At 61.7% G+C, this 55,648-nt stretch carries 57 protein-coding genes and 1 pseudogene (1 of these 58 cut by a window edge); 33 read left to right on the top strand and 25 right to left on the bottom strand.

The annotated features are described in order from the left end of the window. Positions 1–74 precede the first annotated feature (74 nt). Together HX866_RS00485 and upp are read right to left on the bottom strand one after the other, a co-directional pair. Complete coding sequence (locus tag HX866_RS00485; protein ID WP_177093227.1) at positions 75–1,349, bottom strand: uracil-xanthine permease family protein; 1,275 nt, start codon at positions 1,347–1,349, stop codon at positions 75–77. Position 1,350: 1 nt separating this feature from the next. Further along, positions 1,351–1,989: a uracil phosphoribosyltransferase gene (gene upp, locus HX866_RS00490; protein ID WP_103496444.1), complete on the bottom strand. Its 639-nt coding sequence runs from the start codon at positions 1,987–1,989 to the stop codon at positions 1,351–1,353. A gap of 162 nt (positions 1,990–2,151) precedes the next feature. Here upp and HX866_RS00495 point away from each other — a divergent pair, with 162 nt between their 5' ends. The 3 genes from HX866_RS00495 to HX866_RS00505 are packed head-to-tail and all read left to right on the top strand — an operon-like array spanning position 2,152 to position 4,147. Then, entirely contained in the window at positions 2,152–2,709 is a 558-nt protein-coding gene (locus HX866_RS00495; RefSeq protein ID WP_177093226.1) for a hypoxanthine-guanine phosphoribosyltransferase, read from the top strand. 3 nt (positions 2,710–2,712) lie between these two features. Continuing rightward, entirely contained in the window at positions 2,713–3,186 is a 474-nt protein-coding gene (locus tag HX866_RS00500) for a WbuC family cupin fold metalloprotein (RefSeq protein WP_177126044.1), read from the top strand. 19 nt (positions 3,187–3,205) lie between these two features. Then, positions 3,206–4,147: an AEC family transporter gene (locus HX866_RS00505; protein ID WP_177126045.1), complete on the top strand. Its 942-nt coding sequence runs from the start codon at positions 3,206–3,208 to the stop codon at positions 4,145–4,147. Between the two features lie 181 nt (positions 4,148–4,328). Here the strand turns inward: HX866_RS00505 and HX866_RS00510 are convergent, their stop codons facing one another. From HX866_RS00510 to gatC, 6 genes are all read right to left on the bottom strand, one after another. After that, a complete protein-coding gene (locus HX866_RS00510; RefSeq protein WP_177093223.1) occupies positions 4,329–4,709 on the bottom strand; it encodes a carboxymuconolactone decarboxylase family protein in 381 nt (126 codons plus the stop codon). A gap of 11 nt (positions 4,710–4,720) precedes the next feature. Then, positions 4,721–5,770, bottom strand: coding sequence for a calcium/sodium antiporter (locus tag HX866_RS00515; RefSeq protein WP_371318808.1), 1,050 nt, complete (start codon positions 5,768–5,770; stop codon positions 4,721–4,723). 53 nt (positions 5,771–5,823) lie between these two features. Next, complete coding sequence (locus tag HX866_RS00520) at positions 5,824–6,195, bottom strand: septal ring lytic transglycosylase RlpA family protein (protein WP_177093222.1); 372 nt, start codon at positions 6,193–6,195, stop codon at positions 5,824–5,826. A 160-nt stretch (positions 6,196–6,355) separates the two neighbouring features. Beyond that, entirely contained in the window at positions 6,356–7,801 is a 1,446-nt protein-coding gene (gene gatB, locus HX866_RS00525; RefSeq protein ID WP_177137729.1) for an Asp-tRNA(Asn)/Glu-tRNA(Gln) amidotransferase subunit GatB, read from the bottom strand. Positions 7,802–7,811: 10 nt separating this feature from the next. Then, complete coding sequence (gene gatA / locus HX866_RS00530; RefSeq protein ID WP_177093220.1) at positions 7,812–9,263, bottom strand: Asp-tRNA(Asn)/Glu-tRNA(Gln) amidotransferase subunit GatA; 1,452 nt, start codon at positions 9,261–9,263, stop codon at positions 7,812–7,814. Positions 9,264–9,279: 16 nt separating this feature from the next. Continuing rightward, positions 9,280–9,567: an Asp-tRNA(Asn)/Glu-tRNA(Gln) amidotransferase subunit GatC gene (gatC, locus tag HX866_RS00535; RefSeq protein WP_100942263.1), complete on the bottom strand. Its 288-nt coding sequence runs from the start codon at positions 9,565–9,567 to the stop codon at positions 9,280–9,282. 256 nt (positions 9,568–9,823) lie between these two features. Between gatC and mreB the strand changes: the two genes are divergently transcribed. From mreB to HX866_RS00565, 6 genes are all read left to right on the top strand, one after another. Further along, positions 9,824–10,861 carry a rod shape-determining protein MreB gene (gene mreB, locus HX866_RS00540; RefSeq protein ID WP_002555108.1) on the top strand — a complete coding sequence of 346 codons (1,038 nt, stop codon included), beginning with the start codon at positions 9,824–9,826 and terminating at the stop codon, positions 10,859–10,861. A gap of 142 nt (positions 10,862–11,003) precedes the next feature. Then, positions 11,004–12,083 (top strand): rod shape-determining protein MreC, encoded by a 1,080-nt coding sequence (gene mreC, locus HX866_RS00545; protein WP_177093372.1) that lies wholly within the window; start codon positions 11,004–11,006, stop codon positions 12,081–12,083. Further along, on the top strand, positions 12,083–12,571 hold the full coding sequence (gene mreD, locus HX866_RS00550) for a rod shape-determining protein MreD (protein WP_177093219.1): 489 nt from the start codon (positions 12,083–12,085) through the stop codon (positions 12,569–12,571). Before mreC ends, mreD begins: the two co-directional genes overlap by 1 nt. Before the next feature lie 69 nt (positions 12,572–12,640). Continuing rightward, a complete protein-coding gene (locus tag HX866_RS00555; RefSeq protein WP_177093218.1) occupies positions 12,641–13,246 on the top strand; it encodes a Maf family protein in 606 nt (201 codons plus the stop codon). A 59-nt stretch (positions 13,247–13,305) separates the two neighbouring features. Next, the gene (rng, locus tag HX866_RS00560; protein WP_103496434.1) at positions 13,306–14,763 is read left to right on the top strand and encodes a ribonuclease G; all 1,458 of its coding nucleotides are present in this window, start codon (positions 13,306–13,308) and stop codon (positions 14,761–14,763) included. Positions 14,764–14,838: 75 nt separating this feature from the next. Continuing rightward, positions 14,839–18,654, top strand: a complete 3,816-nt coding sequence (locus HX866_RS00565; protein WP_177137730.1) for a YhdP family protein — start codon at positions 14,839–14,841, stop codon at positions 18,652–18,654. Between the two features lie 33 nt (positions 18,655–18,687). Here HX866_RS00565 and HX866_RS00570 read toward each other — a convergent pair whose 3' ends face one another. After that, positions 18,688–19,245: an EF-hand domain-containing protein gene (locus tag HX866_RS00570; protein ID WP_177137731.1), complete on the bottom strand. Its 558-nt coding sequence runs from the start codon at positions 19,243–19,245 to the stop codon at positions 18,688–18,690. A 165-nt stretch (positions 19,246–19,410) separates the two neighbouring features. On the opposite strand from HX866_RS00570, the gene HX866_RS00575 reads away from it, so the two are divergent. Continuing rightward, positions 19,411–20,256, top strand: a complete 846-nt coding sequence (locus HX866_RS00575) for a carbon-nitrogen hydrolase family protein (RefSeq protein ID WP_177093215.1) — start codon at positions 19,411–19,413, stop codon at positions 20,254–20,256. A 19-nt stretch (positions 20,257–20,275) separates the two neighbouring features. Then, positions 20,276–21,718 carry a metalloprotease TldD gene (gene tldD / locus HX866_RS00580; protein WP_177093214.1) on the top strand — a complete coding sequence of 481 codons (1,443 nt, stop codon included), beginning with the start codon at positions 20,276–20,278 and terminating at the stop codon, positions 21,716–21,718. A gap of 52 nt (positions 21,719–21,770) precedes the next feature. Here tldD and yjgA read toward each other — a convergent pair whose 3' ends face one another. Further along, the gene (gene yjgA, locus HX866_RS00585) at positions 21,771–22,292 is read right to left on the bottom strand and encodes a ribosome biogenesis factor YjgA (protein ID WP_103496431.1); all 522 of its coding nucleotides are present in this window, start codon (positions 22,290–22,292) and stop codon (positions 21,771–21,773) included. Between the two features lie 108 nt (positions 22,293–22,400). On the opposite strand from yjgA, the gene pmbA reads away from it, so the two are divergent. The 5 genes from pmbA to HX866_RS00610 all read left to right on the top strand — a co-directional run bounded on the left by pmbA (position 22,401) and on the right by HX866_RS00610 (position 26,741). Next, a complete protein-coding gene (pmbA, locus tag HX866_RS00590) occupies positions 22,401–23,747 on the top strand; it encodes a metalloprotease PmbA (protein ID WP_177093213.1) in 1,347 nt (448 codons plus the stop codon). 131 nt (positions 23,748–23,878) lie between these two features. After that, the gene (locus tag HX866_RS00595) at positions 23,879–24,274 is read left to right on the top strand and encodes a FagA protein (protein ID WP_177093212.1); all 396 of its coding nucleotides are present in this window, start codon (positions 23,879–23,881) and stop codon (positions 24,272–24,274) included. Next, positions 24,267–25,643, top strand: coding sequence for a class II fumarate hydratase (locus HX866_RS00600; protein ID WP_177093211.1), 1,377 nt, complete (start codon positions 24,267–24,269; stop codon positions 25,641–25,643). The genes HX866_RS00595 and HX866_RS00600 overlap by 8 nt, the downstream gene beginning before the upstream one ends. A gap of 26 nt (positions 25,644–25,669) precedes the next feature. Further along, a complete protein-coding gene (locus HX866_RS00605) occupies positions 25,670–26,128 on the top strand; it encodes a tetratricopeptide repeat protein (protein WP_177093210.1) in 459 nt (152 codons plus the stop codon). A gap of 1 nt (position 26,129) precedes the next feature. After that, positions 26,130–26,741 (top strand): superoxide dismutase, encoded by a 612-nt coding sequence (locus HX866_RS00610; protein ID WP_177093209.1) that lies wholly within the window; start codon positions 26,130–26,132, stop codon positions 26,739–26,741. A gap of 333 nt (positions 26,742–27,074) precedes the next feature. Here the strand turns inward: HX866_RS00610 and HX866_RS00615 are convergent, their stop codons facing one another. From HX866_RS00615 to HX866_RS00660, 10 genes are all read right to left on the bottom strand, one after another. Then, complete coding sequence (locus HX866_RS00615) at positions 27,075–27,347, bottom strand: HPr family phosphocarrier protein (protein WP_177093208.1); 273 nt, start codon at positions 27,345–27,347, stop codon at positions 27,075–27,077. A 16-nt stretch (positions 27,348–27,363) separates the two neighbouring features. Beyond that, complete coding sequence (rapZ, locus tag HX866_RS00620) at positions 27,364–28,221, bottom strand: RNase adapter RapZ (RefSeq protein WP_177093207.1); 858 nt, start codon at positions 28,219–28,221, stop codon at positions 27,364–27,366. Between the two features lie 2 nt (positions 28,222–28,223). Further along, a complete protein-coding gene (gene ptsN / locus HX866_RS00625; RefSeq protein WP_121136639.1) occupies positions 28,224–28,688 on the bottom strand; it encodes a PTS IIA-like nitrogen regulatory protein PtsN in 465 nt (154 codons plus the stop codon). Between the two features lie 9 nt (positions 28,689–28,697). Further along, positions 28,698–29,003, bottom strand: coding sequence for a ribosome hibernation-promoting factor, HPF/YfiA family (hpf, locus tag HX866_RS00630; protein ID WP_017126531.1), 306 nt, complete (start codon positions 29,001–29,003; stop codon positions 28,698–28,700). 218 nt (positions 29,004–29,221) lie between these two features. Next, the gene (locus HX866_RS00635) at positions 29,222–30,718 is read right to left on the bottom strand and encodes an RNA polymerase factor sigma-54 (protein WP_103498075.1); all 1,497 of its coding nucleotides are present in this window, start codon (positions 30,716–30,718) and stop codon (positions 29,222–29,224) included. A gap of 187 nt (positions 30,719–30,905) precedes the next feature. Further along, positions 30,906–31,631, bottom strand: coding sequence for an LPS export ABC transporter ATP-binding protein (gene lptB / locus HX866_RS00640; protein WP_177093206.1), 726 nt, complete (start codon positions 31,629–31,631; stop codon positions 30,906–30,908). Continuing rightward, positions 31,631–32,176 carry a lipopolysaccharide transport periplasmic protein LptA gene (lptA, locus tag HX866_RS00645; protein ID WP_177093205.1) on the bottom strand — a complete coding sequence of 182 codons (546 nt, stop codon included), beginning with the start codon at positions 32,174–32,176 and terminating at the stop codon, positions 31,631–31,633. The genes lptB and lptA overlap by 1 nt, the downstream gene beginning before the upstream one ends. After that, entirely contained in the window at positions 32,163–32,735 is a 573-nt protein-coding gene (lptC, locus tag HX866_RS00650) for an LPS export ABC transporter periplasmic protein LptC (protein WP_177093204.1), read from the bottom strand. Before lptC ends, lptA begins: the two co-directional genes overlap by 14 nt. Before the next feature lie 8 nt (positions 32,736–32,743). Next, a complete protein-coding gene (locus HX866_RS00655; RefSeq protein WP_177093203.1) occupies positions 32,744–33,268 on the bottom strand; it encodes a KdsC family phosphatase in 525 nt (174 codons plus the stop codon). Further along, positions 33,269–34,243: a KpsF/GutQ family sugar-phosphate isomerase gene (locus tag HX866_RS00660; protein WP_177093202.1), complete on the bottom strand. Its 975-nt coding sequence runs from the start codon at positions 34,241–34,243 to the stop codon at positions 33,269–33,271. It lies immediately after the preceding gene. Positions 34,244–34,534: 291 nt separating this feature from the next. On the opposite strand from HX866_RS00660, the gene HX866_RS00665 reads away from it, so the two are divergent. The 11 genes from HX866_RS00665 (at position 34,535) to HX866_RS00715 (ending at position 43,737) form a co-directional block, all read left to right on the top strand. Continuing rightward, on the top strand, positions 34,535–35,344 hold the full coding sequence (locus HX866_RS00665; protein ID WP_177093201.1) for an ATP-binding cassette domain-containing protein: 810 nt from the start codon (positions 34,535–34,537) through the stop codon (positions 35,342–35,344). 2 nt (positions 35,345–35,346) lie between these two features. Continuing rightward, positions 35,347–36,144, top strand: a complete 798-nt coding sequence (gene mlaE / locus HX866_RS00670) for a lipid asymmetry maintenance ABC transporter permease subunit MlaE (protein WP_177137732.1) — start codon at positions 35,347–35,349, stop codon at positions 36,142–36,144. Next, positions 36,144–36,611: an outer membrane lipid asymmetry maintenance protein MlaD gene (mlaD, locus tag HX866_RS00675; protein WP_177093199.1), complete on the top strand. Its 468-nt coding sequence runs from the start codon at positions 36,144–36,146 to the stop codon at positions 36,609–36,611. The genes mlaE and mlaD overlap by 1 nt, the downstream gene beginning before the upstream one ends. A gap of 11 nt (positions 36,612–36,622) precedes the next feature. After that, on the top strand, positions 36,623–37,282 hold the full coding sequence (locus tag HX866_RS00680) for an MlaC/ttg2D family ABC transporter substrate-binding protein (RefSeq protein ID WP_177126052.1): 660 nt from the start codon (positions 36,623–36,625) through the stop codon (positions 37,280–37,282). Beyond that, the gene (locus HX866_RS00685; protein ID WP_177093197.1) at positions 37,275–37,580 is read left to right on the top strand and encodes an STAS domain-containing protein; all 306 of its coding nucleotides are present in this window, start codon (positions 37,275–37,277) and stop codon (positions 37,578–37,580) included. Before HX866_RS00680 ends, HX866_RS00685 begins: the two co-directional genes overlap by 8 nt. 132 nt (positions 37,581–37,712) lie before the next feature. After that, positions 37,713–37,964 carry a BolA family protein gene (locus HX866_RS00690; protein WP_121136659.1) on the top strand — a complete coding sequence of 84 codons (252 nt, stop codon included), beginning with the start codon at positions 37,713–37,715 and terminating at the stop codon, positions 37,962–37,964. Positions 37,965–37,988: 24 nt separating this feature from the next. Next, positions 37,989–39,254 carry a UDP-N-acetylglucosamine 1-carboxyvinyltransferase gene (gene murA / locus HX866_RS00695; protein ID WP_177093196.1) on the top strand — a complete coding sequence of 422 codons (1,266 nt, stop codon included), beginning with the start codon at positions 37,989–37,991 and terminating at the stop codon, positions 39,252–39,254. A 176-nt stretch (positions 39,255–39,430) separates the two neighbouring features. Continuing rightward, positions 39,431–40,066, top strand: a complete 636-nt coding sequence (gene hisG, locus HX866_RS00700; protein WP_100942233.1) for an ATP phosphoribosyltransferase — start codon at positions 39,431–39,433, stop codon at positions 40,064–40,066. A gap of 131 nt (positions 40,067–40,197) precedes the next feature. Next, on the top strand, positions 40,198–41,532 hold the full coding sequence (gene hisD / locus HX866_RS00705; RefSeq protein ID WP_177137733.1) for a histidinol dehydrogenase: 1,335 nt from the start codon (positions 40,198–40,200) through the stop codon (positions 41,530–41,532). Next, positions 41,529–42,581: a histidinol-phosphate transaminase gene (hisC, locus tag HX866_RS00710; RefSeq protein WP_177126053.1), complete on the top strand. Its 1,053-nt coding sequence runs from the start codon at positions 41,529–41,531 to the stop codon at positions 42,579–42,581. The genes hisD and hisC overlap by 4 nt, the downstream gene beginning before the upstream one ends. 430 nt (positions 42,582–43,011) lie before the next feature. Continuing rightward, positions 43,012–43,737, top strand: a complete 726-nt coding sequence (locus HX866_RS00715) for a hypothetical protein (protein WP_218177574.1) — start codon at positions 43,012–43,014, stop codon at positions 43,735–43,737. 114 nt (positions 43,738–43,851) lie between these two features. On the opposite strand, the gene algW is transcribed toward HX866_RS00715, so the two are convergent. Then, on the bottom strand, positions 43,852–45,009 hold the full coding sequence (gene algW / locus HX866_RS00720) for a Do family serine endopeptidase AlgW (protein ID WP_177093193.1): 1,158 nt from the start codon (positions 45,007–45,009) through the stop codon (positions 43,852–43,854). A 102-nt stretch (positions 45,010–45,111) separates the two neighbouring features. Here algW and HX866_RS00725 point away from each other — a divergent pair, with 102 nt between their 5' ends. The 3 genes from HX866_RS00725 (at position 45,112) to cysN (ending at position 48,836) form a co-directional block, all read left to right on the top strand. Next, positions 45,112–45,870 (top strand): Nif3-like dinuclear metal center hexameric protein, encoded by a 759-nt coding sequence (locus tag HX866_RS00725; RefSeq protein WP_177126054.1) that lies wholly within the window; start codon positions 45,112–45,114, stop codon positions 45,868–45,870. Between the two features lie 136 nt (positions 45,871–46,006). Then, positions 46,007–46,924: a sulfate adenylyltransferase subunit CysD gene (cysD, locus tag HX866_RS00730; protein ID WP_177093191.1), complete on the top strand. Its 918-nt coding sequence runs from the start codon at positions 46,007–46,009 to the stop codon at positions 46,922–46,924. 13 nt (positions 46,925–46,937) lie between these two features. Beyond that, positions 46,938–48,836, top strand: coding sequence for a sulfate adenylyltransferase subunit CysN (cysN, locus tag HX866_RS00735; RefSeq protein WP_177137734.1), 1,899 nt, complete (start codon positions 46,938–46,940; stop codon positions 48,834–48,836). Between the two features lie 242 nt (positions 48,837–49,078). Here cysN and HX866_RS00740 read toward each other — a convergent pair whose 3' ends face one another. The 3 genes and pseudogenes from HX866_RS00740 to HX866_RS00750 form a co-directional block, all read right to left on the bottom strand. Then, positions 49,079–49,984 (bottom strand): acyltransferase, encoded by a 906-nt coding sequence (locus tag HX866_RS00740; protein ID WP_177137735.1) that lies wholly within the window; start codon positions 49,982–49,984, stop codon positions 49,079–49,081. A 3-nt stretch (positions 49,985–49,987) separates the two neighbouring features. After that, positions 49,988–52,087: a phosphate acetyltransferase gene (gene pta, locus HX866_RS00745; RefSeq protein ID WP_177137736.1), complete on the bottom strand. Its 2,100-nt coding sequence runs from the start codon at positions 52,085–52,087 to the stop codon at positions 49,988–49,990. A 57-nt stretch (positions 52,088–52,144) separates the two neighbouring features. Further along, positions 52,145–52,485: pseudogene (locus tag HX866_RS00750) on the bottom strand (DUF3565 domain-containing protein). Here HX866_RS00750 and HX866_RS00755 point away from each other — a divergent pair. The 3 genes from HX866_RS00755 to HX866_RS00765 all read left to right on the top strand — a co-directional run bounded on the left by HX866_RS00755 (position 52,454) and on the right by HX866_RS00765 (position 54,839). Further along, positions 52,454–52,939 (top strand): FKBP-type peptidyl-prolyl cis-trans isomerase, encoded by a 486-nt coding sequence (locus tag HX866_RS00755; protein WP_177093187.1) that lies wholly within the window; start codon positions 52,454–52,456, stop codon positions 52,937–52,939. The pseudogene HX866_RS00750 and the gene HX866_RS00755 overlap by 32 nt on opposite strands. Before the next feature lie 137 nt (positions 52,940–53,076). Then, positions 53,077–53,559, top strand: a complete 483-nt coding sequence (locus HX866_RS00760; RefSeq protein ID WP_177093186.1) for a glutathione peroxidase — start codon at positions 53,077–53,079, stop codon at positions 53,557–53,559. Between the two features lie 176 nt (positions 53,560–53,735). Continuing rightward, complete coding sequence (locus HX866_RS00765; protein WP_177124625.1) at positions 53,736–54,839, top strand: NADH:flavin oxidoreductase; 1,104 nt, start codon at positions 53,736–53,738, stop codon at positions 54,837–54,839. Between the two features lie 5 nt (positions 54,840–54,844). Here the strand turns inward: HX866_RS00765 and HX866_RS00770 are convergent, their stop codons facing one another. Continuing rightward, positions 54,845–55,648: the 3' portion of a glycosyltransferase family 4 protein gene (locus HX866_RS00770; protein WP_177093184.1), read on the bottom strand. Its footprint extends 420 nt past the window's final position; the window shows 804 of its 1,224 coding nt (coding positions 421–1,224); the start codon falls outside the window, past its right edge — the gene reads right to left on this strand; it ends in the stop codon at positions 54,845–54,847.

The raw sequence follows: 55,648 nt of genomic DNA on the forward strand, positions 1-55,648 counted from the left end.
GCTTGCCAGCGATGGCGATGTTGGATTCACCACCGTCATCGCCAGCAAGTCGGTTCCTACATTACCGACCAGCCTTACAACAACGGCTCGTCGGCCTTCTTGTTCTTCCAGCCGTCATTACCCGGCAACAACAGGTTCAACGCAATCGCCACAACGGCGCACAGCGCGATGCCCTTGAGCCCGAAGTCATCCGGCCCGGTACCGGTGCCCACCAGCACACCGCCGATGCCGAACACCAGGGTCACCGAGACGATCACCAGGTTGCGCGCCTCGCCCAGGTCGATCTTGTGGCGGATCAGGGTGTTCATCCCCACCGCGGCAATCGAGCCGAACAGCAGGCACAGAATCCCGCCCATCACCGGCACCGGAATGCTCTGCAACAGCGCGCCGAACTTGCCTATAAACGCCAGGCTGATGGCGAAAACCGCCGCCCAGGTCATGATTTTCGGGTTGTAGTTCTTGGTCAGCATCACCGCGCCGGTCACTTCGGCATAAGTGGTGTTGGGCGGGCCACCGAACAGGCCGGCCGCCGTGGTGGCGATACCGTCACCCAGCAAGGTGCGATGCAACCCCGGCTTCTTCAGGTAATCGCGACCGGTCACGCTACCCACCGCGATCACCCCGCCGATATGCTCGATGGCCGGCGCCAGCGCCACCGGGACAATGAACAGGATCGCCTGCCAGTTGAACTCCGGCGCGGTGAAATGCGGCAGGGCGAACCAGGGGGCGGCGGCGATCTTCGCCGTGTCGACCACGCCGAAATAGAACGACATGGCAAACCCTACGAGGACCCCGGAGATGATCGGCACCAGGCGGAAAATGCCCTTGCCGAACACGGCCACGATCAGGGTGGTCAGCAGCGCCGGCATGGAGATCAGCATGGCGGTCTGATAGTGAATCAGCTCGGAACCATCACCGGCCTTGCCCATCGCCATGTTCGCGGCAATCGGCGCCATGGCCAGGCCGATGGAGATAATCACCGGCCCGATCACCACCGGCGGCAGCAGCCGGTCGATAAAACCGGTGCCCTTGATCTTCACCGCCAGGCCCAGGAAGGTGTAGACGAAACCGGCCGCCATCACCCCGCCCATGGTCGCCGCGAGGCCGAACTGGCCCTTGGCGAGAATGATCGGGGTGATAAAGGCAAAGCTCGAGGCCAGGAACACCGGCACCTGACGCCCGGTGACCACTTGGAACAGGAGAGTCCCCAGGCCCGCGGTGAACAGCGCGACGTTCGGGTCGAGGCCGGTAATCAGCGGCATCAACACCAGGGCGCCAAAGGCCACGAAGAGCATTTGCGCGCCCGACAGCACCGTGCGCCAGAGCGGGTCGTTGAACTCATCCTGCATATCAGCCGTCCTTCTGTTTGGTGCCGAAGATCTTGTCACCGGCATCGCCCAGGCCCGGAATGATGTAGCCGTGTTCGTTGAGCTTCTCGTCGATGGACGCGGTGTAGATGGTGACGTCCGGGTGCGCTTTCTCGACGGCGGCGATACCTTCCGGTGCCGCCACCAGGACCATCGCGCGGATGTCCTTGCAGCCGGCTTTCTTCAGCAGGTCGATGGTCGCGACCATCGAACCGCCGGTGGCGAGCATCGGGTCGATGATCATCGCCAGGCGTTCGTCGATTTCCGGGACCAGTTTTTCCAGGTAGGTGTGGGCTTCGAGGGTTTCCTCGTTGCGGGCCACGCCCACGGCGCTGACCTTGGCGCCCGGGATCAGGCTGAGTACACCTTCGAGCATGCCGATGCCGGCGCGCAGGATCGGCACCACGGTAATCTTCTTGCCAGCGATCTTCTCGACCTGGACAGTGCCGCACCAGCCCTCGATATCGTAGGTTTCCAGGGGCAGGTCCTTGGTCGCCTCGTAGGTCAGCAACGCTCCGACTTCCTGAGCGAGCTCACGGAAGTTCTTCGTGCTAATGTCAGCGCGGCGCATCAGGCCGAGCTTGTGGCGGATCAGCGGGTGGCGGATCTCACGGATGGGCATGGGAATAGGCTCCGACGGCGGGCAAAAAACGGCTTAGATTAATCTATCCGCGGTTGTTGTCCTATAGACCAGCAGTACGTTAGTCCAGAAACCCTTGATCTGGTCGCGCCGGGTGCGTACCTTTGCCCGCTTTTCTTGCACAAGCCCCCATTGGAGAACGCCATGTCCGCTGATCTCGAGCATATCCGTCAAGTCATGCGCGAAGCCGACTGCCTGTACAGCAACGACGAAGTCGAAGCGGCCATCGCCCGTGTCGGCGCGCAGATCAACGCCGAACTGGCCGAGAGCAACCCGGTGGTGTTTTGCGTCATGAACGGCGGTCTGATCTTCTGCGGCAAGCTGATGACCCACCTGAACTTCCCGCTGGAAGCCTCGTACCTGCACGCGACCCGCTATCGCAACGAAACCAGCGGCGGCGAGCTGTTCTGGAAAGCCAAGCCGGAAGTGTCGTTCATCGACCGCGATGTGCTGATCATCGATGACATCCTCGACGAAGGGCATACCCTGGGCGCAATCATCGATTTCTGCAAACACGCCGGCGCACGCCGCGTGCACACCGCCGTGCTGATCGACAAGGATCACGACCGCAAGGCCCGCCCGGACCTCAAGGCGGACTACGTCGGCCTGCCGTGCATCGATCGCTACATCTTCGGCTACGGTATGGATTACAAAGGTTACTGGCGCAACGCCGCCGGTATCTACGCCGTCAAGGGGATGTAAGGAATGGGCACGCCCAGCTTTCTTGATCAGGCCTTGTTCGCCGACCTGGCCGAAAAGTCGGCGGCGAGTCCGCGTGGGCGTACCCACCACAATTTTCACCAGATGGATGAGCCTTGCCATCGCCTGGCCGTTGGCCTGCAGTTGGGTACTTATGTTCCGCCCCATCGGCATTTGAGTGCGGACAAGGCGGAAACCTTGCTGGTGCTCAAGGGCAGTCTCGGCCTGTTGGTCTTTGATGAAGCCGGGCAGGTGGTGATCAGCCGTGTCCTGCAGGCGGGTGGTGAATGCCCGGCGGTGGACCTGCCGGCCGGCGTGTTCCATGGCCTGGTGGTGCTGGAAGCCGACACCGTGATGTTCGAATGCAAGGCCGGCCCGTATCGCCCGGTGGGTGAGGGCGAGCTGGCCGACTGGGCACCGCGCGAAGGCGATGCCGAGGTGGCCGACTACCAGGCCTGGATGCGCGCGCAGTTCGCTTGATCGCCAACGGGGGCTCGACATGCTGGCCATCTTTCTCGCGACGCTGACCATTACCGCGCCGGTGTTTGCCATGCTGTTCCTCGGTGTGGTGCTCAAGCGCATCGGTTGGATCAACGACAACTTTATCCACACGGCCTCGGCATTGGTGTTCAACGTCACCATGCCGGCACTGTTGTTTCTCGGGATACTGCACGCCGACCTGCATGCCGCCTTGCAGCCCAAGGTCCTGGCGTACTTCAGCGTGGCCACGCTGGCGGGGTTTGCCGTGGCCTGGGGCTGGGCGATCTGGCGTTGTCCGCTGGAGGATCGCGGGATCTATACCCAGGGCGCCTTTCGCGGTAACAACGGGGTCATCGGCCTGGCGCTGGCCGCGAGCATGTACGGCGCCTACGGGATTTCCCTCGGGGCGATTCTCGCGGCGCTGGTCATTCTCTTCTACAACACCTTGTCGACCATTGTCCTGGCGGTCTACAGCCCGGTGATCAAGTCCGATCCCTGGAGCATCTTCAAGAGTGTGCTGAGCAACCCGCTGATTATCAGCGTGATTGCGGCGGCGCCCTTTGCGTACTGGCAGATAAGCCTGCCCGGCTGGCTGGAAACTTCCGGTAATTACCTGGCGCAGATGACCTTGCCGCTGGCGCTGATCTGCATCGGTGGCACCTTGTCCCTGGCGGCCTTGCGCAAAAGCGGCGACATGGCCTTGAGTGCCAGCCTGGTGAAAATGGTCGGCATGCCGATCATCGCCACCCTGGGCGCCTGGCTCTGCGGCTTTCGTGGGGCGGAGTTGGGGATCCTGTTCCTTTACTTCGGCAGCCCGACGGCGGCGGCCAGCTATGTCATGGCCCGTTCGGCCAATGGCAACCACGAACTGGCGGCGGCGATTATCGTGATCACCACCCTGATGGCGGCGATCACCACCAATATCGGGATCTTCGTGTTGCAGTGGGGCGGCTGGATCTGACGGATCCCGAATCCGCTGAGCCCCTGTTATCGCGAGCAAGTCCGTGTTTCGCCGCACATGATCGACGAGCCCAAAACCTGTAGGAGCCGGCTTGCTGGCGATGGCGTCCGGCAGGACGCTGCAAGGCTTGAGGGCCTCATCGCGAGCAAGCTCGCTCCTACGGTGTGGGGCGGGCGGGGCGTCAGTCGGCTTTCTGGTAGGCGTCGATGACTTCCTGCGCCGCACGGAAGGCGTCGATGGCGGCTGGCACGCCGGCATACACCGCGCAATGCAGCAGCGCCTCGCGAATCTCTTCCACCGTGCAGCCATTGTTCAAGGCGCCGCGCACGTGGCCTTTGAGTTCCTGCGGACACTTGAGCGCGGTCAGGGCGGCGAGGGTGATCAGGCTGCGGGTTTTCAACGGCAATCCTTCGCGGGTCCAGACGCTGCCCCAGGCGTGTTCGTTGACGAAGTCCTGCAACGGTTGGCTGAATTCGGTGGCATTACCCAGGGCGCGGTCGACGAACACATCGCCCATGACCTGACGACGCATCTCGACACCGGCTTTCTTCTGATCGGTCATTGCAGCAGCTCCTATGAATGTTGGCGACGCCAGGCCCTGAATGTACTGAACAGCAGGAACCCACAGAGCGCCGGCAGGATGAAAAACAGCATCAGGCGTTCCAGTTTGTCCGCCATCGGCATACCGGTGGTGAACCACACCACGTGCAGGCCGTAGGCCAGGTACAAACCCAGGAACAACAGGCCCTCGGCGCGGGTGATGCGGTAGCCGGAATAGAACACCGGCCAGCACAGCAGCGCCACCCCGAGCATCACCGGCAGGTCGAAGGCCAGGGCGTTGGGCGACACGGACAGCGGCGCCGGGGCGATCAGTGCGGTGACGCCGAGTACGCCCAGCAGGTTGAACAGGTTGCCGCCGATCACATTACCCACGGCAATATCCCGTTGGCCACGTACCGCGGCGATCAGTGAGGTGGCCAGTTGCGGCAATGAGGTGCCGACCGCGACCACGGTCAGGCCGATGATGCGTTCCGACAGGCCCAGCTCGGTGGCCACGTCCACGGCGGCGTCCAGCAGCAGGTGCCCGGCGATCACCAGCAGGCCCAGGCCGAGGACCATCCAGGCCAGGCTGCTCAGCCAGGGGGCGGGTTTGCGCAGGGCAACGGGGGTGTGTGGCGAGGCATGGCCATGGTGCCGGGACTGGCGCAGCAGCAGGCCGAGGTACAACGCAAAGGCGATCAGCATCACCAGGCCGTCGAGGCGCCCCAGTTCTTCTTTGAACGCCAGGCCGAACACCAGCAGGCTGGCGAGGATCATCAGTGGGATGTCCAGGCGGATCAGCTGGCGCGAGACCCGCAACGGGATGATCAGCGCCGAGAAACCCAGGGTGACCAGGGTATTGAAGATATTGCCGCCGATCACGCTGCCTACCGCGATATCGGCGTTCTCGGCCGCAGCCGCCTGCACGCTGACCGCCAACTGTGGCGCGCTGCTGCCGAAGGCGACGACGGTGAGGCCGATCAGCAGCGGCCGCACGCCGAGGCTCGCGGCCAGGCGCACGGCGGCGCGCACCAGCAGTTCGGCGCCGAGGATCAACAGCAAGAGGCCGCCGCTCAGTTGCATCAGGCTTAGCCAGGGAAGGGTGGTCAATCCGAAAATGGCGGGGGCTCCAGCGGTCAGTCGTCGAGGCTTTGGATGCGTACGCGGGCGGTGCCGTTTTGCAGCATGCCCAGTTGGGCGGCCGCTTCGCGTGAAAGATCGATCAGCCGCCCACGGGTGTGCGGGCCGCGATCATTGATGCGTACTATGACCGATTTGTCGTTGGCCAGGTTGGTGACTTTCACCCGGGTGCCGAAGGGCAGTTGGCGATGGGCCGCAGTCATTGCGTGCGGGTCGAAGGGTTCGCCGCTGGCGGTGCGTTTGCCCTGGTGTTGAGCGCCGTAATACGAAGCCATGCCGGTTTCGTCGTAGCCGCGCGGGTCGATGTCGTGGGTGGCGCAGCCAGCCAGGAGGCTGAGGAGGGCAAGGGCGGCGAGCAGACGCTTCATCTTGAGTCCCCACTGTAAAAGGTAGCGGCCAAACCCCTGTAGGAGCCGGCTTGCTGGCGATTCGCAGGAACAACGCGGTGTTTCGGGTGCACCGCGTTATCGTTCATCGCCAGCAAGCCGGCTCCCACTGGGAGGGGCGTGACCGCCTTGGCAGTTGCGATCAGCCTTCGAGCTTGCTTTTCAGCAGTTCGTTGACTTGCTGCGGGTTGGCCTTGCCCTTCGAGGCCTTCATTGCCTGGCCGACAAAGAAGCCGAACATCTTGCCGCGCTTGGCTTCATCCGACGCCCGATACTGTTCGACCTGCTCGGCGTTGGCCGCCAGCACTTCGTCCAGGACCTTCTCGATGGCGCCGCTGTCCGTGACCTGCTTCAAGCCACGGGTCTCGATCACTTCGTCCGCGCTGCCTTCGCCGTTGGCCATGGCTTCGAAAACCATCTTGGCGATCTTGCCGGAGATGGTGTTGTCCTTGATTCGCAGCAACATACCGCCCAGTTGCTCGGCGCTGACCGGAGCCTGGTCGATGTCCACGCCCAGCTTGTTCAGCAGGCTGCCCAGCTCAACCATGACCCAGTTGGCCGCCAGCTTGGCGTCGCCACCGATGCTCACGACTTTTTCGAAGTAGTCCGCCTGCTCACGGCTCGAGGCCAGTACGCTGGCATCATAGACCGAAAGCCCGAACTGCTCCTGGAAGCGCTCGCGTTTCTGCGGTGGCAGTTCCGGCAACTGTGCACGGACTTCATCGAGGAAGGCATCCTCGATCACCACCGGCAGTAGGTCGGGATCGGGGAAGTAACGGTAGTCGTTGGCTTCCTCCTTGCTGCGCATGGCGCGGGTTTCGTCCTTGTTCGGATCGTACAGGCGGGTCTGCTGGATGACCTTGCCGCCGTCTTCGATCAGCTCGATCTGGCGCTGGATCTCGGTGTTGATCGCCTTCTCGATAAAGCGGAACGAGTTGACGTTCTTGATCTCGCAGCGGGTGCCGAACTCGACCTGGCCCTTGGGCCGCACCGAGACGTTGCAGTCGCAACGCAGCGAGCCTTCGGCCATGTTGCCGTCGCAGATGCCCAGGTAACGCACCAGCGCGTGGATCGCCTTGACGTAGGCCACGGCTTCCTTGGCGCTGCGCATGTCCGGTTCGGAAACGATTTCCAGCAGCGGGGTGCCGGCACGGTTCAGGTCGACGCCGGTGAAACCGTTGAACTCTTCATGCAGGCTCTTGCCGGCGTCTTCTTCCAGGTGCGCACGGGTAATCCCGACGCGCTTGACCGTACCGTCTTCGAGGGTGATGTCCAGGTGGCCCTTACCGACGATCGGCAGTTCCATCTGGCTGATCTGGTAGCCCTTGGGCAGGTCCGGGTAGAAGTAGTTCTTGCGGGCGAACACGTTGTGTTGGCCGATCTCGGCGTCGATGGCGAGGCCGAACTTCACCGCCATGCGTACCGCTTCCTGGTTCAGCACCGGCAGGACACCGGGCATGCCCAGGTCAACCAGGCTCGCCTGGGTGTTCGGTTCGGAACCGAAGGTGGTGGCACTACCGGAGAAAATCTTCGATTGGGTGGCGAGCTGGGTATGAATCTCCAGCCCGATCACGACTTCCCATTGCATGTGTTTCTCCTCAGAAGCCTTCAGGTGTGCGGGTGTGCCAGTCGGTGTTCAACTGATACTGGTGCGCAACGTTGAGCAGACGGCCTTCCTGGAAATACGGGGCCAGCAGTTGAACGCCTACCGGCAGGCCGTCGACGAAACCGGCCGGCATCGACAGGCCCGGCAGGCCCGCAAGGTTGGCGGTGATGGTGTAGACGTCTTCCAGGTAGGCCGCGACCGGGTCGCTGCTCTTGGCGCCGATCTTCCACGCCGGGTTTGGCGTGGTCGGGCCGAGGATGACGTCGACGTCGTTGAAGGCCGCCATGAAGTCGTTCTTGATCAGGCGACGGATCTTCTGCGCCTGCAGGTAGTAGGCGTCGTAGTAGCCGGCCGACAGCGCGTAGGCACCAACCAGGATACGGCGCTGGACTTCCGCACCGAAGCCTTCGCCACGGGAACGCTTGTACAGGTCGGTGAGGTCTACCGGGTTTTCGCAGCGATAGCCGAAACGCACGCCATCAAAACGCGACAGGTTCGACGAGGCTTCCGCCGGGGCGATCACGTAGTAAGCGGGAATCGCGTGCTGCATGTTCGGCAGGCTGATTTCCTTGATGATCGCGCCGAGTTTTTCAAGCTCCTTGATGCTGGCCTGGATCAGTTCGGCGATACGTGGGTCGAGGCCGGCACCGAAGTATTCCTTCGGCACGCCGATGCGCAGGCCCTGGATCGAGGTGCCCAGGCTGGCGGAGTAATCCGGGACCGGCTCGTCGATGCTGGTGGAGTCCTGTGGGTCGAAGCCGGCCATGCCTTGCAGCAGCAGGGCGCAGTCTTCGGCGGTGCGTGCCAGCGGGCCAGCCTGGTCGAGGCTGGAGGCGTAGGCGATCATGCCCCAGCGCGAAACACGGCCGTAGGTCGGTTTCAGTCCGGTGAGGTTGGTCAGCGCCGCCGGCTGGCGGATCGAACCGCCGGTGTCGGTGCCGGTGGCCGCCGGCAGCAGGCGTGCGGCAACTGCCGCCGCCGAACCGCCGGACGAGCCGCCCGGGACGTGTTCCAGGTTCCACGGGTTTTTCGCTGGGCCGTAATAGCTCGATTCGTTACCCGAGCCCATGGCGAATTCGTCCATGTTGGTCTTGCCCAGGGTCACGGTGCCGGCGGCCGCGAGCTTGGCGACCACGGTGGCGTCGTAGGGGGCCTTGAAGTTGTCGAGCATCTTCGAGCCGCAACTGGTGCGCACACCCTGGGTGCAGAACAGGTCCTTGTGGGCGATCGGCGCGCCCAGCAGGGCGCCGTTCTCGCCGGCGGCACGCCGCACGTCGGCAGCTTTGGCCTGGCTCAGGGCCAGGTCCTCGGTAAGGCTGATAAAACTGTTGAGCTGCGGGTCGAGCTGGGCGACACGCGCCAGCAGGGTCCGGGTCAGCTCTTCGGAGGAGAATTTCTTGTCGGCGAGGCCACGGGCGATCTCGGCCAGGGTCATCTGATGCATTGCAGGCTCTTTCCCTTTAGTCGATGACTTTCGGAACCAGGTACAGGCCGTTTTCGACCGCTGGCGCGATGGACTGATAAGCCTCGCGGTGATTTCGCTCGGTCACGGCGTCGGCGCGCAGGCGCTGATTCGCTTCCAGAGGGTGGGCGAGGGGTTCGATACCGCGGGTATCGACAGCCTGCATCAGGTCGACCAGGCCCAGAATGCTGTTCAGGGCCTCGGTGGTGCGTGGAAGATCGGCTTCGACCAGGCCCAGGCGGGCCAGGTGAGCGATTTTTTCCACGTCGGAGCGTTCAAGCGCCATGGGGATCTCCAGTGGAAAACCGGACGGAAGGAGCCCGTTCGGTTAGGCAAGACACAATAAAGAGTGTCAATAAGTGCGGGCGCGACTTACGATTGTCGGAACACTACCGCATTTTTACGGTCACATGGCCGCGATTGTATGGGATGGTGCTCGGAAAAACGCCTAATTTAACATATTGGCGCCTTGCCCAAAATCCCCGTCGTTGTTAGAGTCTGCCGCACTTTTTTACCCACGCGTTGCCCAGGGTCCCTTTCCAATGTTCAAGAAACTGCGTGGCATGTTTTCCAGCGATCTCTCCATCGACCTGGGCACAGCCAACACCCTTATCTACGTGCGCGAGCGCGGTATCGTCCTGAATGAGCCATCGGTTGTTGCGATTCGCACCCATGGCAACCAGAAGAGCGTCGTCGCCGTCGGCACCGAGGCCAAGCGCATGCTCGGCCGTACGCCAGGCAACATTGCTGCCATTCGTCCGATGAAAGACGGCGTGATCGCCGACTTCAGCGTCTGCGAAAAGATGCTGCAGTACTTCATCAACAAGGTGCATGAAAACAGCTTCCTGCAGCCCAGCCCTCGGGTGCTGATCTGCGTACCGTGCAAATCGACCCAGGTCGAGCGTCGTGCCATCCGTGAATCGGCCCTTGGTGCCGGTGCCCGTGAAGTGTTCCTGATCGAAGAGCCGATGGCCGCCGCTATCGGTGCCGGCCTGCCGGTGGAAGAAGCCCGCGGTTCGATGGTGGTCGATATCGGTGGTGGTACCACTGAAATCGCCCTGATCTCCCTGAACGGCGTGGTCTATGCCGAATCCGTCCGTGTCGGCGGCGACCGCTTCGACGAAGCGATCATCACCTACGTGCGTCGCAACTACGGCAGCCTGATCGGTGAATCCACCGCCGAGCGCATCAAGCAGGAAATCGGTACCGCCTACCCGGGCGGCGAAGTCCGTGAAGTCGACGTCCGCGGCCGTAACCTGGCCGAGGGCGTGCCACGTGCCTTCACCCTGAATTCCAACGAAGTGCTGGAAGCTCTGCAGGAGTCCCTGGCGACTATCGTCCAGGCGGTGAAAAGCGCCCTGGAGCAATCGCCTCCGGAGCTGGCTTCGGACATCGCCGAGCGCGGCCTGGTGCTGACCGGTGGTGGCGCATTGCTGCGTGACCTCGACAAGCTGCTGGCCCAGGAAACCGGCCTGCCGGTGATCGTTGCCGAAGATCCGCTGACCTGTGTCGCCCGTGGCGGCGGTCGTGCCCTGGAAATGATGGATAAGCACACCATGGATCTGCTTTCCAGCGAGTAAGTTCGCTGAGAAGCTCTATGCTGTTCCGCGCGCAGGCAGCACTTTGCAGTGCTGCCTGTTGCGTTTATCTTCTGTCAATCTTCATCCAGGCCGGTGTGATGCCGTATGAATAAAATGACTCATTGCCTGGGAGGAGCGGCCTATTAAACCGCTTTTTGCCAAAGGCCCCTCATTGGGCGTGCGCTTGCTGGTGCTGGTCGTGCTATCGGTCGCGCTGATGGTGGTCGATGCCCGTTTCACGCTGCTCAAACCGGTGCGCAGCCAGATGTCGCTGGTGCTGATGGAGTCGTACTGGATCACCGACCTGCCGCAACGCTTGTGGCAAGGCGTGGCCAGTCAGTTCGGCAGTCGTACCGAACTGGTCGCCGAAAACGAAAAACTCCAGACCGAAAACCTGCTGCTGCAAGGACGCCTGCAAAAACTTGCGGCCTTGACCGAGCAGAACGTTCGCCTGCGCGAGTTGCTCAACTCCTCGGCGCTGGTCAACGAGAAGGTCGAAGTGGCCGAGCTGATCGGCATGGACCCCAATCCCTTCACCCATCGCATCATCATCAACAAGGGTGAGCGTGACGGTGTGGTCCTCGGTCAACCGGTGCTCGATGCCCGTGGCCTGATGGGCCAGGTGGTCGAGTTGATGCCTTACACCTCGCGTGTGCTGCTGCTTACCGACACCACCCACAGCATTCCGGTGCAGGTCAACCGCAACGGTCTGCGGGCGATTGCCAGCGGTACCGGCAATCCCGAGCGTCTGGAGTTGCGCCACGTCGCCGACACCGCCGACATCAAGGAAGGCGACCTGCTGGTCAGCTCCGGCCTGGGTCAGCGTTTCCCGGCGGGTTACCCGGTGGCGACGGTCAAGGAAGTGATTCACGATTCCGGCCAGCCTTTCGCCATTGTCCGCGCCGTGCCGACCGCCGCGTTGAACCGCAGCCGTTACCTGTTGCTGGTGTTCAGTGACGGTCGCACCCCGGAAGAGCGTGCCAACGAAGCCGCCCAGGCCCAGGAAGCCGATCGCCAGGGTGGTGAAGGTGCGCCGGTGGTTCCGGCCACCGTGCCCAAAGTGGCGCCCGCGACGCCTGCCAAGCCGACCGCACCTGCTGCACCGGTCGCGGCACCGGCAACCCCGGCCAAGCCGGCGGCCCATGCCGTCAAGCCCCCTGCCAAACCCGCTGCCAGCAAACCGCCGGCAGCGACACGGGCAGCCCCCCGGACGGAGGAATAATGGCTGGTACCTTTTCCCGCAATGGCTGGATCGTCTGGCTGACCTTCGCCATCGGCCTGTTGCTCAGCGTTTCACCATTGCCGCAGTTCATGGAGATCCTGCGTCCGCTGTGGCTGGCGCTGTTGCTGGCGTTCTGGGCGTTGTACCTGCCGCACAAGATCGGCATGGTTACCGCGTTCCTGCTGGGCCTGGCCGAAGATGTGCTCTACGGCACCCTGCTGGGACAGAACGCGCTGATCCTGACCCTGATCACGTTCCTCGTGCTGTCGCTGCAACAACGCCTGCGGATGTTCCCGATGTGGCAACAGAGCCTGGTGCTGCTGGTGATCTTCGGCCTGGCGCAGTTGGTGCAACTCTGGCTCAGCGCCTTGACCGGCAACCGTCAACCGACCCTGGCGCTGGTGCTGCCGGCCCTGGTCAGTGCGTTGCTCTGGCCTTGGGTCAGCTTCGGCCTGCGCGGGTTACGCCGCCGTTTCAAAATCAACTGACGGGAAGTCGCCTGCCATTTGCAGGTGGGCGACGATCCTGCTGCAGAGCCCTGACACGGAGATGTCTCGATGACCTCGCTCTACCTGGCTTCCGGCTCACCGCGTCGACGTGAACTGCTGACACAGATCGGCGTGTCGTTCAGCGTCATCAGTGCCGAGATCGACGAAACCCCGTTGCCCGATGAAAGCCCGCCGGCTTATGTCGAGCGTCTGGCGCGTGGCAAGGCCGCTGCCGGTCGTGCTCGCCTCGGCGCCGGGCAGGCCGCGGCCGGTACCTGCGTGTTGGGGGCCGACACCGCGGTAGTCCTGGACGGGCGAATTCTCGGCAAGCCAGTGGATGAAGCCGATGCCTTGGCCATGTTGCAGGCCTTGTCCGACCGCGAACACGAAGTGCTGACCGCCATTGCCGTGCTCGACGGTGAGCGCTGCGAATCCCGAGTGGTGCGCAGTTTGGTGAAATTTCGTGCAATACAATCCCAGGAAGCCCACCTCTACTGGTCCAGCGGCGAGCCACGGGACAAGGCGGGCGCCTATGCTATTCAAGGCCTGGCGGCAGTCTTCGTGGTCAGCTTGAATGGCAGCTATTCCGCCGTTGTCGGCCTGCCCGTGTGCGAAACCGCAGAACTGCTCGGGCATTTCGGCATACCCTGTTGGCAAAACCTTGTCGTGCGCTGATTGCCGCACACCCGCGATATGGCAATTTTATTGTGAAAACGCCTGAACGAGACCCAGCCATGAGTGAAGAGATCCTGATCAACATCACGCCGATGGAATCGCGCGTGGCGGTGGTAGAGAACGGCGTGTTGCAAGAGGTTCATGTCGAGCGTACGCAGAAACGCGGGATTGTCGGCAATATCTACAAGGGCAAGGTGGTGCGGGTGTTGCCGGGCATGCAGGCGGCCTTCGTCGATATCGGCCTGGACCGGGCGGCGTTTATCCACGCCTCGGAAATCTCCATGCGCGAAGGGCCGGCGGTGGAAAGCATCAGCGCCCTGGTGCACGAAGGGCAGAGCCTGGTGGTGCAAGTCACCAAGGACCCCATCGGCACCAAGGGCGCACGCCTGACCACACAACTGTCGATCCCTTCCCGCTACCTGGTGTACATGCCGCGTACCGCCCACGTTGGCATTTCCCTGAAGATCGAGGACGAAGCCGAGCGCGAGCGCCTCAAGCAGGTGGTCAGCGATTGCGTGGCCCGTGAAGGTATCACCGAGGCCGGCGGCTTTATCCTGCGCACTGCGGCCGAGGGCGCCGGTGCCGACGAGATCATGATGGACATCCGCTACCTGCGGCGTCTCTGGGACCAGATCGGCGCGCAGATCAAGACCATCGGTGCCCCCAGCGTGATCTATGAGGACCTGGGCCTGGCCCTGCGTACCCTGCGCGACCTGGTCAGCCCGAAGATCGAGAAAATTCGCATCGACTCGCGGGAAACCTTCCAGAAGACCACACAGTTCGTTGCCGAATTGATGCCGGAAATCGCCGATCGCCTGGAGCATTACCCCGGCGAGCGGCCGATCTTCGACCTCTATGGCGTCGAGGACGAGATCCAGAAGGCCCTGGAACGCAAGGTGCCACTCAAGTCCGGCGGCTACCTGGTGGTCGACCCGGCCGAGGCCATGAGCACCATCGATGTCAACACCGGGGCCTTCGTCGGTCATCGCAACCTCGAAGAAACCATCTTCAAGACCAACCTCGAAGCGGCCACCGCGATTGCCCGGCAACTGCGCCTGCGCAACCTCGGCGGGATCATCATCATCGACTTCATCGACATGGAAGACGAGGAGCACCAGCGCCAGGTCCTGCGGACCCTGGAAAAACAGCTGGAGCGCGATCACGCCAAGACCAACATCATCGGCATCACCGAATTGGGCCTGGTGCAGATGACCCGCAAGCGCACCCGCGAAAGCCTCGAACAGGTGCTGTGCGAGCCGTGCAGCAGTTGCCAGGGCCGCGGCAAGCTGAAGACCCCGGAAACGGTTTGCTACGAGATTTTTCGTGAAATCTTGCGTGAGGCCCGCGCCTACCAGGCCGAAGGTTATAGAGTGTTGGCCAACCAGAAGGTGGTCGACCGCTTGCTGGACGAAGAGTCCGGCAATGTCGCCGAGTTGGAAGGCTTTATTGGCCGCACCATTCGTTTCCAGGTCGAGACCATGTATTCCCAGGAACAATATGACGTGGTGCTGCTCTGATTTCCTGTACTGAGAACCTGCAATCGCGGTCTTGCGTCGACCTGTGTATTGAACCTTGCCTGAGGGGGCACTGACATGGAGCGTCTGACACGCTTTGTTGCCGGCCTGACCCGTTGGAGCATGGGCCTCTGTGCGTTATTGCTGGTGCTGCTGGCGTTGTATGTCAGCCTGGGTCGGCAACTGGTGCCGCTGGTGGCCGAGTATCGCGCCGATATTGAAAGCAAGGCCCAGGCCGCCGTGGGGCTGCCGCTGTCCATCGGCAGCCTCGAAGGGCGCTGGCACGGGCTGGCCCCGGTGTTGCTGGCCCATGATGTGAGGGTCGGCGAGGGCGCCTCGGCGCTGTTGCTCGACAAGGTCCAGGTGGTTCCCGACCTCTGGGCCAGCCTGCGGGCCCGCGAAGTGCGGATTGCCCATCTTGAGCTGGACGGCCTGCAACTGAGCCTGAAAGAAGACCAGGATGGCCACTGGGCCCTCCAGGGTTTGCCGGTCCAGGGTGACCAGCCGCTGGACCCCGGACAGTTGCTGACCCGCCTGCAGATGGTCAAGCAGCTTTCGGTGCTCGACAGCCAGTTGACCTTGCAGCCTTTCGGCGAGTCACCGCTGACCCTGACTTACGTCGGTCTCAACCTGCAAAGCGGGGTTTCTCGCCAGCGCCTCGACCTGCGCCTGAATTTGCCTGACGGCCAGCCCCTGGCCCTGAACCTGCAAACCCGCCTGCACGCCAGCGACTGGCGCAACGGCACGGCAAAAGCCTACCTGAGCTTGCCGCAGAGCGACTGGGCGCGCTGGTTGCCGGCCCGCCTGATCGGACAATGGAAAATCGCCACGCTCAAGGCCGGTGGTGAGTTCTGGCTGAACTGGGGCGAGGGCACCGTGCAGAGCGCCGTGGTCCGCCTCAATGCGCCACAGTTCCAGGGCGCTTATGCCCAGCGCCAGCCGGCAAGTATCGATAACCTGGCCCTCAACGCCTATATCCAGCACACCGGACAGGGTTTTGACGTACAACTCAACTCCCTGGCGATGAACCTGGGGAAGACCCGCTGGGAAAGCCACGTGCAGTTGCAGCAACTGGCCGCCACCGACAAGGACCCGGAACGCTGGCACCTGCAGGCCGACCGCCTCGACCTGACCCCGATCACCCCCTTGCTTGATGCCCTGGCGCCCTTGCCCGAGGGTCTGGCCACCGCCATCGACCACCTGAAAGTCACCGGCGTCCTGCGCAACGTGCTGCTGGATTACCGGCCCCAGGTCAGCGGTGATCAAAAACTCAGTTTTGCCGCGAACCTGGAGCGAGTCGGTTTCGACGCCTACCATGACGCCCCGGCGGCGCGTAACGTCAGCGGCAGCATCAGCGGCGACCTCGGCCAGGGCGAGTTGCGTATGGACAGCAAGGATTTCTCCCTGCACCTGTACCCGATCTTCAACAACCCCTGGCAGTACCTGCAAGCCAATGCGCGCCTGACCTGGCGCCTGGACTCGGAAGGTTTCACCCTGATCGCGCCGTACATCAAGGTGCTCGGTGAAGAAGGCAAGATCGCCGCCGACTTCCTGATCCGCCTGCACTTTGCCCCGGGCACCGAAGACTACATGGACCTGCGGGTCGGCCTGGTGGATGGTGAGGGTCGCTTCACCTCCAAATACCTGCCGGCGGTGTTGAGCCCGGCGCTGGATGAATGGCTGCGTAATTCGATCCTGCATGGCGCGGTGGACCAGGGGTTCTTCCAGTACCAGGGTTCGCTGAACCACGATGCCTCGGCCGCGGCGCGCAATATCAGCCTGTTCTTCAAGGTCCATGATGCCGAACTGGCGTTCCAGCCGGGCTGGCCCCATGTCAGCAAGGTCAAGGGCGATGTCTTTATCGAGGACAGCGGGGTGCGGATCAAGGCCAGCGAAGGCCAACTGCTCGACACCCAGGTCCACGACATCGTGGTCAATATTCCCCATGTGCCCAGTGGGCAGCACAGCCATTTGCTGCTCGACGGCAACTTTGCCGGTGGCTTGGGTGACGGCCTGAAGATTCTCCAGGAAGCACCGATCGGCACGGGCGCGACGTTTGCCGGCTGGCAGGCCACGGGTGACCTGTCGGGCAAGGTGAGTCTCGATGTACCGCTGGTCAAGGCCGAGGAGCCGAAGATCCTGGTGGATTTCAAGACCGACAAGGCCACGCTCAAACTGCCTGATCCGGCCCTGGAACTGAGCCAGCTCAAAGGCAGTTTCCGCTTCGACAGCGCCAAGGGCCTGAGCGCCGATAACATCAGTGCCCAGGCATTCGATCGGCCCATCACCGCGCAGATTTTTGCCGACGGCAAGCCGGGCAGTCTCAATACCCGGGTCGTGGCCAAGGGGCAGGTGGCGATCAAGAAACTCAGCGATTGGCTGGGTGTCAACCAGCCGCTGCCGGTGTCCGGCGACCTGCCTTACCAGTTGCAACTGAACCTGGACGGTCCCGACAGCCAGTTGATGATCAACTCCAACCTCAAGGGCGTTGCCGTCGATTTGCCGGCGCCGTTCGGCATGCCGGCCAGCGAGGGCCGTGACAGCGTGTTCCGCATGACCCTGCAAGGCGCCGAGCGGCGTTACTGGTTCGATTACGGCACCCTGGCCAACTTCACCTTTGCCGCCCCGAGCGGCAAGTTTGGCGAGGGCCGTGGCGAACTGTTCCTCGGCGAGGGTGATGCGCAACTGCCGACGACCCAGGGCCTGCGGATTCGCGGGGTCTTGTCGGAACTGGATCTGGAACCCTGGAAAGCCGTCGCCGACCGTTATGCCGGCCAGGACCCGGGCGGCAGCGCCAAGCAGCTGCTCAGCCGCGCGGATTTCAAGGTCGGCAAGCTCAGCGCTTTCGGTACCCAGTTCGATCAGGTGAGTTTGCTGATGGCCCGCAGCGCCAATGCCTGGGGCTTGCAGATCGACAGCCAGCAGGCCAAGGGCAGCGTGACCTTGCCGGATGCCAAGGGCGTGCCGATTGGGGTCAAGCTGGCCTATGTTCGCTTGCCGGCGCCGGACCCGAGTGTGGTGGCGGATGAGAATGCGCCAGACCCCTTGGCTTCGGTCGATCCTCGGCAGATTCCGGCAGTGGACGTGAGCATCGAGCAACTGTTCCAGGGCAACGACCTGGTGGGGGCCTGGTCGCTCAAGGCGCGTCCGACCCCCAAGGGGATCAAGCTTGATGACCTCAACCTTGGTCTCAAGGGCCTGCAACTGCGTGGCTCCGGCGGTTGGGAAGGGGTTCCCGGCAGCAGCGGCAGCTGGTTCAACGGGCGCCTGGAAGGCAAGAACCTGGCGGACGTGCTCAAGGCCTGGAGTTATGCCCCGACCGTGACCAGTGAGGAATTCAACCTTGACGTCGATGGCCGTTGGCCAGGGTCGCCGGCGTGGGTCGGTCCCAAGCGTTTCTCGGGCAGTCTCGATGCGACCCTGAACAAGGGCCAGTTCGTCGAGGCCGACGGCGGTGCCCAGGCCCTGCGGGTATTCGGCCTGTTGAACTTCAACTCTATCGGCCGTCGCCTGCGCCTGGACTTTTCCGACCTGCTGGGCAAAGGCCTGAGCTACGACCGGGTCAAGGGCCTGCTGGTGGCCAGTGATGGCGTCTATGTGACGCGCAAGCCGATCACCCTGACCGGCCCGTCGAGCAACCTGGAGCTCAACGGCACCCTCGACATGGTCGCCGACCGGGTCGATGCCAAGTTGCTGGTGACCTTGCCGGTGACCAACAACCTGCCGATTGCCGCCTTGATCGTCGGCGCGCCGGCCATCGGCGGCGCGCTGTTCCTGATCGACAAGCTGATCGGCGACCGTGTGGCCCGTTTCGCCAGCGTCAAATACAGCGTCACCGGCCCCTGGAAAGAACCGAAGATCACCTTCGACAAGCCGTTTGATAAATCGAAGTAAAGCTTGAAGCGGTGCGAGCCCGGTGTGACCGGCTCAATCCGCCTCAAGGGGGCCGAGCAACCAGGTGCCAGTCGAACGCGGGCGGTCATCGAAATAGTAGGCCTGGATGGCATCGAGTAGCTGCGTGCGTCCGATCAGTCCATCGCAGTTGGTGTCCAGGCGAGCAAAAGCTTCACGCGCGTCGGGCTCGGCAAGATTCATCAGGGCTCCGGTCCAGCGTACGTATTCGTCTCGGCTGATCTGACCATCCTGGTCGGTATCGATGACCTCCATGAGCGCATCGAGATAGGGCCGGTAGCTTTGCTGGAACGTTTCGGGTGATTCCAGCAGCCCGGTGGCAAAAGCGCGCCGGTACTCGGCTTCGCTGATTCGGCCATCGCCATCGCTATCGGCCAGCTCCTCCAGATGAGTCCACAGGTTCAGGCTCAGCGTGCGTAGCCGCTTGAGTGCCAGGGATTGCTGGCTGTGGTTGAAGGCCGCAGCGAGTCGGGTGATGCCGAGATCGAAGTCTTCGCGTTGGATAAAACCATCGTTATCGAGGTCGTAGGTGCGAAAGCGGCGGGCAAGCTTTCGCTCAAGGAACGTTGACATGGCAGTGCCTCCTGACAGTGGATAACGGCCGCGTCATCGCGCATTGCCGTTAACTACCGGTGTCAGTGTAGTGCATGGACGTGATCGCTCCCCATGGACCGGCGCCAATGAACAATGTCTCTGAAGATGGGGTAGCATGGCGCCATGTCTTTGAAGGAGTGCGCCATGACCTTTTCCGTCATTCAAATGGTCAGCCAGAGCGATGTCCTGGCCAACCTGGCCCAGGCGCGCGCGCTGCTGGAGCGTGCGGCCGAAGGCGGGGCGCGGCTGGCCGTGCTGCCGGAAAACTTCGCCGCCATGGGCCGTCGCGACATCGCTGAAATCGGCCGCGCCGAAGCCCTGGGTGAAGGACCTATCCTGCCATGGTTGAAACAGGCCGCCCGCGACCTCAAGTTATGGATAGTGGCGGGCACCTTGCCGTTACCCCCCGTCGACCAACCGCGTGCCAAGGCCAATGCCTGCTCGCTGCTGATCGATGAGCAGGGCGAGACAGTGGCGCGTTACGACAAGCTGCATTTGTTCGATGTGGATGTGGCGGACACTCGCGGGCGTTATCGCGAATCCGATGACTATGCTTATGGCAGCCAGGTGGTGGTGGCCGATACCCCGGTCGGGCGCCTGGGTTTGAGTGTGTGTTACGACCTGCGCTTTCCCGAGCTCTACAGTGAATTGCGCAAGGCCGGTGCCGAATTGATTACCGCGCCCTCGGCCTTTACCGCCGTGACCGGCGCCGCGCATTGGGAGGTGCTGATTCGCGCCCGGGCCATCGAGACCCAGTGTTACCTGCTGGCGGCGGCCCAGGGCGGCGTGCATCCGGGGCCGCGAGAAACCTTCGGCCATGGGGCGATTGTCGACCCGTGGGGGCGTATCGTCGCAGAACAGGATCAAGGCGAAGCGGTGTTGCTGGCCGAACGCGACAGTAATGAACAGGCGTCCATCCGGGCGCGGATGCCGGTGGCGAGCCATCGGCGCTTTTTCTCGCAGGGCGCGCAGCGGCCTGTATCGGAATGACGAATTAAGGCGCAAAACCATGAGCGAGTTGTTGTCCTCAGTCAGCGAACACCTGTTGGCGCCGGGTGGCGTGACCATTGAAAGTCTGCAAGCGGTGCTGGGCGACCTGGCCGGGCCGGGCATCGACGCCGCCGACCTGTATTTCCAGGGGCAGATCTCCGAGTCCTGGGCCCTGGAAGACGGCATCGTCAAGGAAGGCAGTTTCAACCTTGACCAGGGTGTCGGCGTACGCGCCCAGTCCGGTGAAAAAACCGGTTTTGCCTATAGCAACGCGATCACCCTCGAAGCCCTGGGCTCGGCGGCGCGTGCCGCACGCTCGATTTCCCGGGCCGGGCAGCATGGCAAGGTGCAGGTATTCAGCAGTCCGCAAGTGACGCAGTTGTATGCGCCGGACAACCCGCTGGACGTCATGAGCCGTGCCGAGAAAGTCGAGCTGCTCAAGCGCGTCGACATCGCCACCCGGGCCCTGGATCCGCGGATCCAGCAGGTCTCGGTGAGCATGGCCGGGGTCTGGGAGCGGATTCTCGTGGCCTCCACCGATGGCGGCCTGGCGGCGGATGTACGGCCGCTGGTGCGCTTCAATGTCAGCGTGATCGTCGAGCAGAACGGTCGTCGCGAACGCGGCGGCCACGGCGGCGGCGGGCGTACCGACTATCGTTATTTCCTCACTGAAGACCGGGCCATGGGTTATGCCCGTGAAGCCTTGCGCCAGGCGCTGGTCAACCTCGAAGCGATTCCCGCGCCAGCCGGCACCTTGCCGGTGGTGCTCGGCTCCGGCTGGTCCGGGGTGCTGCTGCACGAAGCAGTCGGCCACGGCCTGGAAGGCGACTTCAACCGCAAGGGTAGTTCGGCCTACAGCGGGCGGATGGGCGAGATGGTCGCGTCGAAACTCTGCACCATCGTCGATGACGGCACCCTGGCGGGCCGTCGTGGTTCCCTGAGCGTCGACGACGAAGGCACGCCGACCGAGTGCACCACGCTGATCGAAAACGGCGTGCTCAAAGGTTATATGCAGGACAAGCTCAATGCCCGGCTGATGGGCGTGGCGCGCACCGGCAACGGTCGTCGTGAATCCTACGCGCACCTGCCGATGCCGCGCATGACCAACACCTACATGCTCGGCGGCGAAAGCGATCCGGCGGAAATCATCGCCTCGGTGAAACGCGGTATCTACTGTGCCAACCTCGGTGGCGGCCAGGTTGATATCACCAGCGGCAAGTTCGTGTTCTCCACCAGCGAAGCCTACCTGATCGAAGACGGCAAGATCACCGCACCGGTCAAGGGCGCGACGCTGATCGGCAACGGTCCGGAAGCCATGAGTCGGGTGTCGATGGTCGGTAACGACCTGGCGCTGGACAGCGGCGTGGGCACCTGCGGCAAGGATGGGCAATCGGTACCGGTGGGTGTCGGTCAGCCGACCTTGAAGATCGACGCGATCACCGTGGGTGGCACGGGGTCGTAGGAAGAGGTGGAGCGTCGGATGAGCCCCCAGAGGGGCTCACCCGGGGCGAAGATCAACGCAGACCGCGTTGAGCGTCGTCCAGCTCACGGATGTACTTGAAGATTTTACGGCTGGAAGCCGGCGCCTTGTTCTGCGCAAGCTCATGTTGAGCCTGGCGGATCAGGGAACGCAGTTGTTGGCGATCAGCGTCCGGGTAGTCGGCGACGAATTTTTCCAGTACATCGTCGGCGCCTGCGATCAGGCGATCGCGCCAGCGTTCGAGATTGTGGAAACGTTCGTTGTATTGCCGGGTGGAGGCGTCGAGTTGATCGAGCAGAACCAGAATGGCGTCAGTGTCCTGATCGCGCATCAGCCTGCCGATGAACTGGATATGCCGTTTACGCGCGATATTCGCGGTGTGCTTCGGCGCTTCGGCCAGGGCACGGCGCAAGCCGTCGGTCAGTGGCAGTTTTGCCACCAAGTCGGGCTTGAGTGTTGTCAGTCGCTCGCCGAGATCAACCAGAGCATGCAGCTCGCGTTTGACCTGGGTTTTGCTTTTCTCCCCATCGAGGGAGTCGTCGTAAGAATCAACCATGGTGGCAGTCCGCAAAGAAACGCCGCCATGATAACCAGTCGGGGGCCGCTTGTCCGGCCCGGTCGCTCGAAGACCTTGACCGAAAGCAGAATTTGATTGGAGAAAGCCATGAGTTCAGCACAAAGCGTCGGCCCGCAGGCGTTGCCGGTCCTGCAGGAGCAGGTCGAGCAGATTCTCGCCGAAGCCAAACGCCAGGGCGCCAGTGCCTGTGAAGTGGCGGTATCCCTGGAGCAGGGGCTGTCGACTTCGGTACGCCAGCGGGAAGTGGAAACCGTCGAGTTCAACCGTGACCAGGGCTTCGGCATCACCTTGTATGTAGGGCAGCGCAAAGGCTCGGCCAGCACTTCGGCCAGTGGTCCCGACGCCATCCGTGAAACCGTGGCGGCGGCCCTGGCCATCGCCAAGCACACCTCGGAAGACGAGCACTCAGGCCTGGCCGACGCCGCCCTGATGGCCAAGGAGCTCAAGGATTTCGACCTGTTCCATGCCTGGGACATTACGCCTGAACAGGCCATCGAGCGTGCGCTGATCTGCGAGGCGGCGGCTTTTGATGCCGACAGCCGGATCAAGAATGCCGACGGCACCACCCTGAGCACTTCCCAGGGATGTCGGATCTACGGCAACAGCCACGGCTTTATCGGCGGTTCGGCGTCGACCCGACATAGCCTCAGTTGTGTGATGATCGCCGAAGGCGACGGTCAGATGCAGCGTGATTACTGGTATGACGTCAACCGCCAGGGCGAATTGCTCGCGGATGCCGCGAGTATTGGCCGCAAGGCCGCGCAACGGGCGGCCAGCCGTCTGGGCGCGCGTCCGGTGCCGACCTGCGAAGTGCCGGTGCTGTTCTCGGCGGAGTTGGCCGGTGGTCTGTTCGGCAGCTTCCTTTCAGCGATTTCCGGCGGCAACCTGTACCGCAAGTCGTCGTTCCTCGAAGGGGCGATGGGCGAGCGGCTGTTCCCCGAGTGGTTGACCCTCGACGAGCGTCCGCACCTGATGCAGGCCATGGGCAGTTCGGCCTTTGATGGCGATGGCCTGGCGACCTATGCCAAGCCGTTCGTCGAAAATGGCACCCTGGTCTCCTACATCCTGGGGACCTATTCGGGTCGCAAGCTGGGTCTGCCGAGCACGGCCAACGCCGGTGGCGTGCACAACCTGTTCGTTACCCATGGCGTGGAAGACCAGGACGCACTGATCCGACGCATGGGCCGCGGCTTGTTGGTGACCGAGTTGATGGGCCATGGCTTGAACATGGTCACCGGGGATTATTCCCGGGGCGCGGCGGGTTTCTGGGTGGAAAACGGTGAGATCCAGTTCCCGGTGCAGGAAGTGACCATTGCCGGCAACATGCGTGACATGTTCAAGCAGATCGTCGCCGTTGGCAGCGATCTTGAACTGCGTAGCAATATCCGTACGGGTTCGGTGCTGATCGAGCGGATGACGGTCGCCGGTAGCTGATCCAGCGTATCGGTTACCCAAAAAGCGTGTCATCCAATGGGGTGACACGCTTTTTTTATGGCTGACGCAAAGCTTGTCTTGATTCTCAATATCATATAATAATAAATCTCATTATCGAATGAGCCTGGGTCATGAGTCCTGCCTTGCATGAGCAACCCTACCTGGAAAGCTGGCGCTGGATGAGCCGCCAGATCCGTTGTGGCCTGGCGCCGGATGAGCCCCGGCTGATCGAACATTACTTTGCCGAAGGCCGTTACCTGGCCTGTTGCACGTCCATGCCGGCCTGGACCATCGCTGAAACCTCCTTCCGTTTGCTGCTCGATACCGCCACCGATATTGCCTTGCCCTGGCATTGGCGCGGGCTCTGCCTGGACCAGGCCTGGCGGCCGTTGCGTGACCTCGAGCGACAGGCCTTGTGCGGCTGCCGCCAGCGGCGCTGGCAAAATTTTGCCTGGCAACTGGCGACCTGTTCGCTGCTGCCTTCCATTCCCCTCAACGAATTGGTGCAAGGATTTCCCGATGAGTAATACCCGTATCGAACGCGACAGCATGGGCGAACTGCAGGTCCCGATGGAGGCCTTGTATGGCGCGCAAACCCAGCGGGCGGTGGATAACTTCCCCATCAGTCAGCAGCGCATGCCTCGCCAGTTCATCCGCGCCTTGATCCTTGCCAAGGCCGCCGCGGCCCAGATCAACGTCGAGTTGCAGCAATTGGGTGCGGCCCAGGGCAAAGCCATTGTGGATGCCTGCCAGGGTTTGCTGGAAGGCGATTTCATGCTGCATTTTCCGGTGGATATCTTCCAGACCGGTTCCGGCACCAGTTCCAACATGAACGCCAACGAGGTGATCGCGACCCTCGCCAGCCGCCTGCTGGGCGAGCCGGTCAACCCGAATGACCACGTCAATTGCGGGCAGAGCAGCAACGACATCATTCCTACCACCATCCATGTCAGTGCCGCCCTGGCGTTGCATGAGCATCTGTTGCCGGCGCTGCGGCATCTGATCCAGGTTACCGAGGCCAAGGCCGAACAGGTGCATCCGTTTATCAAGACCGGCCGCACCCATCTGATGGACGCCATGCCGGTGCGCATGAGCCAGGTGCTCAACGGCTGGGCGCAGCAACTCAAGGCCAATGTCGAGCACCTGCAAGGGCTGCTGCCGAGCCTGCAGTCCCTGGCCCAGGGCGGTACCGCGGTGGGCACCGGGATCAATGCGCATCCGCAGTTCGCGGCCGGTTTCAGTCGGCAGTTGAGTGTTCTGACCGGGGTGCCGTTCACGCCGGGCAAAGACCTTTTTGCCCTGATCGGCTCCCAGGACACGGCGGTTTCGGTTTCCGGCCAGCTCAAGGCCACGGCAGTGTCACTGATGAAAATCGCCAACGACCTGCGCTGGATGAACTCCGGCCCCCTGGCCGGCCTGGGCGAGATCGAGCTGGAAGCCTTGCAACCGGGTTCGTCGATCATGCCGGGCAAGGTCAACCCGGTGATTCCGGAAGCCACCGCGATGGTCGCCGCCCAAGTGATCGGCAACGACAGCGCGATCACCGTCGCCGGCCAGTCGGGTAATTTCGAGCTCAATGTGATGTTGCCACTGATCGCCCAGAACCTGCTGAGCAGCATCGAGTTGCTGGCCAACGCCAGCCGCCTGCTGGCGGACAAGGCCATTGCCAGCTTCAAGGTCAACGAAGCCAAGCTCAAGGAAGCGTTGTCGCGCAACCCGATCCTGGTGACGGCGCTCAACCCGATCATCGGTTACCAGAAGGCTGCGGAAATCGCCAAGAAGGCTTACCAGCAAGGGCGCCCGATCATCGATGTCGCTCTTGAACATACCGAACTGTCGCGCAGCCAACTGGAAACCTTGCTGGATCCGGAAAAGCTCACGGCCGGCGGACTCTAACCCACTGCATTGCCTGGAGGTTCGTCATGGAACATTGGAAACGCACGATCGAAAGGGCCAACCGCTATTTTGACCTCGGTGAGCTGGTCGATGCCCGTGAGTATTACCTGCAAGCGCTGGCACTGGCGCAGGTGCTGTTCGAGCGCTGGCCGGACCCGGAGCAAGCGGTGGCGGCCTGTGTGATTTCCCATCACAACCTGGCGGACCTGCACCTGCGGCTCAATCAGCCGGAAGAGAGCGTCGAGTACCTGTGCGCGATTCACCAGCACTTGTTGCAGACCCTGCAGGACCCGCGTCTCTCGCCGGCCTTGCGCGAAGCCGCGTTGCACCAGAGCAGCAAGACCTACGTCGAGTTGCTCGCCTTTATCAGCGAGTACGGCGAATACCCACGTACCAGTCGCCTGCTGTACAGCCAGGCGACCTCTTCAGGATCGCGTGCGTCAGGTGCCTCGGCGTCGCCGCGCGCCCAATACGGAGCTCATTGAAATGACCTTTAGCTTGCCTGCGTTGCCCTATGACTACGATGCCCTGGAACCGCATATCGATGCGAAAACCATGGAAATCCACTACAGCAAACACCACCAGACCTACATCACCAACCTGAACGTGGCGGTCGAAGGTTCGGAGTGGGCTGACTGGTCGGTGGAGAAACTGGTGGCTGCGGTCCAGCAACTGCCGGAAAAACTGCGCCCGGCGGTGATCAACCACGGCGGCGGCCATGCCAACCATTCATTGTTCTGGGCGGTGATGAGCCCGCTGGGCGGTGGTGCCCCGGAGGCGGCGCTGGGCCAGGCGATCGATGCGCAACTGGGCGGTTTCGATGCGTTCAAAGAGGCCTTTACCAAGGCCGCATTGACCCGTTTCGGCAGTGGCTGGGCCTGGCTGAGCGTGACCCCGCAGAAAACCCTGGTGGTGGAAAGCAGCGGTAACCAGGACAGCCCGCTGATGAGCGGCAATACCCCGATCCTCGGCCTGGATGTCTGGGAGCACGCTTATTACCTGCTGTACCAGAACCGTCGCCCGGAATACATCAATGCCTTCTACAACGTGATCAACTGGCCTGAAGTCGAGCGCCGGTATCTCGCTGCCTTGGCGTAAGTCGTACCTTCAGAACAAGAATCAACGCCGATGATGGGGATTGAAATCGTGGCAATGAGCAGAGGGCGATTATTTCGCCAGGGGGTCGGTTGGCTGTTGTTGCTGGCAGGGATGGTGTTGCTCGTTGCCCGGCTGTTGGGCTGGTTGGCGGGAGGCATATAGAAGGGGGACGGGATTTCAGCGTTATCGTTAACGTCCATCGCCGGCCAGCCGGCTCCCACACGGTTCTTTTGTCGTGCACAGGTTCCCTGTACGACGCGATTTCCTGTAGGAGCAGGCTTGCCGGCGATGGCGTCTGGATAGGCGCCGCAGGACCTGGATGTCCTGCCGGCTCTATTCGCCTTCGTCGAAATAGTTGTTGATCAGCTTGACCAGCGCGGCCATGGCGTCGTCTTCCTGCTCGCCTTCGGTCTTCAGATGAATCTTGGTGCCCTTGCCGGCAGCCAGCATCATCATGGCCATGATGCTCTTGCCGTCGACCATGCTTTCCGGTGTGCGCCCGGCGCGGATCTGGCAGGGGAACTGGCCGGCAACACCGACGAATTTAGCCGAAGCACGGGCGTGCAGGCCCAGTTTGTTGATGATTTCAATTTCCAGAGCGGGCATCGCGGTGGTGGTCCTTTCAGCTAAGGTCGCGGTGGCGGACCTGGACGTTCTTCAGGGATTGTTGCAGGGCTTTGCCCAAGCGTTCGGTCAGGTAGACGGAGCGGTGATGCCCCCCCGTACAGCCGATGGCAATAGTGACATAAGCCCGGTTGCTGGCGGCAAAACGCGGCAACCATTTGAGCAAATAACTGGAAATATCCTGGTACATCTCCTCGACGTCCGGCTGTGCGGCCAGGTATTCGGCCACCGGCTGGTCGAGCCCGGACTGCTCGCGCAGTTCCGGCTTCCAGTAAGGGTTGGGCAGGCAACGTACGTCGAACACCAGGTCGGCATCCACCGGCATCCCACGCTTGAAGCCGAACGACTCGATGAGGAAGGCGGTACCCGGTTCCGGCTGGTTCAGCAGGCGCAGCTTGAGGGTGTCGCGCAACTGATAGAGGTTCAGGTGGGTGGTATTGACCTTGAGGTCGGCGAGGTCCGAGATCGGCCCCAGCAGGTTGCTTTCGTCGCGGATGGCCTCGGCCAGGGAACGATTGGCATTGCTCAGCGGATGGCGTCGACGGGTTTCGGAAAAGCGCTTGAGCAGGGTTTCCTCGTCGGCGTCCAGGTACAGGACATCGCAGTGGATATGCCGGCTGCGCACTTCATCGAGCAGTTCCGGGAAGCGCGACAGGTGGCTGGGCAGGTTGCGCGCGTCGATGGACACGGCGACCAGCGGCTGCGCCAGCTCGGTATGGATCAGGGCGCGTTCGGCCAGCTCCGGCAGCAGACCGGCCGGCAGGTTGTCGATGCAGTAGTAGCCGTTGTCCTCGAGGACATCGAGGGCGGTACTTTTACCTGAGCCGGAACGGCCGCTGACGATGATCAAGCGCATGGTCAGTGACCGCTCTGCTCGTCCAGGACCACCTGATACAGGGCCTGGTTGGAAGTGGCTCCGCGCAGCTTGTCACGCACGTCCTTGCGGTCGAGCATGCTGGCAATCTGTCGAAGCAGTTCCAGGTGGGCATCGGTGGCAGCCTCCGGGACCAGCAGGACGAACAGCAGGTCAACCGGCGCGCCGTCGATGGCGTCGAAATCGATGGGGGCGTCGAGGTGCATCAGGGCGCTGATGGGCGCCACGCAACCCTTCAGGCGGCAGTGGGGGATAGCGATGCCATTGCCGAAACCGGTCGAGCCGAGTTTTTCCCGCGCGATCAGGCTGTCGAAGACATCCTGCATGGCCAGGTAAGGGACTTCGTGGCTGATCAGGTTGGCAATTTGCTCGAGGGCTTTCTTTTTACTGCCGCCCGGCACGTTCACCAGGGAACGGCCGGGGGTCAGGATACTTTCAAGTCGGATCATGGATGGGTGTCAGCGACCTGTACCTTGGAGCAGGTGCAGGTTCTTTTCCTTATGCTTTTTCAGTTGTCGGTCCAGCTTGTCGGTGAGCAGGTCGATCGCTGCATACATGTCGTCATGCTCGGCGTTGGCGACCACTTCACCGCCGTGGATATGCAAGGTGGCTTCGATTTTCTGCTTCAGTTTTTCGACAGCCATGGTCACCTGTACGTTGGTGATCTTGTCGAAATGACGCTCCAGTCGGTCGAGCTTCTCGCCGATGTAAGCACGCAGGGGTTCGGTCACTTCCAGTTGGTGTCCACTGATATTGACTTGCATACAGCTTCTCCTTCGTTGCCAGTGCATAGAGCGGCAGGCTTATGCCTACCACAGTGCTGCATCCTAAAACGGCCTGCGCGACGATCATGCTGCGTTAAAAACAGGCTCGGAATGCTCATTGACAACAGTCAACTCCGCTTCCTCGCCTGTTTTTGCCTTGCCTGATCGCCGCTCGGCGAGTTTTAGAAAGCAGCCCAGACGCTGTAACGGGGCCCTGTCTACATCAATCGCTTCCGTTCGCTGGAGGGGGCAATCCCCAGGGACTCACGGTATTTGGCGACGGTACGACGGGCCACCTGAATGCCTTGTGCCTCCAGTAAACCAGCGATCTTGCTGTCACTCAACGGCTTTTTCTGATTTTCCGCTGCAACCAGTTTTTTGATGATCGCGCGGATCGCCGTGGACGAGCATTCGCCGCCTTCGGAGGTGCTGACGTGGCTGGAGAAAAAATATTTCAGTTCATAGATACCGCGGGGGGTATGCATGAATTTCTGCGTGGTCACCCGGGAAATCGTCGACTCGTGCATGCCCACCGCCTCGGCGATGTCGTGCAGGACCAACGGCTTCATCGCCTCGTCGCCGTACTCCAGGAAGCCGCGCTGGTGCTCGACGATCTGGGTGGCGACCTTCATCAGGGTTTCGTTGCGGCTCTGCAGGCTCTTGATGAACCAGCGGGCTTCCTGCAACTGGTTGCGCATGAAGGTGTTGTCGGCGCTGGTGTCGGCGCGGCGGACGAAGCCGGCGTACTGCGGATTGACCCGCAGGCGTGGCACCGATTCCTGGTTCAGTTCCACCAGCCAGCGTTCGTTGTCCTTGCGCACGATCACGTCGGGAACGACGTATTCGGCTTCGCTGGACTCGATTTGCGAGCCCGGGCGCGGGTTGAGGCTCTGGACCAGTTCGATGACCTGGCGCAGTTCGTCTTCCTTGAGCTTCATGCGGCGCATCAGCTGGCTGTAGTCGCGGCTGCCGAGCAGGTCGATGTAGTCGCTGACCAGGCGCTGGGCTTCGGCCAGCCAGGGTGTCCGGGCCGGCAACTGGCGCAGTTGCAGCAACAGGCATTCGCCCAGGTTGCGCGCACCGATACCGGCCGGCTCGAATTGCTGGATGCGATGCAGCACCGCTTCGATCTCGTCCAGCTCGATGTCCAGTTCCGGGTCGAAGGCGTCGAGGATTTCCTCGAGGGTTTCGTCCAGGTAGCCCTGATTGTTGATGCAGTCGATCAGGGTCACGGCGATCAGCCGATCGGTGTCGGACATCGGTGCCAGGTTCAGTTGCCAGAGCAGATGGCTCTGCAGGCTCTCGCCGGCCGAGGTGCGGGTGGTGAAGTCCCACTCGTCGTCATCGTTGCTTGGCAGGCTGCTGGCGCTGGTCTGGTAGACGTCTTCCCAGGCGGTGTCGACGGGCAGCTCGTTAGGAATGCGTTCGTTCCAGTCGCCTTCCTCGAGGTTGTCCACCGTCGGAGCGGTTTCCTGCTGGAAGGACGGTTCCTGGATTTCGGTATTGGGTTTGTGCTCGGCGTTGTCGGCCAGAGGGTCGGTATTGTCGAAGTCGTCGCCTTCTTCCTGGCGTTCGAGCATCGGATTGGACTCCAGGGCCTCCTGGATTTCCTGCTGAAGGTCCAGGGTCGACAATTGGAGCAGGCGGATGGCCTGTTGCAGCTGCGGTGTCATCGTCAGCTGCTGGCCCATTCTCAGGACTAGCGATGGTTTCATGGCAGGGGCTTAACACCTTATTCGCCGGCGCGCATGCGCCATCCACTCTACAGGGCGCCGGGGCGCCAAACATAAGCAAATTATATGCCTGAAACCCGAGCCTTTGCCTAGAGCGCTGTAACAATAAAAATCTTGTGGTTTTTATTGAACAGTCTGCGCTCTGGCACTTGATCCTTTACCGCGATGTCTACAGGCGGAACTCATGGCCCAGGTAGACTTCCTTGACCAGTTCGTTGGCCAGGATAGTGGCCGAATCGCCTTCGGCGATCAGCTGTCCATCATTGACGATATAGGCTGTCTCGCAGATGTCCAGAGTCTCGCGGACGTTGTGGTCGGTGATCAGTACACCGATGCCCTTGGCCTTGAGGTGATGGATGATCTGTTTGATATCGCCAACAGAAATCGGGTCGACCCCGGCGAAAGGTTCATCGAGCAGGATGAATTTCGGCGCGGTGGCCAGGGCGCGGGCAATTTCCACGCGACGTCGTTCGCCACCGGACAGGCTCATGCCGAGGTTGTCGCGGATATGGCTGATGTGGAATTCCTGCAACAGGCTTTCCAGTTCCTTGCGACGGCCGGCCTTGTCGAGTTCCTTGCGGGTCTCGAGGATGGCCATGATGTTGTCGGCTACCGACAGCTTGCGAAAAATCGACGCTTCCTGGGGCAGGTAGCCGATCCCGGCGCGTGCGCGGCCGTGCATCGGCTGGTGGCTGACATCCTGGTCGTCGATCAGCACGCGACCCTGATCGGCCTGGACCAGGCCGACGATCATGTAGAAGCAGGTGGTCTTGCCGGCACCGTTGGGGCCGAGCAGACCGACGATCTGCCCGCTGTCGATCGACAGGCTGACATCACGCACCACCTGGCGACTTTTGTAGGCCTTGGCCAGATGCTGGGCTTTCAGGGTTGCCATTACTGCGCCTTCTGCTGGTCGGTTTTCTGCTTCGGCTGGATGACCATGTCGATGCGTGGGCGCGGTGCGGTGATCGCGCTACCGGTGGCGCGACCGGCCTGGGCGATCTGCTTCACCGTGTCGTAGACGATTTTCTCGCCTTCGGTGGTGTTGCCGTCGTTGATCACCTTGGCCTTGTCGATCAGGATGATGCGGTTCTGCTGGGCGTGGTACTGGATGGTCACGCCATAGCCCTGCACCGGCTTCGGATCGCCGACTTTCTGCAGTTGCTCGAAGTAGGCCAGGTTGCCCACGGAGGTCACTACGTCGATAGCGCCGTCCTTGGTCCGGGTCAGCGTCACGGTGTTGCCCTTGACGATCATCGAGCCCTGGGTAATGACCACATCACCTTTGTAGGTGGCGATGCCTTGCTTGTCATCCAGTTGAGCATCGTCGGCCTGGATACGGATGGGCTGCTGGTTATCGGTCGGCAGGGCCCAGGCGTTCACGTTTCCCAGTGCCGCACCGAGGCCAAGCAAAATAGGGAGGGTTTTAACGAGACTCATACTGTCCTCTTACATTGGACAGCAGGTGTATCCGGCTGTCGTTCAAATACGCTTTCATTCCCTTGCCAGTGGTCACGCCGTCGGCGCCTTCGATTCTAACGGCTTGCTCGGTCTGCGCATATTGCTTCTGTGGGAATACTGTCATTCGACTGCTGGTAATGATGACTTCGCGCTGTAGTTCGTCGGTACGTGCTACCCGTACCGAGTCGATCAGTTCGATCTGGGTGCCGTCCGGGTTGACCTCGGCGTGCTCGCTCTGGACGTGCCAGGGGTAGACCGTGCCGCGATAGATGTGCATGTCGGGCTTGGTCACCAACGTCACGTCCGACGCCCTGAGGTGTTCGACCTTGTCACCGGTCAGGTCGTACTGCACCCGGCCGTCGGGCATGTACTGAATGCTGTGGGCATTGATAGCGTAGTAGTCGATCTGGGTTTCATCGACCTGCGCCGCCGGGCGCTCGAGAAAGCGTTCCGGACTGATGTTCCAGTAGCCAACGGCCGCGAAAATGGCGGCAATGACACCGAACAGCAGAATGTTGCGAATTTTCTTGCTCAGCATAAATAGCTCTACAGGTAGGCGGCATGAGCCGCTTCAAGGCTGCCCTGGGCTTGCAGGATCAGCTCGCAGAATTCACGGGCGGCGCCGTCGCCGCCGCGGGCCCGGGTAATGCCGTGGGCGTGTTCACGCACGAAGCTGGCGGCATTGGCCACGGCCATGCCCAGGCCGACGCGGCGGATCACCGGCAGGTCGGGCAGGTCATCACCCAGGTAGGCGACCTGTTCATAACTCAGGTTGAGCTGGGCGAGCAGGGCGTCAAGCACCACCAGTTTGTCCTCGCGGCCCTGGTAGACGTGGGGGATGCCGAGGTTCTGCGCACGTCGTTCGACCAGTGCGGTTTTGCGACCGCTGATAATAGCGGTTTGCACGCCGGCGGCCATCAGCATCTTGATGCCCTGACCGTCGAGGGTGCTGAAGGACTTGAATTCGCTGCCGTCCTCGAGGAAGTACAGGCGACCGTCGGTCAGTACGCCATCGACGTCGAAGACCGCCAGTTTGATGGCTTTGCCGCGTTGCAACAATTCGTCGTTCATTTACATCACTCCCGCGCGCAGCAGATCGTGCATGTTCAGGGCGCCCACCGGGCGGTCGTCGCTGTCGACCACCACCAGCGCGTTGATCTTGTGGTCTTCCATGATTTTCAGGGCTTCGGCGGCGAGCATCTCGGCCCGCGCGGTCTTGCCGTGGTGGGTCATGACGTCTTCGATCAGGGCCGTATGGATGTCGATGGTGCGGTCCAGGGTCCGGCGCAGGTCACCGTCGGTGAAGATCCCGGCCAGGCGCCCATCGGCTTCGACGATCACGGTCATGCCGAGGCCTTTGCGAGTCATTTCCATCAGTGCATTTTTTAGCAGGGTGCCGCGCAAGACCTGTGGCAGTTCATCGCCGGCATGCATGACATTTTCCACTTTCAGCAGCAAGCGCCGGCCCAGGGCGCCGCCCGGATGGGAAAAGGCGAAGTCTTCGGCGGTGAAGCCGCGGGCCTCGAGCAGGGCCACCGCGAGTGCGTCGCCCATCACCAGGGCGGCCGTGGTGGAGGAGGTCGGCGCCAGGTTCAGCGGGCAGGCTTCATGCTCGACATGGACGTTGAGGTTGACTTCGGCGGCCTTGGCCAGCGGCGAGTCAGGGTTGCCGGTCAGGCTGATCAGCTGGATGCCCAGGCGTTTGATCAGCGGCAGCAGGGTGACGATTTCCGCAGTCGAGCCGGAGTTGGACAGGGCCAGGATGATGTCGTCCCGGGTGATCATGCCCATGTCGCCGTGGCTGGCCTCGGCGGGGTGGACGAAAAACGCCGTGGTGCCGGTGCTGGCCAGGGTCGCGGCGATCTTGTTGCCGATGTGCCCGGACTTGCCCATGCCGACGACAACCACACGGCCTTTGCTGGCCAGAATCATTTCGCAAGCGCGTACGAAATCTGCGTCGATATGGGCCAGCAAGCCTTCTACGGCTTCGCGTTCGAGGCGGATGGTGCGTTGTGCTGATTGAATCAGGTCGCTGGATTGGCTCATGTCAGAAATCGTATAGCCTGATGAAAAGGCGCGATTATAGCGGTAATGCCTTCTTCACTCACACTAGATCATTGCGTTTTGCGCGGTGCCTGTAGGAGTTTGCCTTCGGTTTTTATCTCGCAAGCTGTCAAGCCCGGCTGTATTTATCCTGAACAAGGGTGGCTTCGGCCTTGGGCGGCTCGTATCAGCGGTGATATAGTTCGCGGCTAGTTCGGCCCGCTCAGGAAGTCTGCGCCTCTTTTAAAGAGAGGCCTGGTGTCCGAGTCCGAGGCTGCATCGCAAGGAGTTTAGATGAGCGCCGATAACGCCTACGCGGTCGAGCTGAAGGGTGTGACCTTCAAGCGCGGTGCGCGCAGCATCTTCAATAATGTCGACATTCGTATCCCGCGAGGCAAGGTCACCGGCATCATGGGGCCTTCCGGGTGCGGCAAGACCACCCTGTTGCGTCTGATGGGGGCACAACTGCGCCCCAGCGGTGGCGAAGTCTGGGTCAATGGTCAGAATCTCCCGACACTGTCGCGCGGCGATCTGTTCGACGCGCGCAAGCACATGGGAGTGCTGTTCCAGAGCGGTGCGTTGTTCACCGACCTGGATGTTTTCGAGAACGTTGCCTTTCCGCTGCGGGTTCACACCGAACTGCCGGAAGAAATGATTCGTGACATTGTTCTGCTCAAATTGCAGGCCGTCGGCCTGCGCGGAGCGATCGACCTGATGCCCGACGAGCTGTCCGGTGGTATGAAGCGTCGTGTGGCATTGGCCCGGGCGATTGCCCTGGACCCGCAGATCCTCATGTACGACGAACCGTTCGTCGGCCAGGACCCGATCGCCATGGGCGTTCTCGTGCGCCTGATCCGCCTGCTCAATGATGCCCTGGGTATCACCAGCATCGTGGTGTCCCACGATCTGGCCGAAACCGCCAGCATCGCCGACTACCTTTATGTGGTCGGTGATGGTCAGGTGCTCGGGCAAGGCACCCCGGAAGAACTGATGAACGCCGATAACCCGCGTATCCGCCAGTTCATGAAGGGCGATCCCGACGGTCCTGTGCCGTTCCACTTTCCGGCGACGGACTACCGTGCCGACCTGTTGGGGAAGCGCTGATAATGCGCAAGAAATCACTTATCGAGAGAGTGCGTCTGTTTGGCCGCTCGGGCCTGGACATCCTCGCTGTGCTCGGCCGTTCGACGCTGTTCCTGTTCCACGTGCTGTTCGGCCGCGGTGGCATCGGCGGCGGCTTCGGGCTGCTGGTCAAGCAACTGCATTCCGTGGGCGTGATGAGTCTGGTGATCATCGTCGTCTCCGGGGTCTTTATCGGCATGGTCCTGGCCTTGCAGGGCTTCAATATCCTTTCCAGCTACGGTTCCGAACAGGCGGTGGGGCAGATGGTCGCCCTGACGCTGTTGCGTGAACTCGGGCCGGTGGTCACCGCGCTGCTGTTCGCCGGACGTGCCGGTTCGGCGCTGACCGCCGAAATCGGCAACATGAAGTCCACCGAGCAACTGTCCAGCCTGGAGATGATCGGTGTCGATCCGCTCAAGTACATTGTCGCGCCGCGACTCTGGGCCGGTTTCATTTCCCTGCCGCTGCTGGCAATGATCTTCAGTGTGGTCGGGATCTGGGGTGGTTCGTGGGTGGCAGTGGATTGGCTGGGGGTCTACGACGGCTCCTACTGGGCCAACATGCAGAACAGCGTGACCTTCAGCAGCGATGTGCTGAATGGCATCATCAAAAGTATTGTGTTCGCCTTCGTGGTGATCTGGATTGCCGTGTTTCAAGGCTACGATTGTGAACCCACTTCCGAGGGGATCAGCCGTGCCACGACCAAGACCGTGGTTTATGCCTCCCTGGCAGTGCTGGGCCTTGACTTTATTCTGACCGCCTTGATGTTTGGAGATTTCTGATGCAAAACCGCACCCTGGAAATCGGTGTCGGCCTTTTTCTGCTGGCTGGCATCCTGGCTTTGCTGCTGCTTGCGTTGCGGGTCAGTGGACTGTCCCCTACGACAAACACTGAAACGTATAAATTATATGCGTACTTCGACAATATCGCCGGTTTGACTGTCAGAGCCAAGGTGACCATGGCCGGTGTGACGATCGGCAAGGTCACGGCGATCGATCTGGACCACGACAGTTTCACCGGCCGGGTGACCATGCAAGTTGAAAAACGCGTGAACAACCTGCCGACTGATTCCACTGCGTCTATCCTCACGGCGGGCTTGCTCGGTGAGAAGTACATCGGCCTCAGCGTGGGCGGGGAAGACACCTTGCTCAAGGATGGTGGGACTATCCACGACACCCAGTCGTCGCTGGTGCTGGAAGATCTGATCGGTAAATTCCTGCTCAATACCGTGAACAAAGACGCCAAATGAGGAGTTTTTCCATGATCTCGATGTTGCGACGTAGTCTGCTGGTGCTGCTGGCGACCTTGCCGCTGATGGGCAATGCCCTGGCAGACACGTCGGCCCACGATCTGGTCAAGAGCACCACTGACCGGATGCTGGCTGACCTGACCGCCAACAAGGCCCAGTACAAGCAGAACCCCAAGGCCTTCTATGATGCGCTGAACACCATCGTCGGCCCGGTGGTGGACGCCGAAGGTATTTCCAAAAGCATCATGACGGTCAAGTACTCGCGCAAAGCCACGCCCGAGCAGATGAAAACCTTCGAAGAGAACTTCAAGAAGGGGCTGTTCCAGTTCTACGGCAATGCCTTGCTGGAGTACAACAACCAGGGCATCACCGTCGATGCGCCCAAGGATGAGTCGGGTGATCGCACCAGCGTCGGCATGACCGTCAAAGGCAACAACGGTGCCGTCTATCCGGTTTCCTATACCCTTGAGAAAATCAACGGTGAGTGGAAGCTGCGCAACGTGATCATCAACGGCATCAATATCGGCAAGCTGTTCCGCGATCAGTTCGCCGATGCGATGCAGCGTAACGGCAACAACCTGGACCAGACCATCAACAACTGGGCTGGCGAAGTGGAGAAGGCCAAGGCCGAATCCGAGAAGAACCCGCAGAAGGGGGCGCAGAGTGAGTGAAGCCAGCGTTCGCTCCGGTGAAGCAGGTGAACTGCTGCTGGCCGGCGTGATCGACTACAGCACCGGCCCGGCCTTGCGCAAGGACGGGCAGGCGCTGATCAAGGCCAGCGCTGCGCCGGCCCTGGTGGTCGACTGTTCCGCCGTGGAGAAATCCAGCAGTGTGGGCCTGGCCTTGCTGCTGGCGTTCATGCGTGACGCCGCCGAGGGTGGCAAAGCCCTGAGCATTCGCGCCATGCCGCAAGACATGCGCGAAATCGCCGAGGTTTCCGAGTTGACGGAAATCCTCGGCGTTCATTGATGTTATTACTGACAAGAGCGCCATGAATAAAGAAGCCCCCCGTCAGAGTCCTGCAATGCGGGGTTCGCAGGCGCGGGGCTTTTTTTGTATGATGGCCAACCCGTGCGCGTTGGGCGCCGATTGAGGTTGAGCATGCAGGCCTACGAAGTAAAGAGCTTCCTTGAAGGAAAGCTGTCGGGCTCTCTTTCCCAAGTGCAGGTCGAAGTTGAAGGCGAAGGCTGCAACTTCCAGCTGAACGTGATTAGCGACGAACTGGTGGCCCTGAGCCCGGTGAAGCGTCAGCAGAGCATCTATGCCCATTTGAACCCGTGGATCGCTGATGGCAGCATCCATGCGGTCACTATGAAATTTTTCAGCCGCGCGGCTTGGGCCGAGCGCACCTGAGCCTGAATTGGCGCCGAGACCCTTATGGACAAACTGATTATTACTGGCGGCGTTCGTCTTGATGGCGAAATCCGCATTTCCGGGGCGAAGAACTCCGCCCTGCCGATCCTGGCCGCCACCCTGCTGTGCGACGGCCCGGTCACTGTTGCCAACCTGCCGCACCTGCACGACATCACCACCATGATCGAGCTGTTCGGGCGCATGGGCATTGAGCCGGTGATCGACGAGAAGCTCAGTGTGGAAATCGATCCACGCACCATCAAGACCCTGATCGCACCTTACGAGCTGGTGAAAACCATGCGTGCGTCGATCCTGGTGCTGGGTCCGATGGTCGCCCGTTTCGGCGAGGCCGAAGTTGCCCTGCCTGGCGGTTGCGCCATCGGCTCGCGTCCGGTTGACCTGCACATCCGCGGCCTGGAAGCCATGGGCGCGGTGATCGACGTCGAAGGCGGCTACATCAAGGCCAAGGCGCCAGAAGGCGGCCTGCGTGGGGCGAACTTCTTCTTTGATACCGTCTCCGTGACCGGTACCGAGAACATCATGATGGCCGCTTCCCTGGCCCGTGGCCGCAGCGTGCTGCAGAACGCCGCGCGTGAGCCGGAAGTGGTCGACCTGGCGAACTTCCTCAACGCCATGGGCGCCAAGGTCAGCGGTGCCGGTACCGACACCATCACCATCGACGGTGTCGAGCGTCTGCATTCGGCCACCTACAAGGTGATGCCGGACCGTATCGAGACCGGTACCTACCTGGTGGCCGCGGCCGCTACGGGTGGTCGAGTCAAAGTCAAGGATACCGATCCGACCATTCTCGAAGCGGTGCTGGAGAAGCTGAAGGAATCCGGTGCTGAAATCACCACGGGTGAGGACTGGATCGAGCTGAACATGCATGGCAAGCGTCCGAAGGCCGTCAACGTGCGCACCGCGCCGTACCCGGCGTTCCCGACCGACATGCAGGCCCAGTTCATCTCGCTCAACGCCATCGGTGAAGGTACCGGTGCGGTGATCGAGACCATTTTCGAAAACCGCTTCATGCACGTGTACGAGCTGCATCGCATGGGCGCCAAGATCCAGGTCGAAGGCAACACCGCTATCGTGACCGGTACCGAACGCCTGAAAGGCGCACCGGTCATGGCCACCGACCTGCGGGCTTCTGCCAGCCTGGTGATTTCGGCCCTGACCGCTGAAGGCGACACGCTGATCGACCGCATCTACCACATCGACCGTGGTTATGAGTGCATCGAAGAGAAGTTGCAGATGCTCGGCGCCAAGATCCGCCGCGTTCCGGGCTAGTGCCTGACGCTGCCCTGTAGGAGCCGGCTTGCCGGCGATGGACGCGAAGACACCGCGGTGTTTCAGTTGTACCGTGTCGTCGTTGAAGTTTATCGCCAGCAAGCCGGCTCCCACAGGGGAGGCGGACCAGTCTGTTAGAGTGTTGCAATATCCTGATTGAAGGACTGAGTTTCCCCATGCTGACCATTGCACTGTCCAAGGGCCGCATTCTCGACGACACCCTGCCGCTGCTTGCAGAAGCGGGCATCGTACCGACCGAGAATCCGGACAAAAGCCGCAAGCTGATCATCCCCACGACCCAGGACGACGTTCGCCTGCTGATCGTACGGGCCACTGACGTGCCGACTTATGTCGAGCATGGTGCGGCCGACCTCGGTGTGGCCGGTAAAGATGTGCTGATGGAATACGGCGGCCAGGGTCTGTATGAGCCCCTGGACCTGCAGATCGCCCAGTGCCGGCTGATGACCGCCGGTGCCATCGGTGCCGTCGAGCCCAAGGGCCGTCTGCGGGTGGCGACCAAGTTCGTCAACGTTGCCAAGCGCTACTACGCCGAACAGGGCCGTCAGGTCGATATCATCAAGCTCTACGGCTCCATGGAGCTGGCGCCATTGATCGGCCTGGCCGACAAGATCATCGACGTCGTCGACACCGGCAATACCTTGCGGGCCAACGGCCTGGAACCCCAGGAACTGATCGCGACCATCAGTTCGCGCCTGGTGGTGAACAAGGCTTCGATGAAAATGCAGCACGCCCGCATCCAGTCCCTGATCGACACCCTGCGCAAGGCAGTCGAGTCGCGACACCGCAACTGATTCAATTGCGCGGCCTTGAGCCGCGCCCATCTATCCGTGTCATAGCCAGAATTCTCAGGTGCCCACGCGGATGGCTTGGTAGTCTTGCGGCGCCTGAGATTTGTTGTTCTCCCATTATTGAGGCTCCCGCTATGACCACGTCTACCGCAATTCGCCGACTCAACGCTGCCGATCCTGACTTCGCTCATCATCTGGATCATCTGTTGAGCTGGGAAAGTGTGTCCGACGACTCGGTCAATCAGCGGGTGCTGGACATCATCAAGGCCGTGCGCGAGCGTGGCGATGCGGCGTTGGTGGAGTTCACCCAGCGTTTCGACGGCCTGGAAGTCGCGTCCATGGCTGACCTGATCCTGCCCCGTGAGCGCCTTGAACTGGCCCTGACGCGGATCACCGAGGCGCAACGCCAGGCCCTGGAAACAGCCGCCGAGCGTGTGCGCAGCTACCACGAAAAACAGAAACAGGACTCCTGGAGCTACACCGAGGCCGACGGCACGGTGCTCGGTCAGAAGGTCACGCCGTTGGACCGCGCCGGTTTGTACGTGCCGGGCGGCAAGGCGTCCTATCCGTCTTCGGTGCTGATGAACGCGATTCCGGCCAAGGTGGCGGGGGTTGCCGAAGTGGTGATGGTGGTTCCGACTCCCCGTGGTGAGATCAACGAACTGGTACTGGCGGCGGCGTGCATCGCCGGCGTCGACCGGGTGTTCACCATCGGTGGCGCCCAGGCGGTTGCGGCGTTGGCCTACGGCACCGAGAGCGTGCCCAAGGTCGACAAGGTGGTCGGTCCCGGCAATATCTATGTGGCCACGGCCAAGCGTCACGTATTTGGCCAGGTCGGTATCGACATGATTGCCGGACCGTCGGAGATCCTGGTGGTTTGCGACGGCCAGACCGACCCCGACTGGATCGCCATGGACCTGTTCTCCCAGGCCGAGCACGACGAAGATGCCCAGGCGATCCTGGTCAGCCCGGACGCTGCGTTCCTCGACCAGGTCGCCGCGAGCATCGCCAAGCTGCTGCCGACCATGGAGCGCGCGGCCATTATCGAAACCTCGATCAACGGCCGTGGCGCCCTGATCCAGGTGCGTGACATGCAGCAGGCGATTGATGTGGCCAACCGCGTTGCGCCGGAGCACCTGGAACTGTCGGTTGCCGATCCGCAGGCCTGGTTGCCGCAGATTCGTCACGCGGGGGCGATCTTCATGGGCCGTCACACGTCCGAGGCCCTGGGCGACTACTGCGCCGGTCCCAACCACGTGTTGCCGACTTCCGGTACCGCACGCTTCTCGTCGCCGCTGGGGGTGTATGACTTCCAGAAACGTTCGTCGATCATATTCTGCTCGGAGCAGGGCGCGTCCGAACTGGGCAAGACCGCTTCGGTCCTGGCCCGTGGCGAGTCGCTGAGCGCTCACGCCCGCAGTGCGGAATATCGGATCGTCGCTGATAAGGAACAGGGGAAACAAGCATGAGCAAGTTCTGGAGCAAATTCGTCAAGGACCTGGTGCCTTATGTGCCGGGTGAACAACCGAAGCTGACCAAGCTGGTCAAGCTCAACACCAACGAAAACCCCTACGGTCCTTCGCCCAAGGCCCTGGCCGCGATGAAGGCCGAAGTGAGCGACGACCTGCGCCTGTACCCGGACCCTAACGGTGATCTGCTCAAGCAGGCCGTGGCCGAATACTACGGCGTGAAGACCAACCAGGTGTTTCTCGGCAACGGTTCCGACGAAGTCCTGGCGCACATTTTCTACGGTCTGTTCCAGCAGGACCGGCCGCTGCTGTACCCGGATATCAGCTACAGCTTCTACCCGGTGTACTGTGGCCTGTACGGTATTACCTTCGAGGCCTTGCCGCTGGACGAGCAATTCCAGATCCGTGTCGCGGACTATGCGCGGCCTAACGGCGGGATCATTTTCCCCAACCCGAACGCGCCGACCGGTTGCCTGCTGGCGCTGGACGCGGTGGAGCAGATCCTCAAGGCCAGCCCGGATTCGGTGGTGGTGGTCGACGAGGCGTATATCGACTTCGGCGGCGAAACGGCTATCGGCCTGGTGGATCGTTACCCGAACCTGCTGGTGACCCAGACCCTGTCCAAATCGCGTTCCCTGGCCGGTCTGCGGGTCGGCCTGGCGGTCGGGCATCCGGACCTGATCGAGGCCCTGGAGCGGATCAAGAACAGCTTCAATTCCTATCCGCTGGACCGCATCGCGATTGCCGGCGCGGCGGCGGCGTTCGAGGACCGTGGGTATTTCGAAGACGCCTGCCGCAAGGTCATCGACAATCGCGAGGGGTTGGTGGCGCAGTTGCAAGCCAAGGGGTTTGAGGTATTGCCGTCGGCGGCGAACTTCATCTTCGCCCGCCACCCGCAACACGATGCGGCAGCGCTGGCGGCCAAGGTTCGGGAGCAGGGCGTGATCGTGCGGCACTTCAAGCAGGAGCGTATTGCCCAGTTCCTGCGCATCACCATTGGTCTGCCTGAGCAGAACCAGGCGTTGATCGACGCCCTGGGCGATCTCTAGTTTCTGGCTTGTGATGTAAGTTTCCAACCTGAGTTATCTCTGTGGTCAGTCAGTGCCTGGACTGACCACAGACTTCCCCAACGCCGATCTGGCGACTCCCCCCCTATTGATTTGAACGACGAGCCCGGCCCGGTCGATGCTGTCGCGTTGCTGAACGGCCTTCATATTCATGACGTCGACGAAGTCATCAGCTCACGTGATCCCATTCTCAAATGGCACAATGACATGAGCCTTCGACTGCTTGCCTGTGCTGTTTCTAATGGCAGTTCCTGGGCTCGGTTGTTCAGGTTGAAGTGCGCTTGAAAACCTCAGGTAGTTGCGCTTGGCAGTTGTTCAGGATGTGCTTGCCACCCTCGGCAAGCGTTACTCGCGTCACACGTTTGGTGAGTCTCAAATGGACTCGTCAGGTCAGACATTCAGGGAAAATGTGATGCTTAAAACACTATCTGCCGCTGTGCTTGGTTTGATCTGCGGTTCGGCGTATGCCCAATCGGTCGATGCGCCGCCCTTGAAGGCCGGGGATAGCTGGGTCTATACCGACACCGTGGAAACCGGGCCGCAAGGTTTCTCGAGTAAGAACACACTGATGACGGTCGAGCGCGTTGACAGCCACAGCGTGCTGATCAGCGCCAAGCAGGACGGGTCCAACCAGCCACCGGTTGAAACCATGGTCGGCCTGGACTGGAGTCGCTCCCGTGATATCAACGGTAAGCAGCAGGTGATCAATCGCCCGTTGAACTTTCCCTTGAGCGAAGGCAAGACCTGGGCAGTCGACTACACCGAACTGAACCCTAACCGTCTGCATTCCAGCGAGACCTTTCATAACGACTATGTCGTCACCGGTTGGGAAGATGTCGAGGTGCCAGCGGGCAAGTTCAAGGCGCTGAAAATCGAAGCCGACGGTCAGTGGTCGGCGATGCTGGCGCCCGTTGCGGTAGGGGGAGCGCAGGCGGTGGCGACACCGGGTCGTGTCACCACGGTTTCAACCGCTCAACGGGTCGCGGCCCGCCCGGTCAGCGGTCGTCTGTACAAGGCGTTCTGGTATGTGCCGGCCGAGAAGCGCTTTGTAAAGTCGGTTGAAGAGTTTTACGACACCAAAGGTGTTCGTTCGCAGCGCTTCACCGAGGAACTGAAGTCGTCCAAGATAACTGGCTGATACTTCATCATCTCCAGGCACCTTCGGACAAGGTGCCTGGAGATCTTCGCGGGCAAGTACCGTTGCCATAGGCCCCACGTGGTTTCTGTGGGAACGGAGCTTGAAGCGCTTGTCTTATTGCTCTTCCTGCGGCGGCGTCTGCTGCGGTGGTCTCAGGCCGATCTCCGCCATCAGCTTGATCTCCTTGCCGTTGCGCAGCACCTGGATGGCGACCTTGTCGGTCGGCTTGATCCGCGCCACCTGATTCATCGAACGACGACCGTCCGTGGCCGGCTCGCCGTCGATGCTGAGAATCACGTCGCCCAGTTGCAGGCCGGCCTTCTGCGCCGGACCGTCACGGAACACCCCCGCCACCACGATACCCGGACGCCCACTGAGGCCGAAGGACTCTGCCAGGTCCTGGGTCAGGGGTTGTACTTCGATCCCCAGCCAACCGCGAATCACCTGGCCGTGCTCGATGATCGCCTTCATCACCTCTACCGCCAGATTGATCGGGATCGCAAAGCCGATGCCCTGGGAGCCGCCGGATTTGGAGAAAATCGCGGTGTTGATGCCGGTCAGGTTGCCGTTGGCGTCCACCAGCGCGCCGCCGGAGTTGCCGGGGTTGATCGCCGCGTCGGTCTGGATGAAGTCTTCATAGTTGTTCAGGCCCAGCTGGTTACGGCCGGTGGCGCTGATAATGCCCATGGTGGTGGTCTGGCCGACCCCGAACGGGTTGCCGATGGCCAGGGCGATATCGCCGATGCGGATCTGGTCCGAACGGCCGATGGTGATCGACGGCAGGTTCGGCAGATCGATCTTGAGCACCGCGAGGTCGGTTTCCGGATCGCTGCCGACCACCTTGGCCAGGGTTTCGCGGCCGTCCTTGAGGGCCACCACGATCTGGTCGGCGCCGGCGGTCACGTGGTTGTTGGTCAGCAGGTAGCCGGTGGAGCTCATGATCACCCCCGAGCCCAGGCTCGACTCCATGCGCTTCTGCTTGGGCAGGTTGTCGCCGAAGAAACGCCGGAACTGCGGGTCCTCGAACAACGGATGGTTGTTCTTGTTGACCATCTTGGTGGTGTACAGGTTGGCTACCGCCGGCGCGGCCAGGTCCACGGCGTCGGCATAGGAGTAGGGACCCTGCTGGTGGAGGGTGATCTGCGGCGCCTGTTGCAGGTTCACGTCGAGGTTGGGCAGGCCGACCCATTGCGGGTAGCGCTGGATGATCAGCAAAGCGACCAGCACACCGGCCAGCAACGGCCAACCAAAGAAACGCAGAGCCTTGAGCATTGAGCAAAGTCCTGGAAGGTTGCAGGCCATGTCGGACGGCCCATAATGTGGCGCATTATACGAGGCCGCGGGCGCCTCTGAATGGGATATTCAGGAGTTTTTATGGCGGTTTCATTGAATACGTTGGTACAGGAAGCGGATCGCTTTCTGAACAGTGCACGGATTGCCGATTATTGCCCCAACGGCCTGCAGGTCGAGGGCCGGCCGCAGGTCATGCGCATCGTCAGCGGTGTGACCGCCAGCCAGGCGCTGCTGGACGCGGCCGTCGAGGCCGGGGCGGACCTGATTCTGGTGCATCACGGTTACTTCTGGAAGGGCGAGGACCCTTGCGTCACCGGCATGAAGCAGCGCCGGCTGAAGACCCTGCTCAAGCACGATATCAGTTTATTGGCCTATCACCTGCCGCTGGACCTGCATCCGGAGGTCGGTAACAACGTGCAACTGGCGCGGCAGTTGGAGATTACCGTGGAAGGCCCGCTGGATCCGGAAAATCCGAAGATTGTCGGATTGGTCGGTTCCTTGAACGAACCGATGACCGCCCGTGACTTTGCCCGCAAGGTCCAGGAAGTCCTGGGGCGCGAGCCGTTGCTGATCGAAGGCAATGACATGATTCGTCGGGTCGGCTGGTGTACCGGCGGTGGCCAGGGGTATATCGACCAGGCGGTATTGGCCGGCGTGGACCTGTACCTGAGTGGCGAGGCCTCCGAACAGACCTTCCACAGTGCCCGGGAGAACGGCATCAGCTTTATCGCCGCCGGTCATCACGCCACCGAGCGTTATGGCGTACAGGCATTGGGTGAATACCTGGCGCGACGTTTCGCGCTGGAGCATCTGTTTATCGATTGCCCGAATCCCATCTAGGCAGCCAAACGCGCCGGTATATTCTTATACCGTTTCGATCTAGTCGGGCTCCTCAATAGAATAGGGTGCTGTGCTAGCATGCCTCGCTCGAACACGGCCCGCTGGCCGTCCATAAGAACGCTTTTCGTGAGTAGCCATGGTCGACAAACTGACGCATCTGAAACAGCTGGAGGCGGAAAGCATCCATATCATCCGCGAGGTGGCCGCCGAGTTCGATAATCCGGTGATGTTGTACTCCATCGGTAAAGACTCCGCCGTGATGCTGCACCTGGCGCGCAAGGCGTTTTTCCCGGGCAAGCTGCCGTTTCCGGTGATGCATGTCGACACCCGCTGGAAATTCCAGGAGATGTACAGCTTCCGCGACAAGATGGTTGCCGAGCTGGGCCTGGACCTGATCACCCACGTGAACCCGGACGGCGTGGCCCAGGGTATCAACCCGTTCACCCACGGTAGCGCCAAGCACACCGACATCATGAAGACCGAGGGCCTCAAGCAGGCCCTGGACAAGCATGGCTTCGACGCAGCTTTCGGCGGCGCCCGGCGTGACGAAGAGAAGTCGCGGGCCAAGGAACGCGTCTACTCCTTCCGTGACAGCAAGCACCGCTGGGACCCGAAGAACCAGCGTCCGGAGTTGTGGAACGTCTACAACGGCAAGGTCAACAAGGGTGAGTCGATCCGTGTCTTCCCGCTGTCGAACTGGACCGAGCTGGACATCTGGCAATACATCTACCTCGAAGGCATCCCGATCGTGCCGTTGTACTTCGCCGCCGAACGCGACGTCATCGAGAAGAACGGCACCCTGATCATGATCGATGACGAGCGGATCCTCGAGCACCTGTCCGATGAGGACAAGGCGCGCATCGTCAAGAAGAAGGTGCGTTTCCGTACCCTTGGCTGCTACCCGTTGACGGGCGCGGTGGAGTCCGAGGCTGAAACCCTCACGGACATCATTCAGGAAATGCTCCTGACGCGTACTTCCGAGCGCCAGGGCCGGGTCATCGATCACGATGGCGCAGGCTCAATGGAAGATAAAAAACGTCAGGGCTATTTCTAAGTAGGGTCTAAGCATGTCGCATCAATCTGATTTGATCAGCGAGGACATCCTCGCCTACCTGGGCCAGCACGAGCGCAAGGAACTGCTGCGTTTCCTGACCTGCGGCAACGTCGACGACGGCAAGAGCACCCTGATCGGGCGCCTGCTGCACGACTCCAAGATGATCTACGAAGACCATCTGGAAGCCATCACCCGCGATTCGAAGAAAGTCGGCACCACCGGTGACGACATTGACCTGGCATTGCTGGTCGACGGCCTGCAGGCCGAGCGTGAGCAGGGCATCACCATCGATGTCGCCTATCGCTATTTCTCTACCGCCAAGCGCAAGTTCATCATCGCCGACACCCCCGGCCATGAGCAGTACACCCGCAACATGGCCACCGGTGCTTCCACCTGTGACCTGGCGATCATCCTGGTGGACGCTCGCTACGGCGTGCAGACTCAGACCCGTCGCCACAGCTTTATCGCCTCGTTGCTGGGGATCAAGCACATCGTCGTCGCCATCAACAAGATGGACCTCAAGGACTTCGACCAGGGCGTGTTCGAGTCGATCAAGGCCGACTACCTGAAGTTCGCCGAAGGCCTGAAGCTGAAGCCGACCAGCATGCATTTCGTGCCGATGTCGGCCCTGAAGGGCGACAACGTGGTGAACAAGAGCGAGCGTTCGCCCTGGTACACCGGCCAGTCGCTGATGGAAATCCTCGAGACCGTGGAAGTGGCGGGTGACCGCAACTTCACCGACCTGCGTTTCCCGGTGCAGTACGTCAACCGGCCGAACCTGAACTTCCGGGGTTTTGCCGGCACCCTGGCCAGCGGCATCGTGAAGAAAGGCGACGACGTGGTCGTGCTGCCGTCGGGCAAGAGCAGCCGGGTGAAGTCCATCGTCACCTTCGAGGGCGAGTTGGAAAGCGCCGGTCCCGGCCAGGCCGTGACCTTGACCATGGAAGACGAGATCGACATCTCCCGTGGTGACCTGTTGGTGCATGCCGACAACGTGCCGCCGGTGACTGACAGCTTCGAAGCCATGCTGGTGTGGATGGCCGAAGAGCCGATGCTGCCGGGCAAGAAATACGACATCAAGCGCGCTACCAGCTACATGCCGGGTTCGATTGCCAGCATCGTCAACAAGGTCGATGTGAACACCCTGGAAGAAGGTCCGGCCAGCGCCTTGCAGTTGAACGAGATCGGCAAGGTCAAGATCGCCCTGGATGCACCGATTGCCCTGGACGGTTACGAGAGCAACCGCACCACCGGCGCGTTCATCATCATCGACCGCCTGACCAATGGCACCGTCGGCGCCGGCATGATCGTCGCCCAGCCGCTGGCCCATGGCAGCGCCACCCATCACGGCAAGCTGGCCCATGTGGCTACCGAGGAACGCGCCCAGCGTTTCGGCCAGCAACCGGCGACGGTGCTGTTCACCGGTTTGTCGGGCGCGGGCAAGAGCACCTTGGCCTATGCCGTTGAGCGCAAGCTGTTCGACCTGGGTCGTGCGGTGTTCGTGCTGGACGGCCAGAACCTGCGTCATGACCTGAACAAGGGCTTGCCGCAGGACCGTGCCGGGCGTACCGAGAACTGGCGCCGTGCCGCCCACGTGGCGCGTCAGTTCAACGAGGCTGGCCTGCTGACATTGGCTGCGTTCGTTGCACCGGATGCCGAAGGCCGTGAACAGGCCAAGGCGCTGATCGGCAGCGAACGTATGTTGACGGTCTATGTCCAGGCTTCGCCGCAGGCTTGCCAGGAGCGTGATCCCCAAGGGCTGTACGCGGCCGGTGGCGATAACATTCCGGGCGAGTCGTTCCCGTACGACGTGCCGTTGAACGCCGATCTGGTGGTGGACACCCAGGCGTTGTCGTTGGAAGACAGTGTGAAGAAAGTCCTGGAACTGTTGCGTGAGCGTGGTGCGATATAGGTGAGAAGCAGCGGTAAGCTTCAAGCGCCAAGCTGCAAGTAAAAGCCCGCAGTCGAGTGATCGGCTGCGGGCTTTTTTGCGAGTGCCGGGATGCTAATTGTGGCGAGCGGGCTTGCCCGCGCTGGGACGCGAAGCGGCCCTAAAACCAGTGATCGCGGTATGTCAGGTAGAACACGGTGATCGGTTTTGCGACTGCTGCGCAGCCGAGCGCGGGCAAGCCCGCTCGCCACAAAGGGGGCACCTCAGCGCTTGACGGGATACTCGCGATGCATCTGCTCCAGCATCTCATCCTTGTCTTCCCACAACCGGTTGATCCAAGCCTGGAACTCCGCCCGGTACTCGACATCCTGGTCATAGTTGCGCCCGATGAATTGCGCCGGGATCTTCAACTCCGCGACCTTCACCACCACCTCGCGCACATTGCCGCACAATAAATCCCAATACCCCGGCTTGCCGCCCGGATAATGAATGGTCACGTCGACAATGGACTCCAACTGCTCGCCCATGGCATCCAGCACAAACGCGATGCCGCCGGCCTTGGGCTTCAACAGATAACGAAACGGTGATTGCTGCTGGGCATGCTTGCCCGCCGTGAACCGTGTCCCCTCGACAAAGTTGAAGATACCCACAGGGTTGTTGCGAAACTTCGCACAGGTGTTGCGGGTGGTTTCCAGGTCCTTGCCTTTCTTCTCCGGATGCTTCTCCAGGTAGGCCTTGGAATAACGTTTCATGAACGGAAAGCCCAGGGCCCACCAGGCCAGGCCAATCACTGGCACCCAGATCAGCTCCTGCTTGAGAAAGAACTTTAGTGGGCGGATCTTCCGGTTGAACAGGTACTGCAGGACCATGATGTCGACCCAGCTCTGGTGGTTGCTGGTGACCAGGTAAGAGTGCTGGTAATCCAGGCCCTCAAGGCCGCTGACCTGCCAGCGGGTCCGCCGCACCAGTTGCATCCAGGCCTTGTTGTTGCTGATCCAGGCCTCGTGGGTGTGGTTCATCAGCCAATGGCTCAGACGCTGGGCCAGGGCAAAGGGCAGGGCCTTGAGCAGGGCCACGCAGAACAGGAATGAACACAGCAGGATGGTGTTCAACGCCAGCAGCAGCGAGGCGATGACGCCACGCACGGGCGCCGGGAGAAAGTCGAGCATGGTCTAGATATCCACAGGTCGGTTGGCGGCTTGGATCGCGGTGAGGGCGATGGTGTAGACGATATCGTCCACCTGGGCGCCACGCGGCAGGTCGTTGACCGGTTTGCGCAGGCCTTGCAGCATCGGTCCCAGGCTGACGCAGTCGGCGCTGCGTTGCACCGCCTTGTGGGTCGTATTGCCGGTGTTCAGGTCGGGGAACACGAACACCGTGGCGCGTCCCGCCACCTGGCTGTTGGGCGCCAGTTGCCGGGCCACGGTTTCATTGGCCGCGGCGTCGTACTGCAACGGGCCGTCGATCAGCAAGGTGCGCTGGGACTCGTGGGCGAGCAGGGTGGCTTCGCGGACTTTCTCGACTTCCTCGCCGCTGGCCGATTCGCCGCTGGAGTAGCTGATCATCGCCACCCGTGGCGTGATACCGAACGACTGGGCCGAGTCGGCGCTTTGCAGGGCGATTTCCGCCAGTTCCGCCGCCGACGGATGGGGGTTCATCACGCAGTCGCCATAGACCAGCACCTGGTCCGGGAACAGCATGAAAAACACCGACGAGACCAGTGTGCAACCTGGCGCGGTCTTGATCAGTTGCAGGGCCGGGCGGATGGTGTTGGCGGTGGAGTGGATAACCCCGGAGACCAACCCATCGACTTCGTCCAGCGCCAGCATCATGGTGCCGATCACCACCGTGTCTTCCAGTTGCTGCTCGGCCATCGGCGTGTTCAGGCTTTTGCTTTTACGCAGGGCCACCATGGGTTCGGCGTAGCGCCCGCGAATCAGGTCCGGATCAAGAATCTCCAGCCCCGGCGGCAGTTCGAAACCATGGGCCCGAGCCACCGCTTCGACTTCCGCCGGCTTGGCCAGCAACACGCAGCGGGCAATGCCCCGGGCCTGGCAGATGGCGGCGGCCTGGACGGTGAGCGGCTCGCTGCCTTCGGGCAGGACGATACGCTTGTTGGCTTCCTGGGCCCGCTGGATCAACTGATAGCGGAACACCGCCGGCGTCAGGCGCATTTCCCGTGGGGTGCCGCAGCGCTGGTGCAGCCAGTGGGCGTCGAGGTGCCCGGCGACGAAGTCGGTGATGATCTCCGCGCGCTCGCGGTCATCGATGGGGATTTCCTTGTTCAGGCCGTTGAGCTGGTTGGCGGTGTCGTAGGAGCCGGTGCTCACCGACAGCACCGGCAGCCCCGCCGCCATGGCGCCGCGACAGAGTTCCATGATGCGCGGATCGGGCAGGGTGTCGCTGGTCAGCAACAGGCCGGCCAGGGGCACGCCGTTCATCGCGGCGATGCTCACGGCGAGAATGATGTCGTCGCGATCGCCGGGGGTCACCACCAGTACGCCGGGCTTGAGCAGGTCGATGGTGTTGCGCACCGTACGGGCACAGATGATGATCTTGTTCATCCGCCGCTGTTCGTAGTCCCCGGCGTTGAGCACCTGGGCCCCGAGCAGTTCGGCGACGTCGCGGGTTCGTGGCGCATTCAGGTCCGGCTGGAACGGAATGCAGCCCAGCAGGCGGAAGTCGCCACTGCGCAGCAGCGGTGAATGCTCCTTCAGGCGGGCGGAGAAGTCGGCCATGCTCTCGTCGGTACGGACCTTGTTGAGGATCACGCCGAGCACTTTCGGGTCCTTGGGGCCACCAAACAGCTGCGCCTGCAATTCCACCCGGCCGGAGAGCTCGCTGAGCACCTCGTGTTCCGCCGCCGAGACCAGGATCACCTCGGCATCCAGGCTCTTGGCCAGGTGCTGGTTGACCCGTGCCGCGTAGCTGGCGCTGCGGGTCGGCACCATGCCTTCGACCACCAGCACGTCCTTGCCGACGGCAGCCTGCTGGTACAGGGTGATGATTTCTTCCAGTAGCTCATCGAGCTGGCCGTCGCCGAGCATCCGCTCGACATGGGCCAGGCCCAGGGGCTGTGGCGGTTTCAGGCCATGGGTGCGGGCCACCAGTTCGGTGGAGCGCTCCGGGCCCAGGTCGCCGGGATGGGGCTGGGCGATGGGTTTGAAAAAGCCGACTTTCAGGCCGGCGCGTTCCAATGTACGAACCAGCCCGAGGCTGATCGAGGTCAGACCCACACCAAAATCGGTGGGCGCGATAAAAAAAGTTTGCATGCGTATTCTCTTGAGGAAGCGCAAGTGCGACGGCCTATGTTTGGCTGTCTGCGAAATTCAGTCGCCAAGGTTATCGTTAACCGAGCCCTGAGCGCACCAACCACATTCAAAGGCCTGGGCGATTTTTTCCGCGCGTTGCAGCGGATCCAGCACCCAGGCGCGCGACTGCCAGGGCGGTTGATGGCGCAGGTGCTGGGTATGGCCGCAGGAAAGCTCGGCGACCCAGTGCCCGTCCTCATCCTGATGAAAACCGATAAGGGTTACAGGCATGCTCTTGGCCCGTCTGTCCGGGTTCAGTTCGCTTTCGGACGAATCCTTGTTTAGACTTGTCCGCTCTTTATTCCTATGCAAAAGGTCTCGCTCATAATGACGATCGCTGCCAACAAGGCTGTCTCCATCGACTATACCCTTACCAACGATGCTGGTGAGGTCATCGACAGCTCTGCCGGCGGCGCTCCGCTGGTTTACCTGCACGGTGCCGGCAACATTATCCCAGGTCTGGAAAAGGCCCTGGAAGGCAAGAACGTCGGCGACGAGCTGGACGTGGCTGTTGAGCCGGAAGACGCCTACGGCGAATACTCCGCTGAACTGGTCAGCACCCTGAGCCGCAGCATGTTCGAAGGTGTCGACGAGCTGGAAGTCGGCATGCAGTTCCACGCTTCGGCGCCGGACGGCCAGATGCAGATCGTTACCATCCGCGATCTGGACGGCGACGATGTCACCGTTGACGGCAACCACCCGTTGGCTGGCCAGCGTCTGCACTTCAAGGTCAAGATCATCGAAATCCGTGATGCCAGCCAGGAAGAAGTGGCCCATGGTCACGTCCATGGCGAAGGCGGCCATCACCACTGATTTCTGCTGCTAAGCTCTGGTAGTTGGAAGGCGCCCACGGGCGCCTTTTTTAGTCAGCTGCGGTTTTTAACTGGAAACCGGTCAGGCTGTCAGGCAACAATGTTCGCGTATGAGTCCGGGAAAAACGGGAGTTCGTCATGAGTGCTTTTCACGATCTGACACTAAAAGCGCTGGACGGTCAGGAACTGCCGCTGGCGCCTTTCAAAGGGCATGTAGTGCTGGTGGTCAACGTAGCTTCCAAGTGCGGCTTGACGCCCCAGTATGCCGCCCTTGAGAACCTCTATCAGCAATACAAGGACCAGGGCTTCAGTGTGCTGGGCCTGCCGTGCAACCAGTTTGCCGGGCAGGAGCCGGACTCCGAAGCGGAGATCCAGGCGTTCTGCAGCCTGAATTACGGGGTGAGCTTTCCCTTGAGCAGCAAGCTGGAGGTCAACGGTCATGACCGTCACCAGCTGTACCGGCTGCTGGCGGGCGAGGGCGCGGAGTTCCCTGGGGATATCACCTGGAATTTCGAGAAGTTCCTGATGGGCAAGGACGGCCGTGTACTGGCGCGGTTCTCGCCGCGTACCGCACCGGATGATCCGGCGGTGATCCATGCGATCGAGAAAGCCCTGGCTTGAGGCTGTCCTGATTCAGGATGGCTGCTCCTGCTTCCTGTAGGAGCAGCCGGTCGACGCTCATCGCGAGCAAGCTCGCTCCTACCCCTGTCATCACTCGGATCAATAGTACTGGGCGGCGCCTTTGTGACGGAATATTATCCTGATCATAAATTTCCCTTGCGCCGTGGAGTGCTCCCATGCCCGTTAAAGCTCTGTTCCGACCTTTCCATCTTGGCGCGCTGGAGTTGCCGACCCGTGTGGTCATGGCGCCGATGACCCGTTCGTTTTCCCCGGGCGGCGTGCCCAATTCGAAAGTCATCGAGTACTACCGCAAGCGCGCGGCGGCCGGTGTCGGCCTGATCGTCACCGAAGGCACCACCGTCGGTCACCAGGCGTCCAACGGTTATCCGAACGTGCCGCACTTCTACGGTGAAGCGGCCCTGGCCGGTTGGAAAAAGGTCGTTGATGCGGTGCACGCCGAAGGTGGCAAAATCGTTCCGCAACTCTGGCACGTGGGTAACGTACGGCGCCTGGGCACCGAGCCGGATGCCAGCGTGCCGGGTTATGGTCCGAGCGAGAAGCTCAAGGACGGTCAGGTCGTGGTGCACGGCATGACGAAACAGGACATCGACGAGGTGGTCGCGGCATTCGCCCAGGCGGCCCGTGATGCCCAGAGCATCGGCATGGACGGTGTCGAAATCCATGGCGCCCACGGTTACCTGATCGACCAGTTCTTCTGGGAAGGCACCAACCTGCGTACTGATGAGTACGGTGGCAGCCTGGCCAACCGTTCGCGTTTTGCCATCGAACTGATCCAGGCCGTGCGTGCGGCGGTCGGGCCGGACTTCCCGATCATCTTCCGTTTCTCCCAATGGAAGCAGCAGGATTACAGCGCCCGCCTGGTGCAGACGCCAGAGGCCCTGGGTGAGTTCCTCAAGCCGTTGGCCGACGCCGGTGTGGATATTTTCCACTGCTCCACGCGGCGTTTCTGGGAGCCTGAGTTTGAAGGTTCCGAGCTGAACCTGGCGGGCTGGACCCGCAAGCTGACCGGCAAGCCGACCATTACCGTGGGCAGCGTCGGCCTGGACGGCGAGTTCCTGCAGTTCATGGTCAACACCGACAAGGTGGCCCAGCCGGCGAGCCTGGAAAACCTGCTGGAGCGCCTGGGCAATGACGAGTTCGACCTGGTTGCCGTGGGCCGTGCCCTGCTGGTGGACCCGGATTGGGCGGTGAAGGTGCGTGACGGCCGCGAGCAGGACATCCTGCCGTTCAGCCGTGAGGCGTTGATGAGTTTGGTTTAACCCGCCTACAGGTTTCGCGGGGTTTTCAGGATGCCGTTTGTCGCAATGGCATCCACAGGCAGGGCCGGGACGCGTTGCGCGATAGGCGGCGCGTCACAAGCCCCGCGCAACTGCTTCTCGAACTGCTCGACAATCGCCCCCCAGCCTTGCCGGCTGGCATGCTGGCGGGCGTTGAGGCGAACATTGCGCAAGGTCTCCCGGCCTTCCAGCAACCAGCAGGCGGCATCGCAGAACGCATCCTCGTCACCCGGCATGGCCAGCACGCCGTTGTAACCATGGCGGATATGCTGGGCAGCAGCAGCCTCATCGTAAGCCACCACGCCCAACCCTGATGCCAGCGCTTCGAGCACCACGTTGCCGAAGGTTTCGGTCAGGCTGGGGAACAAAAACAGATCCGCCGACGCATAGTGGCAGGCCAGGGCCTCGCCCCGTTGCGTGCCGCAGAAAATCGCCTCGGGGAGTTCCTTTTCCAACGTGCCGCGTTGCGGGCCATCGCCGACCACGATCAACTTCATCTGCCGCTGTGGATAACTTTCCCGCAGACGCTCGAAGCTGCGTTTGAGCAAACCGAGGTTTTTCTCGGTTGCCAGTCGCCCGACATACAGCAGCGCGATATCGCCCTCCGCCAGCCCCCAACCATCGCGCAGGGCGCTCAAACGCTTGGCGGGATGGAACAGCAGGCTGTCAACGCCGCGGGAGAGCAGTTCCAGGCGCTCGAAATGCCGTCGCTCCAACTCCATGCGCTGGCTGACGCTGGGGACCAGGGTCAACTTGGAGCGGTTATGGAACCAGCGTAGGTAGTGGGTCAG

The sequence above is a fragment of the Pseudomonas gingeri genome, from assembly GCF_013386165.1.
Taxonomy (GTDB): domain Bacteria; phylum Pseudomonadota; class Gammaproteobacteria; order Pseudomonadales; family Pseudomonadaceae; genus Aquipseudomonas; species Aquipseudomonas gingeri_C.

Coding starts and splice junctions, on each gene's coding strand:
- hisD (WP_177137733.1), top strand. CDS start 40,198: ATGACCACGTCTACCGCAATTCGCCGACTCAACGCTGCCGATCCTGAC.
- ptsN (WP_121136639.1), bottom strand. CDS start 28,688: ATGATCCGACTTGAAAGTATCCTGACCCCCGGCCGTTCCCTGGTGAAC.
- gatA (WP_177093220.1), bottom strand. CDS start 9,263: ATGCATCAGATGACCCTGGCCGAGATCGCCCGTGGCCTCGCCGACAAG.
- HX866_RS00595 (WP_177093212.1), top strand. CDS start 23,879: ATGAGTCCTGCCTTGCATGAGCAACCCTACCTGGAAAGCTGGCGCTGG.
- rng (WP_103496434.1), top strand. CDS start 13,306: ATGAGTGAAGAGATCCTGATCAACATCACGCCGATGGAATCGCGCGTG.
- cysD (WP_177093191.1), top strand. CDS start 46,007: ATGGTCGACAAACTGACGCATCTGAAACAGCTGGAGGCGGAAAGCATC.
- lptC (WP_177093204.1), bottom strand. CDS start 32,735: ATGCTGAGCAAGAAAATTCGCAACATTCTGCTGTTCGGTGTCATTGCC.
- HX866_RS00665 (WP_177093201.1), top strand. CDS start 34,535: ATGAGCGCCGATAACGCCTACGCGGTCGAGCTGAAGGGTGTGACCTTC.
- cysN (WP_177137734.1), top strand. CDS start 46,938: ATGTCGCATCAATCTGATTTGATCAGCGAGGACATCCTCGCCTACCTG.
- HX866_RS00565 (WP_177137730.1), top strand. CDS start 14,839: ATGGAGCGTCTGACACGCTTTGTTGCCGGCCTGACCCGTTGGAGCATG.
- hpf (WP_017126531.1), bottom strand. CDS start 29,003: ATGCAAGTCAATATCAGTGGACACCAACTGGAAGTGACCGAACCCCTG.
- rapZ (WP_177093207.1), bottom strand. CDS start 28,221: ATGCGCTTGATCATCGTCAGCGGCCGTTCCGGCTCAGGTAAAAGTACC.
- lptA (WP_177093205.1), bottom strand. CDS start 32,176: ATGAGTCTCGTTAAAACCCTCCCTATTTTGCTTGGCCTCGGTGCGGCA.
- murA (WP_177093196.1), top strand. CDS start 37,989: ATGGACAAACTGATTATTACTGGCGGCGTTCGTCTTGATGGCGAAATC.
- gatB (WP_177137729.1), bottom strand. CDS start 7,801: ATGCAATGGGAAGTCGTGATCGGGCTGGAGATTCATACCCAGCTCGCC.
- HX866_RS00635 (WP_103498075.1), bottom strand. CDS start 30,718: ATGAAACCATCGCTAGTCCTGAGAATGGGCCAGCAGCTGACGATGACA.
- HX866_RS00690 (WP_121136659.1), top strand. CDS start 37,713: ATGCAGGCCTACGAAGTAAAGAGCTTCCTTGAAGGAAAGCTGTCGGGC.
- algW (WP_177093193.1), bottom strand. CDS start 45,009: ATGCTCAAGGCTCTGCGTTTCTTTGGTTGGCCGTTGCTGGCCGGTGTG.
- tldD (WP_177093214.1), top strand. CDS start 20,276: ATGAGCGAGTTGTTGTCCTCAGTCAGCGAACACCTGTTGGCGCCGGGT.
- HX866_RS00715 (WP_218177574.1), top strand. CDS start 43,012: ATGCTTAAAACACTATCTGCCGCTGTGCTTGGTTTGATCTGCGGTTCG.
- gatC (WP_100942263.1), bottom strand. CDS start 9,567: ATGGCGCTTGAACGCTCCGACGTGGAAAAAATCGCTCACCTGGCCCGC.
- HX866_RS00495 (WP_177093226.1), top strand. CDS start 2,152: ATGTCCGCTGATCTCGAGCATATCCGTCAAGTCATGCGCGAAGCCGAC.
- HX866_RS00485 (WP_177093227.1), bottom strand. CDS start 1,349: ATGCAGGATGAGTTCAACGACCCGCTCTGGCGCACGGTGCTGTCGGGC.
- yjgA (WP_103496431.1), bottom strand. CDS start 22,292: ATGGTTGATTCTTACGACGACTCCCTCGATGGGGAGAAAAGCAAAACC.
- HX866_RS00520 (WP_177093222.1), bottom strand. CDS start 6,195: ATGAAGCGTCTGCTCGCCGCCCTTGCCCTCCTCAGCCTCCTGGCTGGC.
- mlaD (WP_177093199.1), top strand. CDS start 36,144: ATGCAAAACCGCACCCTGGAAATCGGTGTCGGCCTTTTTCTGCTGGCT.
- hisC (WP_177126053.1), top strand. CDS start 41,529: ATGAGCAAGTTCTGGAGCAAATTCGTCAAGGACCTGGTGCCTTATGTG.
- HX866_RS00570 (WP_177137731.1), bottom strand. CDS start 19,245: ATGTCAACGTTCCTTGAGCGAAAGCTTGCCCGCCGCTTTCGCACCTAC.
- HX866_RS00725 (WP_177126054.1), top strand. CDS start 45,112: ATGGCGGTTTCATTGAATACGTTGGTACAGGAAGCGGATCGCTTTCTG.
- HX866_RS00740 (WP_177137735.1), bottom strand. CDS start 49,984: ATGCTCGACTTTCTCCCGGCGCCCGTGCGTGGCGTCATCGCCTCGCTG.
- HX866_RS00555 (WP_177093218.1), top strand. CDS start 12,641: ATGACCTCGCTCTACCTGGCTTCCGGCTCACCGCGTCGACGTGAACTG.
- HX866_RS00760 (WP_177093186.1), top strand. CDS start 53,077: ATGAGTGCTTTTCACGATCTGACACTAAAAGCGCTGGACGGTCAGGAA.
- HX866_RS00510 (WP_177093223.1), bottom strand. CDS start 4,709: ATGACCGATCAGAAGAAAGCCGGTGTCGAGATGCGTCGTCAGGTCATG.
- HX866_RS00605 (WP_177093210.1), top strand. CDS start 25,670: ATGGAACATTGGAAACGCACGATCGAAAGGGCCAACCGCTATTTTGAC.
- HX866_RS00505 (WP_177126045.1), top strand. CDS start 3,206: ATGCTGGCCATCTTTCTCGCGACGCTGACCATTACCGCGCCGGTGTTT.
- HX866_RS00680 (WP_177126052.1), top strand. CDS start 36,623: ATGATCTCGATGTTGCGACGTAGTCTGCTGGTGCTGCTGGCGACCTTG.
- upp (WP_103496444.1), bottom strand. CDS start 1,989: ATGCCCATCCGTGAGATCCGCCACCCGCTGATCCGCCACAAGCTCGGC.
- HX866_RS00500 (WP_177126044.1), top strand. CDS start 2,713: ATGGGCACGCCCAGCTTTCTTGATCAGGCCTTGTTCGCCGACCTGGCC.
- HX866_RS00615 (WP_177093208.1), bottom strand. CDS start 27,347: ATGCCCGCTCTGGAAATTGAAATCATCAACAAACTGGGCCTGCACGCC.
- HX866_RS00575 (WP_177093215.1), top strand. CDS start 19,411: ATGACCTTTTCCGTCATTCAAATGGTCAGCCAGAGCGATGTCCTGGCC.
- pta (WP_177137736.1), bottom strand. CDS start 52,087: ATGCAAACTTTTTTTATCGCGCCCACCGATTTTGGTGTGGGTCTGACC.
- HX866_RS00515 (WP_371318808.1), bottom strand. CDS start 5,770: ATGCAACTGAGCGGCGGCCTCTTGCTGTTGATCCTCGGCGCCGAACTG.
- HX866_RS00765 (WP_177124625.1), top strand. CDS start 53,736: ATGCCCGTTAAAGCTCTGTTCCGACCTTTCCATCTTGGCGCGCTGGAG.
- hisG (WP_100942233.1), top strand. CDS start 39,431: ATGCTGACCATTGCACTGTCCAAGGGCCGCATTCTCGACGACACCCTG.
- mlaE (WP_177137732.1), top strand. CDS start 35,347: ATGCGCAAGAAATCACTTATCGAGAGAGTGCGTCTGTTTGGCCGCTCG.
- HX866_RS00600 (WP_177093211.1), top strand. CDS start 24,267: ATGAGTAATACCCGTATCGAACGCGACAGCATGGGCGAACTGCAGGTC.
- HX866_RS00755 (WP_177093187.1), top strand. CDS start 52,454: ATGACGATCGCTGCCAACAAGGCTGTCTCCATCGACTATACCCTTACC.
- mreB (WP_002555108.1), top strand. CDS start 9,824: ATGTTCAAGAAACTGCGTGGCATGTTTTCCAGCGATCTCTCCATCGAC.
- HX866_RS00610 (WP_177093209.1), top strand. CDS start 26,130: ATGACCTTTAGCTTGCCTGCGTTGCCCTATGACTACGATGCCCTGGAA.
- pmbA (WP_177093213.1), top strand. CDS start 22,401: ATGAGTTCAGCACAAAGCGTCGGCCCGCAGGCGTTGCCGGTCCTGCAG.
- lptB (WP_177093206.1), bottom strand. CDS start 31,631: ATGGCAACCCTGAAAGCCCAGCATCTGGCCAAGGCCTACAAAAGTCGC.
- HX866_RS00655 (WP_177093203.1), bottom strand. CDS start 33,268: ATGAACGACGAATTGTTGCAACGCGGCAAAGCCATCAAACTGGCGGTC.
- HX866_RS00660 (WP_177093202.1), bottom strand. CDS start 34,243: ATGAGCCAATCCAGCGACCTGATTCAATCAGCACAACGCACCATCCGC.
- mreD (WP_177093219.1), top strand. CDS start 12,083: ATGGCTGGTACCTTTTCCCGCAATGGCTGGATCGTCTGGCTGACCTTC.